The sequence below is a fragment of the Sphingobacterium deserti genome, assembly GCF_000757725.1.
Lineage (GTDB): Bacteria > Bacteroidota > Bacteroidia > Sphingobacteriales > Sphingobacteriaceae > Sphingobacterium > Sphingobacterium deserti.
Genome location: NZ_JJMU01000004.1, coordinates 1 through 57,671 on the forward strand (window position 1 = coordinate 1; position 57,671 = coordinate 57,671).

The following is a 57,671-nucleotide window of genomic DNA, read 5'->3' on the forward strand; positions in this document are numbered from 1 at the left end:
TATTTGCCTTGCCGCGGCATGCGGCGGATGGGTTTGAGCGAAGGACAATCCGTTAAAAGAATTCACCTTACAAAACCAACTGCTTATTAATAAAGATTATCGTCGATTCTATCAACGCGTCGATTTGTTCTTCTGAAATATTACCAAAGCCATGATCTCCACCATCTACCGTGATCATTTCGTTATAAATTTTACAATCGTCCAGTGATGTTTTTAACTTTTTAGATTGTTCAAGCGATACAATCTTATCCTTGGTTCCATGAATAATAAGTGTCGGAATAGCATGACTACTAACTTTATAGCGTGGAGAATAGGTCTTATTGATTTCTTTTACTTTTTCTTTATCTTCTTTGAATGAGGTACCAGTCATGGCTAGCGTAAGCTTTTCGCGGATATCATATAGCTTAGGAACAAACAACTTAAACATGGCTGTGGAAAAGCCGCCCAAATCGACCTTAAATAATTCATTGAGATCGGTAGGTCCAAAATTATCGACAATGTAATTAAGTTTGGCCGGGTAGGCCGACAACTCTTCTCTTCCATTATACTCGTCTTCAGTAGAATACGCTATTAATAGACCGATATGTGCACCTGCAGATCCGCCCCACATGCCAAAATTATCTGTATCTAAATTATAGACGGACGCATGTTTATAGAGCCATCTTACCGCATCCTTACAATCTTCCAGCGGCTGCGGAAAATGAACACTGTCAGAAAGTAAGCTGTAGCCGATGCTTGCTACGGCAAATCCGCTTCGCAACAACCCTTCTTTTAGTTTTCGCATATAATAAATGCTTTCCATTTCTTTATCGCCAAAAGCCCATCCGCCGCCGTGCACCACGATAACTAATGGAACCTTCTTTGTCTGCGCCACAGCCGGTAAAAAAAGATCTAACCGCGCAGAGTCCACACCCGACGATGGCTTATAACCCAGATCAATCAATGCGCGGTAGGCATACGCTGATGAGTCTGTTTGGGCAGAGGATTTAGAGATCAGAGTAAGGCATATCGCAAGTGCCGAAACAACCCGAATGTAAAATGGCGTAAAATGTCCGTTGAGCATTTTTATATTGTTGTATAGTGTAAATATTGATAGAGGCCAAAACCCTCCATATAGCCATTTTAATAACTTACGAAAACGGCAAAAGTTTTTGGCATTTCATTTTAACGGAGCAAGTCTGATTCACTTTCGAGAAAAATGCAAACAGCCAGTTTATAAAGCCTGTTTGCATTTTTTAATAGCATCAGGTAATACCTAAAAAACAATATAATAATGAGCTATTGATTCCAGAATGGATTTTGCACTAAATTTGGATTTTTATCGATTTCTGCTTGCGGTACAGGATACCAGTAGTTTTTAGCAGTGAAAACCCGCCTTTGATAAACCGACCGCTTAAAATATGCCAGTGGGTTGCTTTCATTATCATCTTTTTCGGTGCCCGCAAAATTCATCCCTGAAAAATCGCCGTTTAATGTGGCCTCCCCTATCTTCCAGCGTCGGATATCCCGGTACCGAATTCCTTCATTGTTAAGCTCCACTCGACGCTCCCTACGTATCGCTTCGCGCATTTCCGACTGTGATGCCGGTATAGGTAGTGCGTCTGCTCCCGATCCAAACGGCGGAACCCCCGCACGCACACGAATTTGGTTTAAGTAGTTCAAGATTTCGCCGTTTCCCGGATCAGCCTCATTAAGGGCTTCCGCGTAGTTGAGATACACCTCACCAAGCCTATATAAAATACCGGGGCGATAGGGATTTGTTCCGTTTCGCGGGTCGTGATCTGGGTGCACTTTTTTACGGATTAAATAGCCGCTCGGCGGTGCATCATGGGACGGACCGCCGTCCGGCGCACCACTATAAAACTGTGTCGTTCTACCTTGGCGCCGAAACCACGCTTCATTGTAAAGGACTGATATGTAGAAGCGGGGCTCGCGATGTGTATACATATTGTATGTTCCTGTTAGGGTGACCTTTCCGCCACCCTGGGATTCAGCCCATTTTGTGTTTCTTATCTCATCCGCTGTCGAGAATCCCTTTTCTACATAGCCCGAAAGCGGGTCATTGATAGGCCTTCCATTTTCCATGTAAAAGGCATCGACCAATGATTGTGTAACGCCGTAATTACCGATTCCAGCTGTGCCTCTTGGCTGCGCGAAGCGATCATACTCCGATGTATTACTGCTTGGCCTTGCGAATAGAATTTCATTGTTGCCATCTTGTGGCCGACGAAACATCATATTTTGGTACGAAAGAAAGGGGTCGATAGTTCCATCATCATTGTACTCGTAATAAAGACGATGGCCAGCAGCTGTGGCTGCATCAAGGAGCAGTTTTGAAGCGTCTGCAGCTTTACCCCATTTATTCGCATCATAGTTACTATTGTAGATCTCCTCACCTTTATCATTTACAAAGCTAGTGTAATCGCTATTGCCATTCACAAGGGGGCTGGCTGCGAAGAGCAAAAGCCGCGCTCTAACTGCTAGGCACATGATCGATGTGGCTCGTCCATATTTCTGAGATTCTGTATACCGGGCGGGTAACAATGCGGAAACATCCAGCAGCTCTTGATCTATCCATTGCACGACTTGGTCAAAAGGGGTTTGTCCTATCATCAGCTCCTCCTCACTGGCTTGCGGATCTGTTAGCCCAAGCTGAAACGGAATAGCGCCATAGCTTTCCAGCAAAAGCGAATAGTAATAAGCAATCATAAAGCGCGCTTCTGCTTTCATGAGCTCTACCTCACTTTCAGGCACCAATTGTGCTGGATTAGCCTTCACATTGTCTATAAAAATGTAAGCCGATCGGATTCGCCTTGGAAGTTCTACCCAATAATTAGCAGGCCAAGGTGTACTAGGATTCCAATTCCCGACTTGCTTTCCAATGACTGGCCAGTCAAATTGTTCTAAACCAGGAGAAGGCGCGGCATCATCTGATAAAGGATCATTTTCGTTATACCTTGCATAACCCCAATAAGGATCTGGAACATTGCTGTAGATACCTGCTAACCAGTCTTCCGTTCGTGTCTTATCATTAAAAACCATTTCTAGCGTCAGCTGATCATCGGGCATGCGATCTAAGTACTTGCTGCAAGAGAGCAATATCGTGAATCCGAAAACGACGGAAGTCAGCATCTTTATTTTAAGTGCGTTCATATCAAAAAACTTTACTATTTAAAATTCAGTTCTAGTCCAAGCGATACCGATTTCATTACCGGATACAGCATACCATTCGTAACCGACAACTCCGGATCCCAAAGCTTAAAGTCGGATAAGGTTAATAAATTATTTCCCCGGGCGAAGATTCGTAGGGAAGCTACCTGTACCTTATCGAGCCAGCGTGATGGAAAGTTGTACCCCAGTTCAACATTACGCAAACGCAAGAAACTCATATCCCGCAACCACCAGGTAGAAGGCGCATTATTATTTGTGCTTAGATAATCGGAAAGCCTTGGATAGAATACATCTTGTCTCGGATTATCCACCGTCCACCTATCGTCTACATTATCGAAGATATTTCCCATAGCTCCCCGGGTACTGCCGGGAATAAAGTTGTTCCCTCCAATAATGCGGGATGTTTTAGCCAGCCCCTGAAAGAAGAAACCGAAATCGACAGATTTGTATCGCGCGTTAGCTCCAAACCCATATACAATCTGTGGATCCACTGTTCCGCCAATAGCCGTTAAATCCAGTGCATCTATAGCGCCGTCATTATTCAGATCGCGGTAACGGATGTCGCCTGGCCGAACAACCCCTAGCGTGTGCCTCGGGATCCCCTCCCGCAATATTCCGTTCGCAACATCATCAAAGTCCCCTTCTGTAAACAGGCCTTCGGCGATATAGCCAAATAGCTGTCCTATAGGTTTTCCAGTAGAGGATCGCGACGTACCAATCACCGCACTAGGTTCATCCTGTTCGATAATTTTATTGGCCGCATAGGTAAATGTACCCCGGACCGACATAAAAAAGTGGTCGCTAAACGTTTTTCTTGCATCCAGCGATATGTCTACCCCTCTATTGTTGACCTGCCCAAAATTTGCCCAAGGCATTGCAGTGAAGCCGCTTGAGCCGGGAATAGATAGCCGCTGCATAAAAATATCGGTTCGCTTCTCGGAAAATAGGTCAAGCTGTAAATCTACAGCGTTCCAAAGCCCTAGCTCTAGGCCCAGATTTGTTTTGGCTACCGTTTCCCATGTTAAATTGGGATTACCCTGATCACCTTCCCAGCGACCGGACCGTGCAAAGTCATTGTCCAGCCCCCACGTGTAGCCAAGACCGTCGTTGATGGTTGTGATATAGGCAAAGCGACGACCATCCAATCTATCGTTACCAACAAGCCCATAAGAACCCCTTAGCTTAATCTTGGAAAACAGATCGCGCATGTCGGCCATAAATGGCTCTTCTGAAACGTACCAGCCTAATGCAAAAGAGGGAAAAAAACCGAATCGTCTGCCACGGGCAAAATTTTCTGACCCATTATAGCCGAAATTAAATTCAGCTATGTAGCGGTTATCATAGTTATACGAAAACCGTGACGCGATACCTTGATTACGGAATGGCAATAAATCTCCCGTATCTAAATTTCGTTGATTGTAAAGGATCATCCCCTCCACATTATGCTTACCAAATATGCGGGCGTAATTTATGGCGCCTTCTAGGTACACACTATTGCTTCCCCATTCGGAGCCTCTATTGTAACCTAGGAATTCCTGACCATAGGTATCGATCACTAGGTTTAAACGTCCATCTTCCAAGCGGCCGGTAGCAGGATTATAGTAATCAGGATCTTTGCTGCGAACGACTGAGTTACTTGAAAAACGATCAAAAGAAAACAAGCCCCGCGCTTTCAAGCCTTTGAGAAAAAAAGCTAAATCCTGTTCGACAGCAAACTGGGATTCGATTTGGCTATCGCTAAAGCGATTATAACCACGTTGTGTAGCCAGCGCCCAGGGGTTCACCCGTTGCGGTGTACGCGGAATTTCTCCGCTCGAATAAATCGTGGGATGTACAAAGGGTGGGATTGTGAAAGCTTCCTGAAACAAGTGATCAACACGTTGCGGTGCTGAAATTCGATTCTGCAAGTAACCGCCTATATTTAAGCGCAAGAGGGTTGTCGGGCTAACGTTGACATCCACGTTGGATCTTACGTTATATCGAGATAACTTGGACGAGGAATCCCAAGCCTGTGCGTTATCACGTTCGATCAATCCTGTTTCCCGATAAAGTGCTGTAACCAAAGAGTAACGTAAAACATCCGAGCCTCCATTCACGCTGACATTTGCCCGCGAGTTGGACGCTTGGTCGCGTAATATGGCGTCTAGCCAGTTGACGTCTGGATACAAATCCGGATCTACCCCGTTACGGGTATTATCGATTCGCTCTTGGCTGTACGCAGGACTTCTTCCATTTTCGCGCTGAATGCTGTTGAGCACCTCCAGGTAATCTGCTGCTCCTATAAATTTCGGCAGCTGCACCGGCGAGGTGATCCCCTGCTCAAAACGCGTGGTCACAGTCGGCTTTCCAACCTTCCCCCTTTTGGTATTAATCAGGATCACACCATTTGCACCGCGCACGCCATACACCGCACTTGCAGCGGCATCCTTTAATATCGAGAACGATTCAATTTCTTCCGGATCCATGTTATTAAGAGAGCGTTCTACACCATCTACCAAGATCAGTGGTTGTCGATTTTGTCCGAAGGTGCTCAAGCCGCGTATCCAAAAGGTAGAATTGTCAAAGCCCGGCTCACCGGTGCGCTGCACTGCGATAACGCCTGCAAGCTGGCCTGCCAAGTTATTACTTAGGGAACGGGAGGTTCCTAGCTTGAGCTGTTGCGGTGCAATCGTCGTAATAGCGCCAACTACCGAGGCACTCCGCTGTGTTCCAAATCCCACCACCACAACTTCGTCCAGCGCATTTGTGCTGTCCTTCAAAACCACGCGGTAGTTTGCGCGATCCGTCAGTACCAGGCGCTGGGGAACATACCCTAATAAGGAGACGTGTAAATCGATGTCCTGCGGCGTTACCGAGATAGAAAACCGACCTTCATTGTCACTCGAAACTTGCTTGTTACTTGCTCCGCTTACAATTGTAGCGTTAGTCAAGTGCTTACCTTGCTCATCCATAACTTCGCCATTCACAACGCGCTCTTGCTGGCTAGCCACACTAGCCGCTGCACGTCTTAAAACAAGCGTATTATCTTTTATGCTGTAGGTAACATCGGGGGGGAGTATGCTCTTTAATACCTGCGCCAATGAAGTATTTGTAAAATTACCGGACACCTTTTTGTTATCATCTAAATCTTCAGGGGAATACATAAATTTTAATCCGGTTTTTGCATTCAGATCTTTAAAAGCCTGCTTTAAGGATACATCACTAAAGCTAATTGTAACCTGTTGCTGCAAGCGATAAGCTGGCGCTGCACTAGCCTCTGCTATGGTTAAGGATAGCAAAAATTGAAGCAAAAGAACTCCCCGTGCAAGCAGCAAAGGCTTACACTTTTCAATAATTAATTTATACATTTGCGATTAATTGATTAGTCACATAATTAATTTATTTTTTGCCTTCTTAAGGCTATCGGTGAGGGATGTTACAGCATCCCTTACTATGTCTATCGCTTCGTCACATACGTCACTCCTTTCTTTTTAAAATAGCGCACTTTATTTGTCATTTCAATAATACCCAACACCTCTTCAATATGTTGGTATCGACTGACGGTGCCTGTAATAGGTAAATCCTTAGCAGATCCTATTACACGAATATCAGTATCATACCAGTCTGCCAATTCGTGCATCACGTTTTCCAATTTTTCCCCTTCAAAGGCAAATAATCCATTCCTCCAAGCTTCCAGCTTTTCTTTCTCTCTGCCATGCAAAACATAAATTTTACTTTCCCCTTCCGCTACGAAAGCCTTTTCGCCAGGCACTAATAATACTTTATTTTTACTGGCATTATGCATCAGGCGGACACTCCCTTCTTCCAGGTGAATGTTTTCTTCAGTATCTGCACTAGCATCAATTTTAAAGCGTGTCCCTAATACTTCGATGGTCTGCAGGCGAGTTTCTACAATGAATGGAATGCGTTGGCCATTTCTTAACAGCTTTTTAACGGCAAAAGAAGCAATACCTTTTGCCAGCACGCGTCTCTCATGTGCATCAACTTCGGATACATACTGCACAAGTGCCATCGGCGCAAGCTTTACGACACTTCCATCCTGCAGTACCACAGTAAAGATTTCGTTAGAGGGGTTGCTCACCGTAATGGTATCCTTCAAATCCTGCGGTTGAATATTTGTGAGGTTCAATACCGTTTCCCCTCCCGAGGTTTCCAGTGAACCACCTTTCGGCAAACTGTCTTGAATATTAAACCGATCGTTTCCGATGCGAAGTGTCGCGCCCACTATGGTTCCAGACCGTTGTTTGGGAAGAGTATCACCCCCCTTGTAACGAAGCACATAGATTGTCAGGAACGTAAATAAAAGGGCAATACACGCCGCTGCAGATATGTATAATTTGTATTTGCGTTTTGCCTTTTGCGGTTGGCGTTGGGTTTGTGAAGCTATTTCCTGTTCCATTTCGGATCCGATACGACGCAAATCTTGATCGCAAATGAGCTTCTGAGGCACGTTCTCGTAAAATTGATCAATCAAGTTTCGCTCATCCGGATTCGATTCGCGACGCAGATATCGCAAAAATACAGCTTGCAGTAGTGATCGTATTTTCTTTCTATCAAGAGACATATACGTCGATTTATAAACGGTTATTACATATATGTCGTGGAGCAGAAACAAACTCCCAAAAAAATATTTTTTTTTTAAAGATGGATGTCGAGCCTGTTCGGTTGTCGGTTTACCTAGCGGCCCAAACCTTTTTTATGCTTACACAATCAATCTTCCATGTACCCTCCCCACCCTACGATATGCTTCAAAACATCTACTGGTGTTTCTTTAAAAACATACATACCGTCGTACTGCAATAATTTTACACTGCTGCCAAAACCCATTTCAACCGCTCCCGTTCCGTCCTTTGCATAAACGACGTGGAAATCATTTTTTTCTCGAAGTTCCCTAATCTCACCGCCCTCATCCTCGATACAATCAGGAAGCCCTATTTCCGCGGCCACCTCATCGGCGGTCATGCCAAATTTCAGCGATCCAACGCCGACATAGGGCTGTATTTCGAATGGCGTATTCATTTTTCTTTCCATTGTGTGCAGTTTGTACTTTTAAAGATGATGAAAATGTGGCTTTATTACGGATAAAAAGCTCTTTTTAACATCGCTTATAAATTTGAATGTGCTAAAAAATTTCCTGATGGAATACAAACATAAAAAGCAGATACATGATTTTTCTAAGCATTTGTTTCAAAAGCATTGTTGCATTGAGGAGCTGATTTTGAACGGTCTTCGTCGATATGTTAAGCGTATGGCTTATCTGCTGCGTTGTTTTATCTTCAACAAACCTGAGGGTAAAAATTTGGCGTCTCTTCTTCGGTAGAGATGCTATCCATTTTTCCACAAGCACATTGTACTCTTGTTCAACAAGCCTACCATCGGCAGGCTCAAAATTACACAAAGTATCGAGAAAGTCCTCGACAACTTCAAACTGTTTTGGTTTTCTACGAAAATAATCAATCACTTTATATTTGACTGATTGAAAAAGGTAACTCTCCACTGCTTCGATACGCTTTAAGTTACGTTTACTCCATAAATCTACGAAAATTTCTTGAACTATTTCTTTAGCCATCATCTCATTACGTAGCCTGGAATTAGCCGCTACAAAAAGTTTTTGCCATGTTCGCTGGTATATTTCAGCAAACGCCAAGTCATCATCTTTTTGAACTAAAAAGAATAATTCTTCTAGACTATATGGTGCATACACTAGCATCTAACACGCAGCATGTTTAAAATTGATTAACACAAATATATTAAATATTTCATTTAGAAAAACTCAATCAAAAACAATCTTATTTCCCCTCACGAATAAGAAATATTTATCATCTTCTATTACGCCGCCCATTTGACAGACGGTATATATTATTTGTGCTATCGGAATTGAATGGGTTAATCGATTACTAACATAGATACTATCAAGGATTGGTCTAAGAGTTTTTAGCTGATAAAAATGCTGTTGTGTGCCTTTTCGGTATATCTCCTACCCATCGTGAGTTTTGATGAAAAATAGAATGCTCTTATTTGACTTTAAGGCCGTTTTAGTCAATTTATTTAAAATTATCAATCGGTCAACGGTTGAGTTCAGCATCTTTTATTTAATTTAGAGCTCGAAAGCAAACTTTAAAACACACGGATGAGCAGACAGCGTCTATTCTTTCTTCTTTTTTCACAAAGTATTCTTGCGCTATCCTCGACGCAAGCGCAAGGATTAAAAAACGGTTGGGTTGGACGTTACGTAAATTCCATCATCAATGATACGACGTCGGCAGAAAAGTCGACGCTTACGGTCTACCCTACATTTGCATCGGCACCTGAAACCGGTGTAGAACTGGGGGCTTCCATCTTAAAACTCTTCTATGCCAAAGGAGATACCCTCAATCGGCTAAGCGAAATGCAAGCCTTCACTTTTTTCACCTTTAAAGGACAGTATGGAGTTGTGCTGGACAACGCTATTTACGGCGACCAAGATAAGTGGTTTTTCCTGGGCGAAACTAAGATTCAAAAGTTTCCGCTATCCTATTATGGTATAGGTCCCAATACCGCGGGCGATCATCCGGCCGTGGTAGATGCTTTCCAAGTATTATTCAAGCAGCGTGTACTTCGAAAATTGAAAAAGAATTTATTTATAGGCCCGGAACTGGATTATCAACTGCTATCAGGCGTCAACTTTGAACAACCTGAAGAAGGAAGCCCCTACGAAATTCCGGTAGGTGGTGAAGGCACGCAAAATCTCGGTTTGGGTTTAGGCTTGGTGTATGACAATCGACACAATGTACTTAACGTTCGGGAAGGATTGTTCGCAGAACTTGCCTACCTTAAAACATTCTCTGGATTTATAAGCGACTATTCTTTTGGTACGGTCAACATGGAGGTACGTTCCTTTCATAAAATAGCAAAAAACAATGTTCTGGCATGGCAAGTGAAAGGCCAGTTCTTGCATGGCGACGTTCCGTTTAATCAGTTAACCATGCTTGGCGGTGATCGGCTTATGCGCGGATACTATCTAGGTCGTTATAGGGATAGAAATCTTATAGCTGCGCAAGCGGAATACCGTATGCTACCATTCAGCTTCAGTAAAAGGCTAGGTGCGTCTATATTTGCTTCGGCGGGCGCGGTATCGCCCACACTAGGCGGCTTTCAAGCGCGCAATATACGTGTGGCAGGCGGCGTGGGTCTCCGTTACCTGTTGTTCCCTAAAAAAGATATTTACATCCGTTTTGATGTAGGCTTTACACGGGAAGGTGCGAACTTCTATATTTTTAATGGTGAAGCTTTTTAATTTACGCTGTAGAAATAAATGAATGCTATCGCGATGAGGATAGACGACGACCTGGCAATCTTCATTTAATTAGGACTGTACGGGCACATCTGCAGCAACAATACGTAATATTTTACAACAGCTTCTCGAATGCCCTTCTCGCGCTACCTCGGAAATACACTTCCCCACAGTAATGATATCCTGCACGATCAAATATCTTTAGCATAGCCATATTATCAAAATTGGTATCGGCACGTACGCTGTGGATATTATTCGTGAGCGCAAATTTTTCTATCTCAGCTAGCATCACCTTTGAAAGCCCCTTCCCCAGCTGGGAAGCACTAATGGCTACTCTGTGGAAAACAACAAAATCGGCGTCGCTTAGCCATTTCCCTTCAATGTTTTCATAGGCGGGTTCATCATTAATCAATATGGACGTATACCCGACGATCTCCTCGCCATTTAGCAATACAAAGCCTTGTTCCTTCTCAATATCATGATTAACCACAGTTGGGTTAGGGTATCCGTCTTGCCATTGTGCGCTGCCGTCCGCCTTTCTTCTTTCGATGGCATTTTGCAGGATTGTCCAAATCGCTTTTGCGTCAATTGGGGTTGCTTTTCGAAATGTATATTCCATAGTATATGCCACGAATATAACAAGTTTAGACGAATAATAAATGAATAGCTAACGCACACGGCCGAACCGAATTCCACCGATAATCATCAAGGTAATGACAATCGCGGACCAGCCGGGGTAATGTATGAAGAGGTAAATGGTAAGTCTACAGCTCAATAGCAGCAGAATAAACAAGAAAGCTTTCTTTATTGAATCCATGTTGCACACGGCGATTACAGCCAGTACCGCAACGAGGCACATAAATATTATCAACATGACGCAATGTAAGTCTATTCATGTTAACTTGATATTAAGTTTTACGGTATATATATAAGCTCGCGTATCCAGGATTCTAGCGCTATCATATATGGAATATTCTCTTTTGTCTTATTTTTTACTACTTTGTATATATCTATATTATTTTTTATGCCTCGTACTGACATACAGCAAAAACACTTTTCGAACGCTGAGGCTTGGCGGGATTGGTTAGTAGAAAACCATGAGACAGAGGACGGCATATGGATGATCTGTTTCAACAAAAAATCGGGCAAGTCAGGCATTTCGTGGAGCGAAGCTGTAGACCAAGCCTTATGCTTCGGTTGGATAGATAGTATAAAACGATCTGTAGACGAGTATTCGTCCATTCAATTTTTTGGAAAGCGAAAGGCTAAAAGCACTTGGTCGAAGATTAACAAACTAAAAGTCGACCAGCTGATAGCCAACGGCTTGATGGAAGCCTCCGGCTTTCAAGCCATCGAAATAGCGAAAAGAAACGGATCGTGGACCATACTGGATGACGTTGAAGCCTTGATTATACCATCAGATCTGGATGCTACATTAATAAGATCGCCAGAAGCGTATTCCTTTTTTAATGCACTTAGCAAGTCTAGCAAAAAAGCTTTGCTGCAATGGGTCGCACTTGCCAAAAAGCCAGAAACGCGACTCCGCAGGATTGAAGAAATCGCATCAGCTGCTGCGCAAAAAACAATGCCCAACTCATTTTAGTGAGAGAACTATCGTGCAGAAAGAGCTTCGGCAATAGCGCCCACGTATCCACAAGCTGCCTTTTCGCCAATTAGCAACGACTTTTATTACAAAAAAAACCGCCCTTGTTCCATAATTAGCGCCACAAATTGCCAGATCAATACCATACCTGTATCATTGTACAATAGAAGAACCGGTCAAAACAGCTATGAGAAAATTCAGGAACGCGATATTTTATGTGGGTATAATAGGTGGCTTTTCCCTATTGATGTATTGGATCATCCTCAATGGCGTAAAATTGGAAGATGGCAAAGACATCAACATACCGCAATCTGAAAATAGTCAGTGGTCAGATTTTTTAACTGCTCTTATCCATAACATCCAACACCCCTTGGCTATTTTGCTAGCTCAAATTGTGACCATCATCCTTGTAGCACGATTATTTTCCTGGATCTGTGTAAAAATTAAACAACCTGCCGTTATCGGAGAAATGATAGCCGGTATTGTACTTGGCCCCTCCCTCATCGGCATGTATTTCCCCGAATTTTCAGCAGCACTCTTTCCTCAGGAATCCTTAGGTAACCTTCAGTTTTTGAGTCAGATCGGACTTATCCTCTTCATGTATATTGTCGGGATGGAAATTGATATGAAGATCCTGAAGCACAAAGCACATGATGCCGTTGTCATCAGCCATGCCAGTATCATTATGCCCTTTGTGATGGGTTTGGGATTAGCTTATTTTTTATACGACGAATTTGCACCTGCCAATGTACAGTTTCTTTCATTCGGTCTTTTTGCCGGTATCGCTATGAGTATCACGGCTTTCCCGGTATTGGCGCGCATCGTGCAAGAGCGCGGCATAAACAAGACCAGGCTTGGAACTATTGTAATAACTTGTGCTGCTGCTGATGACATCACCGCATGGTGTATCCTAGCAGCCGTGATCGCCATCGTCAAAGCAGGGTCGTTTGGCAGTGCCGCTTACACCATATTATTGGCCATCCTCTATGTTATCCTTATGATTCGGGTAGTGCGTCCGTTTTTACTGCGTATCGGCGAGTTGAATGGCTCGAAAGAAAGCCTAAGCAAAAGCATTGTGGCTATCTTCTTTCTCGTGCTTATCCTTTCTGCCTATGCCACGGAAGTTATCGGCATCCATGCATTGTTCGGCGCATTTATTGCAGGCGCCATTATGCCAGATAATATCAAGTTTCGAAACATATTTATTGAAAAGGTAGAAGATGTAGCGTTGGTGCTGTTGCTACCACTATTCTTTGTATTCACAGGTCTTCGCACGCAAATAGGCTTGTTAAACGAGCCTTACCTTTGGAAAATAGCGGCGCTAATTTTCGCGGTGGCTGTCGTAGGTAAATTTGTCAGCAGCGCACTGGCCGCTAAATTTGTGGGGCAAAACTGGCGAGATAGCTTAGCCATCGGTGCCTTGATGAATACCCGAGGGCTCACGGAGCTGGTGGCCTTAAACATCGGTTACGACTTGGGCGTACTTACACCAGAACTGTTTTCGATGATGGTCATTATGGCTCTAGCAACCACGTTCATGACCGGACCTACACTGGATTTTATCGACTGGCTCTTTCGAAGGAAAAAAGGGAATACCACTACACAGTCGTTATCCGAGCATTTTAAAGTCTTGATATCGTTTAGCAACCCCGAGTCTGGTCGAGCATTATTCCGATTAGCGCATAACTTCAGCAAAAAGGAATCTGAAAACACCCAGATTACGGCGATGCATATTGTAGACAGCGACAAATTACATCATTACGATACGGACCAACTCGAACGGGAAAAGTTCGAGGTATTATTTGAAGAATCGAAGGTGCTAAACAGAGAGATTACAACGATGTTTAAAACAGCTTCGGATATTGACGCAGAAATTATTGATGTCGTAAATAACGAAGAACGGTTTGATATGCTTCTCGTCGGGCTGGGACAGTCCATTTACAAAGGAACGCTGCTGGGGAATGTACTGGGTTTTACCACACGCCTCATCAACCCAGAGAAACTTATGAATACGGTAACTGGAAAAGAACAGTTATTCCAAAAGCATACTTTCGACGATGGACTCACGCAGATTGTCTCGAAGGTAAAAATTCCCGTAGCCATTTTAATTAACAGGAACTTCAAATCTGCAGGACGTATACTCATTCCTGTGTTCGGGACACAAGATCAACATTTGCTGTCCTACGCGGGGCGATTAATACGCTGCAACGACTCCGAAATTGAGTTACTGCTTATGAAACCGCAGCTCCGTCAAGGATCGCTGGGTGAAGCCATTCAAAAATTGGAGATCGACTTTCCAAATAACTTGACAACGAGCGAGCGGGCGGCGGCTAACTTTCCATTAGAAAATAAGTACGATCTTGTGCTTACCAGCACAGCAAGCTGGAAGAGCGGTTGGGAACAGGAGGAGCGACAAGAAGTTGTCAAAACGTCAATATTAATTATCACTAACCCCTTGAAAAGAGTTGGTAGTTAAGGTGAATCCCTCTTGGATAACTTTCGTCTTTCGGCTATAATAACGACGCCCCGAGCCACAACTTACTCTGCGATAAGGTCAGTTTTTGGGGCTAGACGTTGACTAAAGACGACGGCCCATAGTGAAATTTCCAAAATGGATCAGAGGATTATTGTCAGAATCATCGCAAAAATGTTCTAGGTCGTCTTCCGTGTAATCCGCCGGATCGGCACCATTCCGAATAAACTCTACTTTACGCGAGAAGTAATTCATGACATGGCAAAAGGGCCCTTTGAAACTATAGTCACTTACGTCCGAAATGTCAAAACATGGTTTTGTACTTCTGTTTTCTTCGCCGTAGATAAAAAGGTCATTTGCAAGACTAATTAAGTTTTTCAATTCCGTATGTAATGTGGGCGGATCTACAAAAACGCGTTCACCAAAGTAGCGGCTATTGATCATCTGATCAAGTTCTTCTTTGGTATTAATTCGGTAAATTAAGTTTGATAGATCTGTAGTCATTTCCATATGGATAGGATATTATTATTTACCGATAAACAATACAAAATCTATACCATCGCCATATTTAAACGCAACGAAAACATATATTTTTAGACTTTTTAAGGCCTATGTGTCAGCTTTACGATTAAAAACGTAGTAGATAGGAATCCCTACAAGAACAAGGATAAAACCCGGCCAAGTATACTCGCCCTTGTAAACGATCAGTAAACCACAAAATAGGATTCCGATAAGCAAGTAGATGACGATAGGTAGCGGATACAGAAACGTTTTATAAGGCCTCTCTATTTTCGGTGCTTTCCAGCGTTGGTAAACCACGCCGAATACAGTGATCATATAGAATATTACAATCACGAAGGAAACCATATCCAGCAAATTACCGTACTGTCCGCTTAAACACAACAACGATGCCCAGGCTCCTTGTAGCCATAAAGAGCGCGCCGGCACTTCTCTACTATTATTGGGAATAACTTGTTTTAAAAACAAGCGATCTTTAGCCATCGTTTGAAACACCCTGGCGCCTGAAAGCACCAAACCATTGACACAACCAAATGTAGATACCATGACTAATACCGCCATGGCGACTGTACCCTGTTTTCCCAACAATTTTTCAGCTGCGGCGATCGCGACACGGTCGTTACTCGCAAACGCGATTTCATCGCGCGTAAGCGTAGCTACGTATACATAATTACACAGTAAATAGAGCAACATGACCAAGGAAGTTCCAATTACCATGGCACGAACAACATTACGCTCGGGCTTCCGAACCTCAGCAGACACAAAAGTAACATTCTCCCATGCCACACTGCTAAAAATTGCACCGACCATAGCTGCTGCAATGCCGCCAAGAAGTGTCGCGCCGTCAATCGATCTCCAACCTCCGCCATCTATATTTTGAGAAGCTGCCCAACCAAAATCCATGTTTTCAGTAAACAAGCTTTTCTGCATAAGGTAGATGCCCCCAAAAACCAGTGCTACTAAAGCAATAATTTTGGCGGCCGTAAATATAGATTGCACCAATTTTCCGGAATGCAGGCCCCTTGTATTAATGTAAGTGAGAAGTAGAATCACGCCAATGGCAAGTACCTGCATCCAGGTAATCATAAAGGTGCCTTGTTGGTAAATCGGCGCCGCATCGTTCAAGGTGGGAAAGATATAACCGGCAAATTTGCCAAAAGCTACAGCCACCGCCGCAATAGTACCCGTCTGTATGACCGCAAAAAGACTCCATCCGTACAGAAATCCAGTCATGCGACCAAATATTTCTTTCAGATAAGCATACTGCCCGCCCGCCCTAGGATACATCGAGGAGAGCTCGCCATAACATATGGCTGCAGAAACTGTGGCAACAGCGGTCAATATCCAAACGGTAAACAGCCAATAGCCGGATCCCAACTGTCTCATCATGTCGGAACTCACAATAAAAATACCGCTTCCAATCATGGAACCCATCACAATCATTACTGCATCCCATAGTGTTAACTGACGCTTCATATTTTAAGGCTTATTTCGGATCAAACCTACACATATTCGATGAATTCCGAAAGCAGATCCAAAATAGCTTTGGCTATTTGGCAATTTAATCTAAAAACCGCTTATAATACCGGCATATAAATCCGGTTTTGCGAGGTAACAACAGGAAATGAATCCATTTAACAAAAGGCTTGCTTGGAAACTATTCCGGATATTTCTCGTTAAGTTAAGATAAGGAGAAATTGATATGAAAAAATTCTTACTAATTTTATTTTTAGCGGTCACGGGCTTCTCGGTAAGCTACGGCCAAGAGAATGTCAACCAATTTCGTGCGGCCTATCCAAAGGCACGAAAGGACGCAGCGCTCTGCAAAAAACAGCTCGCGATCATTGACCGCATGAAATCTCCAACGCCTTTGGAACTAGCTTATGCAGGTGCATTTTACGCTGTCTGGCCAGAGCATCTATCATCTCCTTTAAAGAAACTTAATGCATTTAAAAAAGGGAAGGATTACCTCGAACAAGCCATTAAAGCAGAGCCCGGCCAAGTGGAAATCCACTTTTTACGCTTAACAGTTCAGCATAACGCCCCCGCCATGCTGGGGTACAACGAAAATAAAGAAGAAGATCTTGGTATTGTCTTGGATAAATACGACGATATCACGTCGACAGCTCTCCGTACCAATATCAAGGAATTTCTGCTTGCGACCGATCTGCTCACGGATAGCCAGCGAAAAATATTTCAGTAGTTTCGCCCTGCATGGCGTCAAGCGACTATGGCGCCAAAAGTTTATCAGCCTGCAGTCGCCTAAATGCTACAAGAACGCCTTCTACCTGTGCCTCCTGGGCACGATAGCTGTCAAGGGTAAAATATTCTACTGCCTCGATCTCATTATTAGGACGTATATCTTTCAAATCGGGATATAGAAAGCAATCTTGTTCCATCAGTAGCTCTTGTTCTCCATAGGCATCTGCTGTGATACGACCATACGGAACCAGTTTGTCTTTGTCTAGCGTAAGCCCCAGCTCCTCCTCTATCTCTCTTACCAAGGCCTCTTTAGCCGATTCACCGGCATCTATTTTACCGCCCGGCAGATACCATGCTTGCTTATTACGGCTGTAAGCTAATAGGATCGCATTATCGCGCACTACGATTAACCCGGCCGTAAACAGTTGTTTTCTCATTCTTTTGTGCTTATCGTCACACAAATATAATAGGTTAATTTAAAATGATCGATACGGTGAGGTAGTAATACGGATATAAAGCGAGAATATACTTTTTTTGTGTAATACTTCAATCAAAACCCAAGAAATATTGTCTTTAATTAAAACACGTTAGCATGGGAGCATTAAGCGATAAAAACATCGAGCTATTGAATGATCTGATTGCGATCAATAATGATCGGATAGAAGGATATGCTAAAGCGATAGATTTAGTTGACAAAGAAAAAGATATCGATATCATATCGTTATTTGAAAAAATCGGCCAGCAATCGCAGCAATTCAAAGCGGCCTTGACACCGCTATTGGTACGCGAAGGTGAGCGGCCTACTGAAACCCATAATACCATGGGAGAACTTTATCGTATGTGGATGGATACGCGCATCGGCATTGCTGGCGACGATCGCTACAGCATCTTGGCGGCTTGCGAAAAAGCAGAGGCGGTGTTTGAAAAAATTTACGTCGATATTTGGCGGGGGGCAACGGACATGCCAGAAAAGTTGGTAGACATGATCAAGAGTCAATCGGAAGTCCAAAAAAACACACAGGCAGAAGTTGCTTCGCTTCGCGATGAACATGGTCCTGCGTAGCTAGACAATTTACATCTTTTTTACTAATTTTAGCATGAAAATGTTAGACAATGAAAAAGGGTTGGAAGTATTTTTGTTTAGGCATCGTGCTGCTATTGAATTGCGGCTACATGCATGCTGGTCGGGATCTACCTTCGTCAACAGGTAGAAGGCCATATATAAGCAACATTTCTTGGGAACAATTCCAAAGCGGCGATATCATTTTTCAAACCTCGCTATCGGGACAAAGCAAAGCCATTATGCTGGCCACGGAGTCGCCATACTCCCATTGTGGGATAATATGGCGAGAAAATAATGAACTCTATGTATGGGAAGCGGTACAATCTGTTAAGAAAACGCCGTTCAAGGAATGGATAGCTCAAGGGAAAAACAAAGCCTTTCAGGTTAAACGCTTGCGCAATGCCGACGCGCTATTGCCTCAAGCAGCATTTGCAAAATTGAACGAAGAACTAAAACAGCACGAGGGTAAGCCTTACGACACGGCGTTTGAATGGTCGGTTGAAAAAGTTTACTGTTCGGAATTAGTTTATAAGGTCTATGAGAGAGCAATCGGTCTGAAAATCGGAAAATTACAAAAAATGAAGGAGCTGAATCTGGGCAATAGCACGGTACAGAGCCAGCTGAAAAAGCGATATGGAAGCCGTATTCCTTTTGATATGCTAGTAATAACACCGGCTGCAATTTACCAAAGTGAATTGCTGATGGACATAGAGTAGCGAAAACGCCCTCTTCCATTCCGCTACTTCTCAAAGCGGTATAATTTGTACACTATCACCTATTTAAATATAAAACCATGATCGAAATTAAACAACATGACGGAAGAAAGGGAAAATTCGAAATATTTGTTGACGAAAAGCTTGCTGGCGAAATGACCTATACCTGGGCGGGCGATTCGAAATTTATCATAGACCATACGGAAGTCAATGACGGATACGATGGGCAAGGGTTAGCCAAGAAACTGGTCTTAGCAGGAATTGAATTTGCGAGAAACCAGCAAGTTAAGATTATGCCGCTCTGCCCCTATGCAAAAAGCGTGTTCGATAAAAATGCAGAATATAAAGACGTCTTGTTTTAGGCCAATACAACCTGAGGGTAGATTCCCTCAGGTTGACTATAATGACCCAATTTTCATAAGCATCGCACCAACCGCAAGGCAGCGATCGTACAATGCAAAAATACAACTTATTGATCTTAAAAAGATAATTTTTAGAAAAATTTACCTTCGATCAACGTGTGTAAACAAAGATAATAAAGAAATATAATACACAATAAAGAAACAATAACACCTTATTAACCTCAGCCAAGATCTGATTTATCACATTATGCACACGATTGCGTTGTGTTCCAAAAAGCAGTAAATCTAAAATCAAACCACTTCCACAAAAAGTTAGATGCGTCTGAACATTTGGATAAATTTCCAAGTAATTTTAACTGCTATTTTATCGCTGTCCTCTTTTTTATCCTCGTAGTGAATGATGGGCGATCTTGACAGCAATAAGATTATCCTTAACAAATTTACTGCTTATCTCCTCCCGCAATCACCGATACAATGCTATCTTCGGCTGCCCTCGACTGAAATTGCTAATGAATGGCTGATACGAGAAATTCCTCTGGCTACGGTTAGAGGCATATACTGCGCAGCACATTTTATTTTCATTATATTCGAATCATGTTAAAGAAATCATTCGATGCAATTGTTCCCGAAGGCAGCACGGTGCTTATCTTGGGATCACTACCTGGTGATCGCTCATTAGCCGAACAGCAATATTACGCGCATCCGCAGAATCGATTCTGGAAGCTTATCGCTCACTTATTTCAAGAAGAGCTACCTTTATACTATCAGCATCGTGTGGACATACTGCACAAACATAAAATTGCGCTGTGGGATGTTTGTCAAACGGCATTCCGAAAAGGGAGTATGGATCTTGACATCCTGGAAGAAGTCCCTAATCCCATACCGCAGTTGTTGCAAACGCATCCAGGTATAAAAGCAATTTTCTTTAACGGCCAAAAGGCTGAAAAACTATTTGACAAATATTTTCAACGAGTCGAGGAGCTGCACTACGAGACACTACCCAGCAGCAGCCCGGCAAATGCCAGTTTCAATCAAGATCGGCTTTTGGAGCGTTGGGCAACGATCCGCGACTTCCTTACCTAATTTCTTTTCGTTTCGGCTTTAAGAATAGCATTGTGTTTGTTACTTTTGCAAGCAAGATGTCAGACTTAAAATACAAACAACGAGGTGTATCCGCAGGAAAAGAGGATGTGCACAATGCAATCAAAAACATTGATAAGGGGCTTTTCCCAAAAGCTTTTTGCAAAATCATTCCCGATATATTGGGAAATGACGCAGCCTGGTGTAATATTATGCATGCGGATGGAGCCGGCACGAAGTCATCCTTAGCCTATGTATACTGGAAAGAAACGGGTGACATCTCCGTTTGGCGAGGCATTGCACAGGACGCAATTATTATGAACGTGGATGATCTACTTTGTGTAGGTGCTGTAGACAATATCCTGCTTTCATCGACCATAGGAAGAAACAAAAACCTGATACCCGGTGAGGTAATTGCCGAGATAATCAACGGTACAGAAGAGATCCTTCAGGAGTTGCGCGATTTAGGTTTGGGCATATACTCGACGGGCGGTGAAACCGCCGATGTGGGTGATCTTGTGCGTACTATCATTGTGGACAGCACAGTGACATGCCGCATGAAACGAGACGATGTAATTTCTAACCATAAGATCAAAGCTGGGAATGTTATTGTCGGCTTGGCATCTTATGGGCAAGCATCCTACGAAAAAGAATATAATGGTGGTATGGGCTCTAACGGCCTCACCTCAGCACGTCATGACGTCTTTCACAAATACGTGGCTGAAAAATATCCGGAAAGTTATGATCCTGCTGTACCCTATGAACTGGTCTTTGCTGGCGGATGCAAACTTACAGATGAGGTTGCCGTAGCAAATGAACAATCCGTTAGTGCCGGTAAATTAGTCCTTTCACCTACACGCACGTATGCGCCGGTTATCAAAGCGGTACTGGATAAGTATAGAGCGCAAATAGATGGCATGGTACATTGCTCTGGTGGAGCACAAACAAAAGTTCTGCATTTTGTAGACGATGTGCATATCATAAAAGATAATTTGTTCCCGATTCCTCCACTTTTCAAGCTTATTCAGGAGCAGTCTAATACGGACTGGCAAGAGATGTATAAGGTATTTAATATGGGACATCGTATGGAACTCTATCTTCCGGAGGAAATCGCAGCAGACTGTATTGCTATCTCGGAATCATTTGGTATAGCTGCTCAAATTATAGGCCGCGTGGAGGATGCACCAACTAAAAAGGTGACCATCCGTTCGCCACAAGGTGAATTTGTTTACGAATAAATAGTGATGATGGTTGTACTGAAAGAGAAACGTATCATTGGTAGTATCGAAACGGTAGATCTTCCGGAATTGGGATTGTACAACATATATGCAAAGGTTGATACGGGAGCAGAAACATCCGTATTACATTGTGAAGATTTTGAAGTATTTGAGAAGGATGGACATCGCTATATCCGCTGTTACATCGCTGGCCATCCGGAAGATGATGATGCGGAAGTTGTGCAGCTGACATTTCCTATCCATCGTGAACGCGTCGTGAAGAGCTCATTCGGACAGGCAGAAACGAGACATATTTTTTTAACGAAAATAAAACTATTTAACACCCTATTTACTATCAAACTATCGGTAAGAGACCGATCCTCCATGTCTTACCCAATGCTCCTAGGCAGAAATTTCATCAGCGGTAAATTTTTAGTTGATGTCTCTAAAAAGCATTTGACGAAAAACATGTTCTAAAACTTATAATCGATTTATCTGTTCATATCAATAAATTTTTCTCAGTGAATATAGCCGTATTATCGACGAATAGAAATCTCTATTCCACAAAGCGCTTGGTCGAGGCTGCCGAATCACGTGGACATCATTGTCAAGTCATTGACCATAGCAAATGCTATGTAGGCATACAACAAGGAAAACCCACTATCCATTATAAAGGTCAGGATCTATCTCATATTGACGCCATTATTCCGAGAATAGGGTCGTCATTGACATTCTATGGCTCGGCCATCGTCCGTCAATTCGAGGTAATGGACGTTGTCTCCGCAAATCCCAGCCAAGCAATCACGCGTTCTCGTGATAAACTGAGATGCATGCAAATTCTATCTGGTGCGGGTTTGGGGCTTCCGATAACAGGATTTGCCCGTTCGGTATCCGATGTCGATGACCTCATCAATATGGTGGGTGGCGCCCCGCTTGTTATCAAGCTATTGGAAGGTACGCAAGGTATCGGCGTTGTACTAGCCGAAACAAAAAAAGCGGCTTCTTCAGTCATAGAAGCTTTCTATGGATTGGGGAACAATATCCTTATCCAGGAATACATTAAGGAGGCGAAGGGTACAGATATACGCGCATTTGTTGTCGATGGTAAAGTGGTAGGTGCCATGAAGCGCACCGCTAAAGAAGGCGAGTTTCGTTCAAACCTGCATCGGGGTGGTACTGCCGAAATTGTAAAGCTAACCCGAGCAGAGAAGGAAACCGCCATCTCCGCAGCCAAGGCCATGGGCTTAACTGTGGCCGGTGTTGACATGCTTCCTTCAGCCCGTGGACCACTTATTTTAGAAGTAAACTCTTCGCCTGGTCTGGAAGGCATAGAAACGGCTACAGGAAAAGATATCGCGCTGGAGGTCGTCAAATATCTCGAAGGCCAGTATGCGGCAAAGCAGGCCTTAAAACCTGTTGTGCTCAAGCGAAAAATTAAAAAAGAAAGTAAGCTGTAATGCTATTTCAGGGCGCGAAGAATTAATGCTTCCGCCCTTCCCTCCTCTCCGCACTGCTTATAAAACAAAAAAGATCGTCCCGCGGCGACGCCTTATATTATTTAATTTTTCATATCTTAACTTCATGAAAAGAAATCTTTTTATCGTAGTTACATCCATATTGGCTCTGCTATCATCTTGCGCTGCTCCACGAAGTTGGTCACAAACGATGTCGTTGTGGCCTGGTGAGAGCGAAGATCAGGTATACTTAATTTATGGAGCGCCGACTCGGAGCCAAACCCTTAGCGACGGTCGTAAAGTGGCCACCTATGAGTTTAAGTGGTCTTTTGATGGCGATTTACGCTTTGGGGAAGTCACGTTCGGATTCAACCAAGGGCGCGTCACCAACGCATCGTTTAAAGGACATCAAACGGCTTTACGAGGAAATATTAAACGACCTACCGATAGGCCGGTGATTAAGTAGTTGTTTCAGTGTTGTAAACGGTTTCCCCACCACACAGCCTTTCTGCAGCATGACGCGGCAATCTGCATTTTTTAACCCAAGATTGCCGCGCCGTCGTACCTCCGGCTCGCAATGACCCCAACTCTTTAGATCTCACTACCCACTACTCATTACGCACTACCCACTACTAAAATCTCACTACCCACCACTTCAGACTAAAAAAAATGCGTCCTTGCGAGGAAGCATGACGCGGCAAGATGCATTTCTTAAACGTAAGTTTGCCGTGCCGTCGTACCTCCGGCTCGCAATGACGCCAACTTTCTAGATCTCACACCCACTACTCATTACGCACTACTCATTACGCACTACTCACTACCCACTACTAAAATCTCACTACTTATTTGTAATCCTTCCAAATTAATATTATGCTAGCATAGTATTAATTTGTATCTTTATATTTGTTAGAACCTGAAAGAATTTTATGATCGGTCAAGTTATTTTTCTGTTTTTGCTTATTGCAGCTGTTGCATTTTTCACGAGAAATGCCCGTCGTATATACCGGAATATAAAACTGGGAAAAGACGAGAAGCGCAATGACCAACCTGGCAGACGTTTAAAAACCATGCTGTTGGTCGCTTTTGGACAAAACAAAATGTTCAAAAAACCACTACCTGCTATTTTACACCTTTTTGTGTACGTCGGCTTTTGCATCATCAACATCGAAATGTTGGAGATCATTATCGACGGCCTATTCGGAAGCCACCGCATATTTTCCTTTATGGGGCCCTTCTACAGCTTTTTGATTTATGCCTTCGAGCTATTAGCCTTTGCCGTGCTGGCCAGCTGTGTCATCTTTTTAATTCGCCGGAATTTCCTGCGCATTTATCGTTTTGGTGGCCGTGAACTGACGAAGTGGCCAAGGACGGATGCTAACCTCATTCTTATCACGGAGGTCTTGCTAATGGGCGCATTTTTACTGATGAATGCTGCTGATTCTAAGTTACAGCTACTTGGACACTACCCCAGCGCAGGTGCTTTTCCCATTAGCCAGCACATCGCAACAATATTGCCGGAAAATGTGGATTGGCTTATCGGCATGGAGCGGGCTGCCTGGTGGTTTCACATCATCGGTGTATTAGCCTTCCTCAATTACCTGCCGTTGTCAAAACATTTACATATTATCTTGGCTTTTCCAAACACCTATTTCACGAAGCTTGCCCCAAAAGGAAAGTTCGAAAACATGCCTGCGGTAACGGGGGAAGTCAAAGCCATGTTAGATCCGTCGCTTCCGCCGCCTACGACGGAAGTCGGACGTTTCGGTGTCAAGGATATTCACGATCTTACCTGGAAAAATTTACTGGATGCGTACACCTGCACAGAATGCGGACGCTGTAGCGCTGCCTGTCCAGCCAACATAACAGGAAAGCTATTGTCGCCGCGGAAAATCATGATGGATACACGTGACCGTCTGGAAGAAGTGGGGCGTAATATAGATAAAAACAGCACCTTTCAGGACGATGGAAAATCACTGCTGGATGATTATATTAAGCGGGAAGAGATATGGGCATGCACCACCTGCAATGCTTGTGTAGAACAGTGTCCTGTCAATATTAATCCACTGGAGATTATCATGGGCTTGCGCCAGTATGCCATTATGGAGGAATCTCAAGCACCTGCGAGTATCAACGCGATGTTTAGCAACCTGGAAAATAACGGCGCCCCCTGGAAATATTCACCATCGGATAGGGCTAATTGGGCAAACTCTTAAAACGACAGCAAATGGAAACAACATTTCATATTCCTACAGCGGCAGAGATGCTGGCTAAAGGCGAAACGCCAGATCTTTTATTCTGGGTGGGATGCGCGGGAAGCTTCGACGAGCGTGCGCAGCGCATCACAAAAGACATCTGCAAAATATTAAATCATGTCGGCATAAAGTATGCTATTTTAGGTACGGAAGAGAGCTGTACCGGCGATCCTGCAAAGCGTGCAGGCAACGAATTTCTATTTCAGATGCAGGCCATGACCAACATACAGATATTGGAAGGTTACGCAATCAAAAAAATAGTGACCGCCTGTCCGCACTGCTTTAATACCCTCAAAAATGAATACCCGAATCTAGGTGGTAACTTTGAAGTTATTCACCATACACAGCTTATACAGTCGTTGATTGACGAAGGAAAGTTGAAGCCCGCTGATGGACATAGCTTTACAGGAAAGCGTATCACCTACCATGACCCTTGCTATCTGGGCAGGGCAAATGAGGTGTATGAAGCTCCTCGAAAAGCGTTAGAAATATTAGATGCCGATTTAGTGGAGTTGAAACGCTGTAAAAGCAATGGTCTTTGCTGTGGTGCCGGTGGAGCGCAGATGTTTAAAGAGCCAGAACCGGGAACAAAAGATGTTAACATAGAACGCATTGAGGATGTCCTCGCGTCAAAGGCCAGTATTGTTGCTGCCGCCTGTCCGTTTTGTATGACCATGCTTCGCGATGGCGTAAAAATGAAGGATAAAGAGCAAGAAATTCAAGTATTGGATATTGCCGAGATAACTGTTGCTGCTAATAAAATTTAGATGGCATTTAGAGCCTTTGCGCTATTTACAAAATACATAAAAGTAAGAAAGACCTTCCTAACGGAAAGTCTTTTTTTGTGCCCAGGAGCAGATTCGAACTGCCACGCCCATAAGGCGCCACCCCCTCAAGATGGTGCGTCTACCAATTTCGCCACCTGGGCATTGTGCTAGCAAAAGTAATGCTTTTTAGGACATTTGAAAAGGATTTAGAAGAATTTATAGCGTTATTCCGCTAAGTTCCTGTCTATCAAAGTCTGAATAATACCATCCACCAAACCGACCCGCGGTGCCACAATATTTTTCAAATGCCCCACCTTCATTATGGTCAGAAAAATCTCAGCCGCCGGGATAATGACGTCTGCACGATCCTGTTTTAAACCCAATACGTGGATCCTATCTTTTAGCGAATAAGAACTTAAGTAGAGATATATGGCTTTTAGTTTAGCGTAAGACATGGGCTTGTCCATTTTTTCATTCGCAATACGTGATAGCTTGTTAATATTGCCACCCGTACCAATGCCATAAATGTTTTTATAGATTTTCGTATGCTCACGCACCCATTTTTTCATTTCTTCCCAAGTTTCCGGGTTATCCTGATTATCAAGGATGCGTATCGTGCCGAGGTTGAACGAACGCGATGCGACAAGTTGCGCATTGGCGAACAACGAGATCTCCGTACTTCCACCACCTACGTCGATGTATAGATAGACCTTATTCTTATCCATATTCTCTTGTAGGTTGCTATTATAGATGATAGCGGCCTCTTTCGCGCCATCAATAATCTGTATATCAACGCCTATTTTGCTGCATGCTTTAACAATCTCCGAGCCATTGTCAGCATCACGCATAGCCGAAGTGGCACATGCCATGTAGTCGCTCACACGGTAAACATCCATCAGGTTTCGAAAAGCCTGCATCGTTTTCACCATGTTCTCAAATTTTGGCGCCGATATATGTTGATGAATGAAAGCGTCGTCACCTAATCGTAGGGGAACGCGTATAAGAGCTTCTTTTGTAAATTGTACTGGACTAGTTTCTTCATTAACTTCTGCGATCAATAGCCTAACTGCATTTGACCCGATATCTATAGCTCCGTATCTCACAAATAGTATATTTGGAATTAGTGTTTCACATTAAATTTTACAATAATACCAAAAGCAATATTAATATTATGTTAAGTTATGATTATATTCCCTATAAAAACAAAAAAAGGGATACAATACCTGTATCCCTTCCAATTATGTAATATTATCTTTTAGTGATGCGCATGTGCATCTTCTTTTCCTCCAGCCATCACAAACAATTCATTTACCTTCTCCACATTGGCCTCTGCAAATGAGCGAAGATCTTTGTCTGTATTACGGGTTAACCGTTGCAACTGCTCTTTGATAACTGCGGCTTCGTGCTGAACATGATGGGTATAGCCATCATCGGAATAGCCCGCACCATGATCATGACCGGCAGCGGCATGAAGATCAGTCGTAGCTGAATCTGCAACAGGGTTTTGATGAGCGGCGGAATGTACATTTTCATGTGGCGCAGCGAAAGGCTTGGCACCTTTTACTGGAAAATCCACCTGCTTCAAAATAGCCAGGCTATCTAACCCGGGAATGATCGCTCCATAAACTTCCTCTGCTTTGGCTGCGAGCTGCTTTGCCTTTGCAGAGGTAGCGGCTGTCTGCGCATACTTCGCGTAATCCGCTTCATAAACAACCTTAGCGCCTACGATCTGAAAAAACTGAAAAGCGTCTCCATCAGCTAAACTCGTATGTGTATACTTTAATTGATTTTCTTTAGCAGTCTGTGGATTACAAGAAGCTAACAAAGCGCTGGCGCATACACCGGCAACAAATAAAGTTTTAAATTTCATCTCTTTTCTTTTTATGCTACAAAAATATAAAAATAATCGGGTTTACAGCTTGAAATAACAATTTAAGCTAGATTGCGCCCGGCGTTTACCACCCCATAAATGGTGCGTGCAATCAACTTTCTGTAAATACCTTCTTTTTCTTCTGATAAGCCATTATCGCGCAACGCCCGTATGGCATAATGCTGGATGATCAGCAAAGGCAACACAATTTTTTCGCGCGCTAATATGGATGCCCGTTCTATTGGATAATGCTCCATGAGCACGGAAGAATTACTCAATTTCATGACGTAAGTTCTCGTCAGTTCATATTCCTCTTTCAGCATCGACCAAAACTCCGAAAATGTCTCATCGTATTGCATGTAAGCCGTGATGTCAAAATTAGATTTTGTCATAGACATCATACAATTATCAATGATGGTTTTAAACATACCCGAGCTTTCATATAGATTTTTAACGTAAGACCACAAGTTATTCTCATCCGCCCAGCGTAAGGCCGTTCCGACCCCATAAAAACCGGGAATATTTTGTTTAAGCTGGCTCCAAGAGGTAACAAAGCTTATGGCACGCAAATCTTCAAGACGTAGTTCTCCACCGGAGTTACGTTTTACAGGTCTACTACTAATATTTACTTCAGAAAGCTGTTTAAGCGGACTCAAAGTTTCCAAATATTTCAAAAACAGCGGATGTTTGCGGAGCGACATAAACTTCCCATGGCTCTCCTGCGCCATTTGGTCGATTACCTCCTTTTGCTTCTTCGTTAGCGTATCGCCATCCTTCTGTTGAATTTCGGAGATAATGCCTGCTTGTAATAGCAACTCCATATTATGCTGCGCAGTTTCCAACGATCCATACTGGCTACTAATCGTTTGTCCTTGGATAGTCAGTTGGATATGTTCATTGGCAATTTCTTTTCCCATAGACGCATAAAAACGCTGAGTTTTTCCACCCCCGCGAGCTGGAGGGCCGCCCCTACCATCAAAGAACACAAGATCGACATCGTATTCGCGCGCAATGGCGGTCAATTCAATCTTCGCCTTGTAAATAGACCAGTTGGCCATCAAGTAACCGCCATCTTTCGTGCTATCGGAAAATCCAAGCATGATCGTCTGTTTGTTACCGCGCTGCTTAATGTGCTGCGCGTAGCGCTCGTTATCATACAAACTGCGCATAACATCAGCTGCACGCTTCAAATCATCCACCGTTTCAAAAAGAGGGACAAAATCTATTGTCAACGCGTCTTTCTTCCATCCTGACCATAGAAACAATTGCATTAGTCCTAAGATATCAGACGATTGCTGGCAGTTGCTGATGATAAAACGTTGCGCCGCACGTTCGCTTCCACTTTGTTGGATAGCTTTCAGAAGTTCTATTACCTCCAGGGTATCAACTATTAATTTATCGGCATCCTCGTCAAAATCTAAGCTTAGCTCTGAGAAAGAGATACTTTTTTCTTTCTGTTCTTCAGAATCTACAATACGGCTTAAGTCGATTCCGGTCTCTGGATTACGCTCAACAAGGTAATTAAACGTATTCCGCAATATGCTGCTATCTTGCCGGATGTCCAAAGTTGTGAAATAACAACCAAACGTAATTACTTTTCGAATTAAATCTTCGACGAGCTCCACGAACAATCCATTATGGCGCGTGTTCAATACATCTTTCACCGCATTTAGATTTTCTAGAATAACGGAGGTTTCATCAACTGGGTTTTCTGCCGGATTGAAGCTATTATCGTAAAACAGATTTTGCAACACATCCAAATATTTCTCTACGCCACGGAAAGTGATACGGCGGCGAACAATTCTGAAATCGCGGTAGTAGCAACGAAACAAAATAGTACGTAGCATACTGGCTACTTTCTTGGTACTTTCCGCGTTCACATTTGGATTACCGTCACGGTCACCCCCCGGCCAAAAACCTAACTCGATCAATTGCTTTACATCCTCTATGGGCACTTCCAGTTCACTATCAATCTTTGACTGGATTTCGGAAGCAACTTTATAGAATACATTTTCAAGAAACCAAGCCAAACTAGCCGCTTCATCTACCGGTGTAGGCTTTTCCTTATTAATGAAAGGTGTCTTACCCAGTTGTTGCAACAGCGACTGAATGTTTGGCACATCGTTTCGCTTCAGGGCGTCTATAAGATCGGTGATGATCGCTAAAACGGGCCCCGGATAGAATTGAGTCGGATGTGCAGTCAGCACAAGGCGGATAGAGAAATCACGTAATTTTTCTACGATGTCTTTCTTTAACTCGGGGTTATCCTGCGCACGTTGAAAAAGCCCTTGAAGAATACCAGATTCATCTGTTTTACCCACGTTTTGAAACGCGGAATCTTCCACAGCATCGAAAAGAACTACTTGACGTTCAATATATTGAACGATTCGAAAAAGAAAATCTATTCGATCTTCTTCTTGTACATACTGCTCATATTGCCCAAAAAAGCTCTCTATGATATCTTCCGGTGTAAGATGCTCATCAACGCCTTTCTCGCAATGCGTTGAAAAAAATGGGAGTATTGTACCTGTATGCTTTACCCGCTGGAAGGGCAAGGTTAAAAACAAACTTTTGTATAAGTCAAAGCGTGTTAATACTTCGTTGTGAAAAACGGATTGTTTTTGACTGATTTTCATGCGTGAGATTATGGAATAACATAGGATCGACGCCAATAACGTTCGAACCGCTCTAAATTATATAATATTTAAAATAAACACAAGTTTTACTGCAAAACAATTAGCATATCAACCATATTATTGAAAATAATTCAAAAAATAGCACCTGTTCATTTTTTCCTTGAGCTAAACTATTTCCCCTATCTTCGAGCTAAGACGGGATCTAGCGAGCTGAAGCTTAAAAATGTTCCACGCGCTAAAATGCAAACGAATTTACCATGCTAAAAGCTAAATATACGATCATATCTAAATAACTAACCATTATAGGGCAAAAACTGTTTGCGTTATTTTGACATCTTTTATGCGGCGTGGCCAGCAGTGCGCGTTATTACACGATTTTGCAATTGCATATATTTTCGAATTTATCTAAGTTTGAACAACGCGTACCATTGCTCTAGTAGGCGAACATAACACGTAATTCATGGAAAGAACCAAAGAAATAAGTAATTTCTTTTATGGACAGTATTTCTCCGAGGGAGTTAAGATCACAGCTGGATGTATCGTTCCCGTCCTTGTTTCGGCATCGCTGGGTTACTTCGGTATTGGCACCTTGATTTCATTGGGGGCTCTGTTGGTTGGGTTGTCGGATACACCGGGCGCCCCCTCCCACCGACGTCTAGGCATGCTTTCGACAGCCTTGCTATGTATGTTAACATACATCATTATTATCCATGTTAACTTTTCTGTTCCACTTACCACGATCGTCGTCGCCCTACTTAGCTTTTGTTTTGCTATGCTTGCTGTCTTTAATGCGCGAGCTGCGACCGTAGGATCAATGTGTACGCTAATGATGCTATTTAATGTACACCATGAACTTGTAGATACGGAAAAGTGGATGTATCTGATCTATATAGCGGTTGGAGGCTCTTGGTACATGTTGATTAGCATGTCTTTATTGCAGATCCGCCCCTACCGCGTCGCTCAGCAAGAGCTTTCCGAATCAATTAGGCACGTGGCCGACTACATCCGATTGAAAGCAAATTTTTATGATCCCAAAATAGATGTCGATACAAACTATCTCAAACTGATCGAGAAGCAAGTAGAAGTACATAAACACCAAGAGCTGGTTCGAGACATCTTATTTCGCAGCAAACGTTCGATAAAGGATACGACAAAAATTGGTCGCTTTTTAACGCTTATATTCTCTGATATCGTGGATCTTTTCGAACAAAGCATGACCACGCAATATGATTATAACGCGATAAAGACCACATATGGTGAACATGGCGTATTGATTCCATTCAAAGATGTGCTGATCAAGCTTACGCACGAAATGGACAATATGGCGTATGCTATCAATGCGAATAGAATGCCCAAAGCTATCTACAGTTTCGAACAGGATATTGAGTATCTGCGTGAGGAAGTAGAAAAGTTGGATAAAAAGCAGATCAATACTATTCCGTTAAAAAAGATTATCATAAATATTCGGGGCATTGTTAAATACCTCGAAGACATTTACAGCTACAGTTCTTCCAAAATATCCGATATTCCACGCCAGGAAATAGACTCTGCTTCGCAATTTATCACGCGCGACCAAATCGACTGGAAGAAATTCAAGAGCAACTTAAGTTTAGAATCTTCCGTTTTCAGACATGCCCTCCGTATGTCCTTGGTGTTATCAGGAACGTATCTTACCTTAAGTCTGATAAGCTTCAATCCCAATGGAATTTATTGGACGCTATTGACCATCATGGTAATTTTGAAGCCCGGCTTTGGCCTCACGCAGGAACGCAATCTTCAACGGCTGATCGGCACTGTTGTGGGCGGTGTGATTGGTGCGACGATCGTATTCACCATCCATGACCCCGCCATACGATTTGTCTTACTTATTTTTTTCTTTTTGACAGCATACAGTCTATTCCGCATCAACTATATTATCGCTGTGATGTTTATGACACCCTACGTATTAATTATGCTGAGCTTTAACGGAATGAATACTTTCGAAATGGCTAAAGAGCGGATATTTGATACCTTTTTAGGTGGCGTCATTGCATTCCTATCAAACTATCTTATTTTTCCGAACTGGGAGAGCACGCAATTTCGGGGTAACATGCGCAGTCTGCTGTTAGCTAATTATAATTACATTGCCCAAGCTTTGCAAATTCTAGCTGGCGAAAACTTATCGCGAACGGCCTATAAGCTCGCCCGGAAAGAGGTATACATCGCTTCAGCCAATATGGGCTCTACATTTCAACGCATGCTGACGGAACCGAAATGGCGGCAGAAATACACCAAAGAGGTTAACCGATTTGTAATTTTGAACCATATCTTTTCATCTTATTCGGCAAATTTGCTAACGCAGGTTAACCAGGCGGATATATCGACATTTAATAAGGAGCAGGTTAAGCTACTTAGACGGATTTTAAGTGATCTTGAGAAAGGAATCGTACTGTTGCCCGCACCCGAGGGGCAGCAGGATGATTTTAAAAATAATGCGGAGTTTCCCAAGTTTGACGAAGGGACAGCTGATGAGGAAGAACATCGTTTAATTACAGAACAATTACAGTTCTTGAACAAAATTTCAGGAGATTTACACCGCGTAACGCAAGAGCTTATCGATCGTTCTGCAGCGATCGAGGAGAATGAAAAAATCAAGGTAATAAATGGATAACTTATTTGATGTATTGATTATCGGAGCAGGACCTATCGGTATAGCCTGTGGTATCGAAGCGCAACGAGCGGGTCGCTCACATGTAATTATTGAAAAAGGCTGCTTGGTCAATTCCATCTATAGGTACCCGACGAACATGACTTTTTTCTCGTCTTCGGAACGATTGGAAATTGGTGACACACCATTTGTCACGACTTTACCCAAACCGAAACGTGCGGAAGCGTTGGAATATTATCGACGGGTTAATGATAAATTTAAACTAAATACACGCCTTTTCGAAGAGGTTATTGCTGTAGAAAAATTGAAAGACGTTTTTCATGTGCAAACTTCTAAAGGCCATTACACCGCGAAGGCTGTGATCGTAGCGACTGGTTTTTATGACATCCCTATGCTGCTGAACATCCCCGGAGAAGAGCTGCCTAAAGTATCGCACTACTACAACGATCCGCACTATTACGCGCAGCAGCATGTGCTTGTTGTGGGCGCCAGCAATTCGTCGGTTGATGCAGCATTAGAAACGTATAGGAAGGGCGCGAAAGTTACCTTGCTGGTACGCGGCACAGCGATTAGTCAACGGGTAAAATATTGGGTGAAGCCAGACATAGAAAATCGAATTGCCTTTCAAGAAATCGATGTGTATTACGAGAGTACACTTACAGAAATTTCGGAAACAAGCGTGACCTTGCGCACACCAAAAGGCAATGTGACGCTTAAAAATGATTTCGTTCTCGCCCTGACAGGTTATCAACCGAACTTTGCGTTCCTAAAAGCTATAGGGGTTGAAATTCCAGACGAGGCGCCCATGATTCCGACACATGATCCTGAAACGATGGAAACAAATGTTCCGGGCTTATATTTGGCAGGGGTCGTTTGTGGCGGTCTGAACACACACCTTTGGTTTATTGAAAATTCTAGGGTTCATGCAGAAGTGATTATGAAACATCTTGAGACGAAAGAACGCTAGGCTTTAAACCCCGTAGAAAGATACTGATCATCTTTTTTTGCTTTGCCAGGATAAGCTCAAATTCATCTGGCGTGGGAAACAAGCAATCGTTCAAATCTTTACTTAAAATTCCCGTACGCATTCCCATTAGAGAAAATAGTAATAATTCTGCCGTTTCATCAAGGTTATCCACGACAATTTCGCCATTTTTCACACCGATAGCGAGTATGCGGCTAAACTGATCCCGCACACGGTCAAAGAAAGGCCCTAAACTTTTACCCATCTCGCTGGGATCTTGCATAAATAACGACGTGGAATATTCAAAAAGATTATAGTTTTCCCGCATCAATTCCATCCGGCTTTCGATAGCAAAAAGAATAGCCTTCTCCAAACTTGAAGCCTTCGCAACATATGCGTCGACTTTATTGATCATCTCGTTGATCACATATTCCAATACTGCAGTGTAAAGGCTATGCTTGTCTGGAAAGTAGTAATATAAAAGTGCCTTGGAGAAAGATAGATCTTTCGCAATCTCGGCCATCGTGGTCTTAGCCATACCGAAATGGGCAAAGCGCTTTTTAGCGACTTCCAAGATCTTGGCTCTTTTTATATCAACGTTTTTGGGCATAACAATTTATTCCTTTAATAATACTGTTTGTAGTATCTTTACTCCAAAATTATAAAGTTAATTCTTTTTTTGAATTTTTAAAAGAATTAGTCAGTACAAAATGGCAAACGAACTCCAACACCATATTTCATTACAAAAACTCAATACCTTCGGGATTGACGCTACGTGCAAACAATTTATAAAAATAGAACAGGAAAGTCAGCTCGAAGTTCTTTATGATCGGCAGATTTTCGCGGGGCCGTTTTTCATCCTGGGTGCCGGAAGCAACGTTCTGTTTACAAAGGATTATGATGGCACAATCATCCATATGGCTAGCAAAGGTATCAGTCATTTTATTGAAGGAAATCACATATACATCACGGCAAAAGCAGGGGAAGTATGGAATGACTTGGTTTGGTATTGTATAAACCATGGCTTTCCGGGGTTGGAAAACATGGCTTTGATTCCAGGAACAGTAGGCGCATCACCCATCCAAAACATCGGTGCCTATGGCACCGAACTTATGGACGTGTTTTATTCCTGCCAGGCATTTGACAGCTACAATGGCTCATTTACCACGTTTAATAAGCAAGATTGCAAATTTACCTACCGTGATAGCATTTTTAAAACAGAACACAAGGGACGTTTTATTATCACATCGGTAACCTATAAGCTGGGTCTGCACACAGCAATCAACACCTCCTATGGCGCCATTAATGCAGAACTCGAAGCCCGCAACATCAGCAATCCTACAATAAAAGATGTTGCACAGGCGGTATCCCACATCCGGGTAGAGAAATTGCCCGATCCTTCAACCGTAGGGAATGCCGGCAGTTTTTTCAAAAACCCGATTGTAACCCGTACATTTTTTGAACAACTTCAAAAGTCCTACCCAGCAATAGTTTCTTACCCTATCGACGAGAATAATGCAAAGGTAGCGGCGGGATGGCTAATTGAAGCTTGCGGCTGGAAGGGAAAAGTGATTGGAAATGTGGCGGTATGGAAAAACCAAGCCTTAGTGCTTACAAACCTTGGAGCTGCAACCGGTCTAGAAATATATACTATATCGTCTAAAATAATGAACGATGTCTATCAAAAATTCGGCATCAACCTAGAAAGAGAGGTAAATGTTTTATAAAAGTTTTCCACACTTGTTAACTAAATGTGTTGATAGACATAGCAAATTCCAAATATTTGATTTAGAATAACTTTACACGAAACATTTCCTCGCTCACCTTACATTACCTTAACCTATTTTTCACTTTGACTTAATCTCCCGCGATTAGTTTAGCACGCCATTTGCATAAATCTATCAAACCGTATTTCATGTGAGTGAACTACAAATCTTCAATACTCAACGTGTAGTTTCGTTGAGCGAATTAGAAAACTTTTAATCCAATCTAGTATGAACAAATTAGAATTCAACACGTTAGTTATTAAACAAGCTGATTCACTAAGGACGTATGCGAGAAATTTCACTAGAGATCAGGATGACGCGAATGATTTGGTACAAGATACATTACTTAAAGCCGTAACCTACTTTAATAATTTTAAGGAGGGAACAAACTTGAAAGGATGGCTCTATACTATTATGAAGAACACCTTTATAAACAATTACCGCAGAGTAGTAAAGACCAACTCCTTCATTACGAAAGAAGAGGAAATCACAAATGCGAATTTAGTGGTTTCTGCTACAAGCAACCGCGGGGAGAATAAGTTTGTCATGGAAGATATTAATTATGCATTATCTACACTCACAGATGACTACTACGTTCCATTTACGATGTATTTCGAAGGTTACAAATACCACGAAATTTCAGATCACCTTAGCATCCCGATAGGAACAGTAAAAACACGAATCCATGTGGCTCGTAAAGCCATGAAAAAAACGTTGCACGCTTATAAATTTGGTAACTAACAAGCTTATATCCGATACTTTAATGGAATTGCCGAAGTATACGAGATCGCAACTGGCTTTGCGAAATGGACAAGATAAGCCAGATATTTGGGTTTCTTACAATGGCTTAATTTACGAAGTGACTAACAGCCGTCTTTGGAAAAACGGAAAACACTACGAGCATTGGGCCGGGCAAGACTTAACAGATGAAATAGCCCAGGCACCACACGGCCTATGGGTATTTGAAAGGTTTCTTTTGATAGGCGAACTTATTTGAGACTAGCGACTATTCGCTAATCTCAAATTTTGCCAATGCTACAAACTGCCGAATGCGATTTTGAATATCCGCCTGCGACAAATTTTGAAGCTTTTGCGTTCCAAATTCTTCTACACAAAAGGAAGCTAATGCAGATCCATAGATGATCGCATTTTTCATGTTTGTAAAATTGACGGATTTAACTTTCGCTAAGTATCCTACAAAGCCGCCCGCGAATGCGTCCCCTGCTCCTGTTGGATCAAAAACATCGGCTAAAGGTAGCGCTGGTGCAGAGAATACTTGTCCCTCACCAAAAAGTAAAGCACCGTGTTCCCCTTTTTTGATAATTAGGTATTTAGGCCCCATTTGTAAAATGGTATCCGCGGCCTTCACTAAAGAGTACTCTCCGGATAGCTGGCGCGCCTCTGCATCGTTGATAGTCAATACATCAACTTTTTTCAGCACTTCTTTCAGGTCGTCCATAGCCACATCCATCCAAAAATTCATGGTATCCAATACCACTAACTTCGGCTTGCGCTCCAAACGACTTAATGTTTGGATTTGTACTTGTGGCGTTAAATTACCTAACAATAGATATTCGCAATCTTGATAAGAAGCGGGAATCTTTGGATCAAAGTCAGCCAAAACATTTAATTCGGTAATTAACGTGTCACGCGTATTCATATCGTTATGATACTTGCCAGACCAGAAAAATGTTTTTCCACCTTTGACAATTTCTACACCTTCCACATCAATACTATGCGATTGAATGATCTCTAGATTATCACCAAAATCCTCGCCAATAACACTAATCAATTTTACATGATCGTATAGATAAGAGGCTGCTAAACCCGCGAATGTTGCCGCCCCGCCCACTATCTTATCTGTCTTTCCAAACGGTGTTTCTAACGCGTCGAATGCAACCGTACCAACTATTACTAAACTCATTATCTTCGATTTTTTAGACAAAAAAAAACCGGCTTTCAGCCAGTAAAAATTAGTTCCCAAAGCTGGACTCGAACCAGCGCCTCTCTGATTAATGATCAGATGCTCTACCGCTTGAGCTACTGAGGAATTTAATCGTTCAAATACCCCGAACCCCTTATAAATAGCAATAGTAAAGGGCTTCAGCGACTGCCGTATTATATTTTCAGGGCAATATTAATGAATATTTTAGACTTTACAAAATTGCCCTCACTTAACATTTATTGTACGTCTACCGTTTCTTTCACATCGAACGTACATCCGCCACTGCTGGTTACCGTGGCTATTGCCGTATAGGTACCTGCTTGTGCATAGGTATGTTCTACAGTAGTTCCGGATACAGTTCGCTGTGCACCGTCTCCGAAATTCCATTTGATTGAATTGTTCAATTGCTGCTCGCCAGAATGGCCTACGGTGAAGCTAACTATCATGGCGTTCTGCGCAGATGTGGAATGCTCAATGTTTGTTAAAAATGATTCCCCTAGACAGTCTACCACACTTTCTTCGGTTTTACCATATGACAATAGCCCTAGAACGACGATTTAAAAACACTGTAAGCCGGTTGACCAACCCACGCTTTGGGTTGCTTAATGTTAAAAATATGCAAGATTGTCGAAGCCGTATTCACCGTATTATTGGGATCAGTGATCGTGTGACCGGCTTTAATTCCTGGCCCCACTATACCCCATGGCACCAGCATCTCCTCAACAGTCACTCCTCCGTGGCCGTATTCAATCCCGCCATGATCGGATAAAAACATAAAGGTAGTGCTTTTATAAAGGTCAGCCTTTTTTAGTTTCTCCAAAAAAATACCTATCTGAACGTCGGCCTCTTCGATCGACCTGATGTATTCAGGTGACATCCACTTATGCGCATGCCCGGCGTGGTCCGTATGCACCGAGTATAAAAATACAACAGACGGATTGTTCTTATTCGCAGCGATGAATTCATAAGCTTTGTCGTAATTCTCGGTGTACGCGTCATTTTTCAGATAGCTGACTTCATCAAAATATTTGCTATTATACGGGTAAATAAGGTTTAACCAATTGTAGTAAAAGGCTGTCTTTACATTCGCATCTTCGTGTTTCAAAATGGTAAATACGGATGGGTAATACCCGTCTTCATCTTTTGCTACCCCCGGAAGAATAAACTTGTTCAGAAGCCAATCATTGTTGACCACACCATGTTGCTCTGGCCCACTCCCTGTGAGGTGGCTTGTCCAATTGGGCAATGTAACAGAAGGCATCACAACTCGAGTTGATTCTGAAACGGAACCCTTGGCCAATAACGCGTCAAGATTAGGCGTTTTAGCTTGCTTAAACCCCGCTACGGACACGCCGTCTAATGCAATCATAACGACGCGCTTAGGATGTTTGGCGGATACGCTAGCGTAATGCCAAAATGCAAATAGCAGACTCAAAAATGTGATTTTAATTTTCATAATTTATGAGATTGTGTATGTTCGATAATAAATATGGGTGTTTTATACTTGTAAACAATTATACATTTTTAATTTATATATACTAAACTTTATTAGTTAATTTTTTATGAAATAAATTATTTTTTTGAAAACGGCATTTCAAGAGCGGTTTCCTATGAGGATTCGATATTTAAAAAATATCTACGTAATGCCCATGTCAGACGAACTTTGTATGGAGCAAACGGATACGGCGCTTTTCCTATACGAAGGGGATATTATGAGGTAGTAACAGGATGGTTTGGCGCGCAATTTGAACTTATCCTATTTTTAAATGTTCGTGGTTTGGCCCAGCCTTTTTGGTGAGAATTCAACCGATTGTGGTTTGATTTTTTTAGATTTGGATCTCAAATGTGTAAGTAAATATTAACATATACTTGCCCTTTACCAACGCGAATAAATGAATAGAAGAGCTCAAATACGGAGGAAAATGATATTGAAACATAAGATTGGTTATAGTTACTTGAAACCTATTTTTACGGGGATATTTTTGATTTTGTTAATGGATGGATATGCGCAGGAAGAAGAAAAGCAGCAACCTCCCGTGCGGTCGGCCGAAACACGACCAACAGTTATGGATTCTATCGAAATCGTGCGCGACTATCGTCCGATGTTGGCCGATGCTGTGAAAATCCGCAGGAGTCCGGACATGAATATAAATCGCCAAGCGCTGGAGATCGAGCTGCGACAGATCGCCGCAAGCATGTACTTCGCCAGAAACAAATTTAGAGAGCCTTTTCACAGCCCCTTGCCGCAGAGGTATCCCGACGCTTCGCGCAACAATATTGATAACAACAGGATAGGTATCTTGGCCTACCGCGCAGGCGAATATGAAAGAGCGGCTTCCATTTTAAAAAAAGTAAAACCAGCCGATGCTTTTTACCAAAGCTCCATAATTGCTTTGGGTTCTATTGCCTTTGAAACGGGTGATAAGCAAGCTGCACGAAGTGCATTTTATAAGGCCTCGATGATGGATTTTGATGAGGAATTAAAGACGGATGCCCTGTTCAACTATGCCAAAACGTTATATAGCTTGGACTCTGTCCAGGCTGCATTGAAACCGCTTGAGCAGTATCTTGCGCTACGATATCCTAAACGTGATCCTGATGCGGTCAACGCGGAAACCACCGAAACACGGATGATCGAAGTCCTATCAGGTAACAGCAATTTTCAGGCGGCAGTGTATTTGTTGGAATCATTCAAGGATAGGAGCCAGAATGCTGATGTGGTGTACCAAAAGATCACCTATTACCGCGGAATGGAGCTTTACAACGAACGGGCTTTCGAAAACAGTATATCGATGTTTATGCGGTCGGAAATGTTTCCGTTTGATAAGGAGATGTCAGCCTTGGCCACCTATTGGAAAGCCGAGGCTATGTATGAAGTGCGCAAGTACGGTGAGGCAGTAGAAAACTTCTCCAGATTTCTTCGGCTGCCCGCCGCGCGAAATACCAAAGTGTATAATTACGCGAACTATGCTTTGGCTTACGCGGCCTTTCGCATAAACAGATACAGCGTCGCGGCCGATCATTTCGAGCGATTCTTAGCAACGGAAGAAGGCACTGCTGACGATCGTGTACGCTATGACGTAATCGCTCGTTTAGGAGACTCTTACCTTTCTATGCGCAATTATGATCGTGCAAACCAATACTACGACCAGCTTATCAGCAACAAAGCACCTAATCAGGACTATGCGTTGTTTCAACACGGCATTATCCAAGGTCTGCAAGGCGATAATGAAGCGAAGCTTAACACGCTAAGATCTGTTGTGGAACAATACCCAGGCTCGAATTATGCGGACGACGTGGCGTTTGAGATCCCCTATGTTTATTTTACAAGAGGCGAATATGATGCCGCAATCGATGGGCTGCAAACCATGATCAAACAATACCCACGCAGCAGTTACGTTCCAAGGGCACTGATGACTATTGGGCTTGTCCAATATAATAAAGATGATACCGAAGCCGCCATGGCCACGTTCCAAAAAGTTGTGAAGGAATATGGAACAAGCAGTGAGGCCGCGCAAGCACTCCTGTCCATTGAGAACATCTATTTGGATCAGGGCGATGCCACGAGCTATATCCACTACGCTACCAGCAGCAATGTCACGGAACTTAGTGCCGCCGAGCAAGATAACCTAGCGTTCCAGGCAGGCCGTACCCTGTTTTCCAGAGGTAAATATGGCCCCGCTGTAGAAGCCATCAATGCGTATTTTGATAAGTTCCCGAAACCAAGGCAAGAGAAGCATGCGCGATATATCCGCGGGGTGAGTTTATACCATACAGGACATCCGGAGGAAGCGCTACACGACCTGAACATTATCCTAAATGACTGGACGAGTCCGTATACGGAAAACACGTTGCTGACCGTTGCTGCGTTATATTTGAAATTGAAGCAATATAATGAGGCGATTGTACACCTTAAAAAACTAGAGCTTAATTCCAATTATAAAGACAACTATGGCTATGCCGTAACGAATTTGATGATCTGCTATTTCGAAATCGGCGATTACGAGCAAATGAATAGGTATGCAAAATTGATCAGCAACTACGAGCGGGCATCGGACGAGGAAATTGCCACGGCACACCTGTATAAGGCTAAAGCGATGCTACAGACGGGAAACGGAGAATCTGGCTTGAAAGAACTCAATCTGGCCGCACTGAAAAGCCAAGCGGCCGTTAGTGCCGAGGCGAGATACCGTGTCGGCTTATTGCAGTATGAAAATAAGGAGTACGACAAAGCGCAAAAGTCGGCATTTGATGTAATCGAAAATATGGATTCACATGATTATTGGGTGGCTAAAAGCTTTATCTTGCTTGCAGACACCTATGCGCGCAAGGGTGATACTCTTCAGGCCAAAAGCACGCTACAAAGTGTTATTGAAAATTATGAAGAAGATGATGATATCATACCATCAGCAAAAGAGCGTTTGCGGAAATTAAAATGAGTAATGGGGATTTAAAAACCCCCATTTCACCTTCATAAAAGAAAAAAAGCCGTCCCGATGTATCGGTGCGGCTTTTTTTAAGCTCCTGAAGCTGGGCTCGAACCAGCGACCCTCTGATTAACAGTCAGATGCTCTAACCTGCTGAGCTATTCAGGAATAGCTAATTTAAAGTAAGCTGGACGCCTTTTCTAAAGTGATACAAAGATAAAACTTTGATCTGTATCTTCAAATAAAATTTAAAAAAAATGATGGTTCAACCCCTTCCACGCATCCGGCGGGTAAAGTGTATATGCCTATTAGATTTATTGCTAACGATATGCGTAGCTGAGCGAATAAAAAAATGCTGGACTAACTACCGGGTAAACAGTGAGAAAAGGTGTATGTGCGTGATCATCTCCTAAACTCCATGAGCATATAGCAAACAAATAAAGGTATCGAAAGGTGAATCGAGAATGCAGGTCGTCGATCGAGACCTGCTTACAGTTGCGTGACGCCAATATCCCGTAACATATATTTTAAGCGATGGTTACTAGTTAGCATCTTCAAAGGTTGGTTGCTTAATAGAATGAGTACGCCCGTGAAAATAAAGGTTTGTTCACCTGGATAGCCAACTGACCAAGGCTTACCCGCTGGAGTAGTATTAAGCGCGCCGCACAACACATCTGAAACCCCCGCCACCCACCATAGATCTGGGCTGCTTAAGAAAAGTATTTTTCCATTGTTATCACGAAGGTAGTTGTAAAGCGTTTTCGCGGTAAATGTATCAGCAGAAATCAGGTAAGATTTGTTACATTCCTTTATAGACTTTTCAATTTCAGCGCAAGTACGTTGGCGCTCGTCAGCGACACTGCAGAAAAGATAATTATGACGCATGAACGGAAATTTCAATTTTGACAAAATATGCGAAATCTTCCATTCCAGAGGCAGCGCTTCAAATTCCTCTCGATATTGCTTTAGTCCTATTTTTTCATTCATAAGTTTTATTCGATTGGGTTATCAAAGTCCATAAAGTAGACTTTAGAAAATCAAAACGAATATGTACACCCCGCTCTATGTAGAATACGCTGATAAATTGTTAGCATGTCTCTATCAAATATCAAAGTCGAATGGTATTCGTTCTCGAAGATAAAGAATAACTATTGCATTATTAAAAATATATGGAAATATAAAAAACTACATCCAACGCACTGTATTTTCGTGCGAAAGGTGTCTGAGCACAAGTAGCATGAAGGATATTATTGTGCCATGGCGATGTTGAACAACAAAATCTAGACAACAGCGCTGCGGCGCCAACGTATAGGAAAAGATGTTAAATTTTGTTAAGAAAGATAGACCTGCACACGGATCCCTTAAAAACTGCGTTATAGTTGTAATTCATAATTTAGGTTAATAATTGGTTAGTAGTAAAAATCCTGAAGTTCCCCGCTTCAGGATTTTTTATATGTATTAATCGCCTAACACCTGTTTTAAGTCAGCAATCAAGTCATCCACATCCTCAATACCTACAGAGATACGGAGTAGATTATCTACCACGCCTACCCTTTCTCGCGCTTCCTTCGGGATGGAGCCGTGCGTCATTGTTGCTGGATGATTAATTAGCGATTCTACACCGCCAAGGGATTCTGCTAATGTAAATACTTTAAAACGCGAAGCGATACGAAATGTCTCTTGCAGATCGGCATCGCTAAGAACTACAGAAATCATTCCTCCGAAATCGCGCATTTGTTTTTCCGCCACATCATGCCCAGGATGGTCCGTAAAGCCCGGCCAATATATTTTTTCGATCTTTGGATGAGTTTTCAAAAATTCGGCTATTCGGGCAGCGTTTTCACAATGTGCCTTCATACGCACGTGCAAGGTTTTTAATCCGCGTAGCGCTAAAAAAGCATCCTGGGGGCCTGGTGTACCTCCCACAGCGTTGTAGAAAAACCAAAGCTGTTTATAGAGTGCTTCATCATTTAACACTAACGCTCCCATAACTACATCGGAGTGACCATTTAAATATTTTGTAGCGGAATGCATAACGATATCAGCGCCAAGATCTAGCGGATTTTGTAGATAGGGCGATGCGAACGTGTTGTCCACCACATATAAAATGTCGTACTTCTTTGCAATTTTTCCTATAGCCTCTATGTCTGCTAACTTGAGCGTAGGATTTGTTGGTGTTTCTACCCAGATCAACTTCGTTTTATCGGTCACCGCGTCTTCGAGTGCTTTCAAGTCTGAGGTATCTATAAAAACGAATTTGATTCCATATTGCTCATATACCTTCGTGAAGATTCTATAGGATCCCCCATATAAATCATCACCTGTAATCACCTCGTCGCCGGGTTGTAATAAACGCAATACGGTATCTGTCGCTGCCATCCCGCTGGAAAAGGCAAGGCCAAATTTCCCATTTTCCAGCGCAGCTAGGCAATCTTCCAAAGCTTTCCTGGTCGGATTTGTTCCTCGCGAATACTCATATCCTTTATGCTCTCCAGGTGAAGATTGCCTGTAGGTAGACGTTTGGTAAATTGGCGTCATGACAGCGCCGGTGGTCGGATCTGCATGTTGTCCTGCATGTATAGCTTTTGTTGCAAATTTCATTTTGAAAGTTAAAAAGTAAAAATTAAAAAGTCAAAAATTAAAAAGTTAAAAGTCAAAATTGAAAATTGAAAAGTTAAAAGTGAAAAGTTATAATGGAGAAGTCGAAGGCAGATGTACGTTTGGAAAAGTTGGATTTGTAAGCCTTCCGCTCTTAATTTTCGATAAGCCTAAGCGTCTCCCAAATTAAAAATCCATGTATACAGCCCTCACAAAATGTGGCCAAAGAACGTTTTTTAAAGGGGGCTGATAACGCAAACGTCTTACATACGCGAGCGTTCAAGTAGGCTATATGTTTAAGTCGAGCTACGGGATAGCAAAAGGCTAGCTGTGCTATCAATTAAAAATCTAATGGAGATGGATATTTAAAAACATAGTGTAGCTCCTGGAGAATCTTATCCCCTATTACCTGTTTTTTAAATTTTTCTCGATCTTCAAAAGCAGATGGCGGCTTAAAGCCATATTTCGCTGCAGAAGCAAGCACTACTTCCCGTTTCGTTGGATGTGCGGGTGCTACAAGATTATAACAGGAAGAGGAGAGATTTTGCTCGAAGCCTAGTACAATGAGGTTTAGAACGTCATCTTGATGAATGAAGTTTGCTAGCTGCGCCCCCGTATGGCAAACCTTGTCTTGAAAGTACTTCGCAAAAATACGCTGGTCACCAAATAAACCACCCAGCCTATAAACTACAGTATTTGCTAAGGTTAACATACATTCTTCAGCAGCGTAAAGCTTGTATGCTTTGGCATCCAAGGCGCTAGATTCCGTAAAGTCGCCATCCACATCTGGGTAGACGCCGATGGAGCTTAAAAAAATTTGTTTACGGTAAGTTAGATGCTTCAATACTTCTTTCAGCGAAGCAAAACGAGCCTCCAGCAACGGCTGTTCAAGTCGTTTTACGGCGGGGATACTATTTAGGACGAAATCCACCTCGCCGGGGAAACTTGCAAGATCTACTTCACGATCAAAATCGGCCAATATAGCAGAAATACCAAGGGCTTGTAGCCGTTGGTATTTCTCTGAATCAGTTGTCGAGGCATAAACTTGATGTCCTTTTTGTAAGAGCGTTTTGGCCAATGCTTCGCCAACCCATCCGCAACCTAAAATTAAATATCTCAAAAGACCGCCCCTTCTTATTTGTTTACAATGAAAGATTTCTCCTTAGTATGCTTTTGCAAAAAGTACCTTTTGGGTGGAAGGCTTGCCGGTGAAAATACAAACGCCGGCCTCTTCTTTAGCATCTAAAGGGATACAGCGGATAGTCGCTTTGGTTTCCTCTTTAACACGCTTCTCCGTCTCTACCGTACCATCCCAATGGCACGATATAAAACCACCTTTATTCTCAATCACCTGCTTAAATTCTTCGTATGAACTTACTTCTGTAATATGCGAATCACGGTAATTCAACGCTTTTTGGTAAATATTTTCCTGGATAATGGCAAGCGTATTTTCGATAGTGACAGCCAGCCCTTCTTGCGATACCGTCTCTTTTGTTTGCGTATCACGTCTAGCTAGTTCCACGGTTCCGTTTTGCAAATCGCGACTACCTACCGCTATACGCAATGGCACGCCTTTTAATTCCCATTCTGCAAACTTAAATCCAGGCCTTTGCGTATCACGGTCATCGTATTTAAAGGATATATCCATAGCTTTTAACTCGGCAGTCAATTCATCCACAAATTGATCGAGGTTTGCTTTCTCCTCATCTGTTTTATAGATTGGGACGATCACCACTTGAATTGGGGCCAATTTCGGAGGCAATACAAGGCCTTGGTCATCCGAATGCGCCATAATAAGGGCACCCATCAAGCGTGTAGATACACCCCAAGATGTCGCCCAAACATGCTCCAGTTTACCCTCTTTCGATGTAAATTTAACATCAAATGCTTTTGCAAAATTTTGTCCCAAGAAGTGTGATGTTCCTGCTTGCAGCGCTTTTCCATCTTGCATTAGCGCTTCAATACAATACGTATCCAAAGCGCCGGCAAATCGTTCATTTTCCGTCTTGCGCCCACGAATAACGGGTACTGCCAGAATTTTTTCAGCAAATTCAGCGTAGACGTCAAGCATGCGCTCCGCCTCTTCTACAGCTTCCTCGCGGGTGGCGTGGGCAGTATGTCCTTCTTGCCACAGAAATTCTGCAGTACGCAAAAACAACCGGGTACGCATTTCCCAACGAACGACGTTCGCCCATTGGTTAACCAATATCGGTAAATCACGGTAGGATTCTACCCATCCTTTATATGTATTCCAGATAATAGTTTCCGAGGTAGGACGAACGATTAGCTCTTCCTCCAATTTCGCATCTTCATCAACGACAATATTGCCGCTCCCATCATTCTTTAATCGGTAGTGGGTTACTACCGCACACTCCGTAGCAAAACCTTCCACGTGTGCAGCTTCCTTAGAGAAAAAAGATTTAGGAATAAATAGCGGGAAATAAGCATTTGTGTGTCCGGTTTCTTTGAATCTTTTATCTAGGATGGCTTGCATGCGTTCCCATATACCATATCCATACGGCTTAATAACCATACAACCGCGTACGGCAGAGTTCTCTGCCAAATCAGCCTTAATCACTAAGTCATTATACCATTGCGAATAATCCTCACTACGGCTTGTTATTCCTTTTCCCATGTAACTATTAAATTTCTCTATAACAATTTGTGTACTTTTCCCGTTTTTAAATGTAAATGTGAAACTTTAGTGAGCACTGCAGTTTTATTTTTATTTTTGATCACGGGATTAAACCCTCTTCGGAAATACGCGTCTAAGATAGTAATAAAGACTGTATTTTACCGAAAGTTTTAATAGTAGCGGATATTATGAAAAAAAATAGATTATTAATCGGAAGTTTGGCACTAGCGTCTGTTGTTGCGCTCGGCGCGTGCTCAACGAGTAGGCAAGTTGCCTATAAAGACGATATGTATAATAATCAATCGAAAGCTCAAAGAGATTACCAGAGCCCGGATTATTATTATACAGATGGACAGCAAGTCCAGGACGAGTATGTGCAAAATGAACATTATACTGACGATTATTCCGATGAGGAATATATCGAAGGTTACGAATACGATGAGGGTTTGGAATATGCAAACCGTATAAATCGTTTCCATTACGCTGGTATGGGTATGGGTTACTATGACCCTTGGTTCGATCCTTGGTTCGGCTATCCCGGCATGGGTCTAGGCTTAGGTTTCTCCAACTGGGGTTGGGGTGGTCGCTGGTCGATGGGATTCGGCTGGGGCGGCGGCTGGGGCTGGGGCTCTCCATATTACGGTATGGGCTGGGGCTGGGGTTCACCTTGGGGCTTTGGAAATGCTTGGGGATACAACGCATGGGGCCACCCATTCTACGGATACAATAACAATTTCATCGGTGGAAACCGTTACCGGGTAAGACCAACTGGTGCTTCGGTACGCACAGCATCACGCTCGGGTTATAACTCCCGTGTGGGAACTACCTCTCGCGTTCGGAGTTCGTCTTCTGTTGTTCGAGATGGCAGTGGCAGAATTCTAACAGGACGTGCCGCTCGTGCGGTGAGTGGTACCCGCTCCGGAGACGGCACACGTGTGAGCGGTACGGCAAGAACACGTGCTAACGGAAATGTTTCACGCGGCGGAACATCGCGTTCTACCATTGGGGTATCAAATGGTAGCCGTGTAGGAACGGCACGCGCAACACGAGGCGGATCGACAGTTGGAACAGTTGGATCATCTAGATCAACATCTAGACCTACAGTTGGTACTCGGGCCGGTTCAAGCCGCGGCTCAGCAGTGGGCTCATCTAGATCAACAACGAGACCATCAGCGACAAGGAGCGGATCATCCAGAAGTTCTGGATCATATTCACCAGGATCGTCTAGGTCATCGAGAGGTTCATCATACACACCGTCACGAAGCTCCTCAGGCAGTTCTATGTCGCGAGGAACGTCTCGAAGCTCAGGCTCAATGTCTAGCGGCGGTGGCGCAAGAAGTTCGGGCGGCGGAGGTGCTAGATCTGGCGGCGGCAGAACAAGATAATAGCCTTATCAATAGCCAATATGAACATTTTATATTGGCTATTTTTCTATAACATCAACAGTAACTATGACTCTAAAAAATATACTTTTCACTTCTTTACTCGTAACAGGCTTAGGCTCCTTTGCACAAGGACAGACGGTACAAGATGCACTTAACTTTTCGCAAGAACTTAATAAAGGAACAGCCCGGTTTAAAGGGCTTGGGAATGCAAATACGGCCTTGGGAGGCGATATAAGCTCGATCACGGGCAACCCCGCTGGACTGGGCTTTTTCGGGCAATCAGACATTTCTGTAACAGCCTCCTATAATAATGCTAGAAACCAAGGCTCTTTTTTCGGAACGAATGCCACGCGTAACAAAGGCCGCTTTAACATTGATAACGCTGGCGTCGTGTTTCATTTTCCAAAGAATGAAGGCTATCAAGGCTGGCAGAATTTTAACGTAGGTTTCAATTATGAAACTACGAATAACTTCAACAACAACGTGCGGTTTGAAGGGGTAAACCCCGATAACACGATTGTAAGCGCCTACTCGGACGATATTCAAAACATCGGACTGCCCGACTTCGCGAGCGGTCTTTCCAGATTAAAGCTGATTGAACGTTTTACCGACGCTCAGGACGGATACTTCCCTATAGCCAATGAAACGGGTAATAAAGACCAGATCAGCGATGTATTGAGCAGCGGCTTTAGTTCCCGAAGTGCACTTGCCTTCGGCGGTAATTACAACAATAAATTTTACATCGGTGGTACGATTGGGTTTACCGCATTTCGTAACGAAATATCCAATCAATTCTCCGAATATGGTTGGACAAAAACAGCCGAAAATGTTCGCCCCGATAATCCAAATTCTCAATTTCTAGATCCTACCAATGAAAACTTCAGGTATCTTGATAAAAACTACGAGATGCTGGATAATCGCTATCAGGTTTCGGAGGGCTCTGGTTTTGATTTTAAAATAGGCGCCATTTATAAGCCTTCCGTAGATTGGAACATTGGTGCTACGATCACCTCCCCTACCTGGTATACGGTTGATACCTATACGGAAAACGATATTAGCGTAAATTATTTTCAAGATGAGAATGCAACGACAGCGTTTGCCTCCCCTCTTGTGCAATTCGATCCCTATGAAAATACCTATCGCCAAATAACCCCATGGAAATTTGGAGTAGGTGTCTCAAAGTTCTTTAGTCGCGGGCTCATCACTGCCGATGCAGAGTATGTGGATTATAGCACGATTAAAAGAAGAACAGTTGGCTGGCGCGATGCCGATATCGAAGCACGATGGGACGCTGACGTGAAAGATGCATACCAAAGCGTGGTTAATCTACGCCTCGGTGGTGAATTCTTATTCACCAATATCATCAGTGGTCGCGCCGGATTCAATTATTTAGGAAATCCGTATCGCGACGCTGAAAATACGCAATACAGCGGAAGCTTGGGTCTAGGTTTTAAATTGAGCAACACCCTCTATCTTGATGTAGCTGCAGTCCATTTTGTAAATGACTACAAGGTGCGACCTTACTCCATTGCAGAGGAGTTTTGGAACACAGCAAGTCCTGTGGCGGATATCAAACACCGACGTACTACAGGTGTTTTGACTTTCGGTGCGAAGTTTTAAAATGTGTTAACGAAGAGGTCTGAAAACCCAAACACTGTGCGATAGATAGCAGTGGAAAACAACAAAAAAGCAGCAATCATCAAAAACGATTTGCTGCTTTTTTGTTTATTATACATTCCTATTTCCATACATCGGCTTTAGCTATACTATAGCATCACCCAACCGACAATTATTAAGTAGTTTTCATGGCATCATTGTCGCGCTTGGAACTTAGCTTTCTAACAAACAGGTTATAGTTTTCATGCTTTTCTACGTACACCTCCTCCCCTGCGTCAATAAATCCGTCCAGCGCCACCGCATCATACCACACACCATTAATCTCTATTTTACCTGCAGGTCGTAAAACGGTACGCGCGACACCATGTTGAAGGATCAAGTTTGCTTTTTGTTGCGAAGAGGTATACCCCTGATTGGATTGCTGCTCATCTTCCAACACCAAGACGCGAAAGGCTGGCGAACGAAGAATATTACGCCCGAAGATAACCATAAGCACGACTGTCAATACCATGGCGCCAGTCACGATCAGGAACGAGTTTACCAATAGTCCAGGTTGCGTCAATTTAAAATCTAGGAAATCGTTGTCGACCATAGAGAACGCCAATCCGCAAAGCACAAATATAATCCCCAGAATGCCCGCTACGCCAAATCCTGGAATGACGAAGACTTCTAAGGCTAGGAGGACCACACCCAAAAGAAAAATAGCAATCTCCCAATTATCAGCCAAACCTTGCATGTACAGCGGGGCAAAAAAGAGTGCTCCACATACGATGGCTACAACTAACGCGAAACCAATGCCCGGCGTTTGCAATTCAAAGTAAATACCACCGATGATGCCTAGAATAAGAATGCCGCTGACCAGTGGGTTAATTAAAAAACCGATCATTTGGTCAACAATGGTCACTTTATGTTGAATCACATCAGCAGCGTTTATCTCCGCTTGTTTATACAGATCGTTTAAATTAGCGACTTCGGCTTTGACCAAACCGGCTTTGACCGCTTCGGATGCTGTCAACGTCAATAATTTACCGTCCGGCTTGAGCGCTGGAATGGACACTTCCGCATCGACAAAAGCTTCTGCAATTTTAGGATTACGCCCTTTAGCTTCCGCTGTAGCCCGCATTAGGCCACGCATATAGGATTGATACTTTTCAGGCATAATCTCCCCATTTTGGTTTACGACACTTGCCGCGCCTAAACTACCGCCTTTATGCATGTAAATATCATCCGCTGCCAAGGATATTAATGCTCCGGCGGATGCCGCATTATTATTAACAAAAACCAGTGTTTTAATATCTGCACTTAAAAGTTTAGAACGTATGGAATCCGCGAAATTTACGGCTCCTCCAAATGTATTAAGCTCGATCAAAAATGTTGAGGCACCGACAGCCTTGGCCTCCTTATAGCCTATGTCAATCGTTCGCCAAGCATTTGGACCAATTTCATCCTTGATGTCAACCTTATACACTTTCTGTGCTATTGTAGGCTGGAGAAAGGCAAAAATAGCCAGCAAAAAAGCTAACAGGGTTTTCGTAATTTTGTTCATATATTGATCTTACTAAATATCGATATTTCTGTAATGACTAAATATACAATATATAAAGCGTTTGAGAAAAAGTTTCCGTATCAGATATGGAAAATAGTGGTAGATGAAGAAAAAAAGCAAATCGCGGTCGAACTTCGAGATATGGAGACAACGCAAGGATACGTATGTGTGTTGGATTTCGATGGACAGATTTTGCTACCAAGCACAGCAATGGATGATAAGGAGTGGACGTTGGATGCTATAAAACATGAAACGCTAATCTTAAAAAAGATCGGCGACACTTTGCCGGTAAAAGAAGGCATCTGCTTGTTGGACTTGAATGGCGAAATGCGTTACTTATCCCATCAGTATATCTGGTTAGACACCTTATCTGATCATGTCAAAGTAAGGCATAGAAGTATACAAAGTAACTTTGAGGAATATATTGATATTAAAACTGGTAAACTAGCTATTGGGAAACAAGACTTCCGTGTGGGAGACGGTAGTTCGATTAAAATTCCTATTCCTTACAGCGGAAAACTGCCGGATCAACTGCAGCATATCGAGCACATTGACTACGTATGGCTAAGCCGAGCCGGCGAGAAATTGCTTTGGACCTACCATAAAAAACATGGCGATCTTTATCATTTAAACCTTTGTGTAACCGATACATCTAATCTATTTTACGAAAAGCTACTCCTGGAAGACATGCAAAAGATGATTCCCCAGCCTTATTTTCAATTAGGCAATCAAATATTCTTAATGTCATATAATAAACAGGAAATTGTTTCGTATTTAGTATAATTGCATCCGTATGATAAAAACAATAGCTTTTTCCACTTGCATAAAGTTGGGTTTTGTAGGTGTTCTATGTTCACCTTTTTTATTAACAGCCAAATCGGCTTTTCCGATATCTCGTAATATAATTAGTCTTAATGCGCCTGACTCTGTGGGTTCAGAGGTTGTGAATGGGCAGCTTGTAATCATCCACCAGGTGGAGTCCAAAGATACATACTATGCGCTGGGCCGTCGCTATGGCGCGCAAGTGAACGCCATCATGGCAGCCAACAACAAGAAATCATTGAAGCCTGGCGACACAGTAAGGGTACCGACGGGTAGAGCGGCTACACCTCAAGTTGTCCAACAGCCGCAACGCCCAGTTTCTCCTCCTCAGGTTGCTCAGCAGGAGGTACTTACAGAATATAAAGTAGGAAAGAGCGAAACCCTATTTGCTATTTCCAAACGCTTTAATACGACCGTAGCCGACATTAAAAGGATGAACAATTTATCATCGGACTCGGTAAAAGAAGGTCAGTTATTAAAAATTCCAAATTCCGATTACCAAGAACCCGAACCGGAGATCGTTATAGACCCAATAGTTGATACGCCCAGTATGGCCGAGCAGCATGCCGTTGATCTAGGGTTTGAAGCAAATCGCTACGGTATACGAGAGAAACAGGAGAAAGGTATAGGTGTGTGGATGGAGAATCTCGAAACGGATGGAAAAAGCAATTTAGCTTTGCATAAAACGGCTCCTATTGGCACGATCCTGAAAATCACTAACCCGATGACTAAAAATGTTACCTATGCAAAGGTCGTGGGAAAATTCACTGACAATTCTGATACACAGGGTGCTATTGTCATTTTGTCGAAATCCGCGGCAAGTTACATTGGTGCGTTAGACAGAAGATTTTTGATAGAAATCGCATATGGTGTACCTTTGCAATAATTTTAGATAAATAGCGCATAGATGAACAAACCTTACGTAATTGGGATAGCGGGGAGCAGCGGGTCAGGAAAGACCTTTTTTTTAAGGAGTTTTCTCAATCATTTCTTACCTGAAGATGTCACACTGATTTCTCAGGACGACTATTATATACCGGCAAATACAAAAACACAGGAAGAAAACAGGTTGTACAATTTCGACCTGCCAACTTCCATAAATAGGGAAGCATTTCACCACGATATAAAACAGCTTTTTGACGGCGAGACCGTTCATCGGGAAGAATATACCTTCAATAATCCCGAGATTAAGCCGAAAATGTTAGAAATTAAGCCTGCCCCTGTTCTTATTGTTGAGGGCTTGTTCATCTTTCACTATGAGGAAGTTAATAACTTACTCGATTTCAGAATATTTTTAGATGCTGATGAATCAGTGGCACTGGAAAGAAGATTACGGCGCGATTTAATAGAGCGCGGATATGACCACGACGATGTGATGTATAAATGGATAAACCATGTTGTGCCGTCTTATAACGCGTACCTAGCCCCTTTCAAATCAATTTGCGATTTAGTGATTATCAACAATACCGATGATCCAAAAATCATCGATGATGCTGCGTCCAAAATTTCCACGGATCTTCGCGAAAAAAAATCCGACATCACCATTATTTAAATAAAATCTAAATAGCTATATTTGCAGCGTGATGGAACTGATAACAAGCCCTTTAGGGCACGAGGAAATGGAAAATCCTTTTTTTTGTGATTCAAAAAAAGGATTTAAGTGCGATCCGGATTTGGGCTGCTGTGTATTTAAAAAGTGTTGTAAAAAATATAAGCGGGGTAAGCGCTGCAAAAAATGTCCTGATCGGTAGACCTGTTTTTCGATACTAACCGTCCGCTTACAACTTACGATTCCACATAGTTTAGATCCTTATTAAAGCTTTCCTTTAATCTGGTTAACGCAAAAATAGCAATAGCCGATAAAAGTAAAGTGACACCCATTGCTGCATAGCGTATCCCTACCTGCGGCACAAGCCAGCCGTATAATATTGTCGACGGAATTAAGGCTCCACGTACAAAGTTAGGGGCGGTTGTCGCTACCGTTGCCCGTAAATTAGTACCAAACTGCTCTGCAGCTATGGTAACGAAAGTTGCCCAATAACCAACACCTATCCCCATTAAGAAAGCTAATAACAGGAACCTTTGCTCAGTAATGCCTGAACTGGAAAGATACCACAGCGAGAAAAAAATGATTAGCAGCTGGCAAAGGAAGACAACTTTCTTCCGGGACTTTAGCCATTGTGCCAGTATGCCCGCCAATACATCCCCTAGAGAGATGCCTAAATAGGTAAACATAACACCTTTTCCCGCACTAAGCGTGGATTCTGCCGACAATGCTTTTCCTATTTCCGGAGCCTGTGTTACGAGCACGCCTACCACGAACCAAATGGGTAGACCGATACACAGACAGTAAATGTACCGAAGTAAGCGCTCTCTGCTAGCGAACAACAGTAGGATATCTCCTTTGGCAACGTCCATATTTTCCTGCTGTTTGTACACTCTTGACTCGAAAATACCCACGCGCAAGAAAAGCAGACAGATGCCCATCCCGCCCCCAACGAAATATGCCGTTCGCCAACTAAACCACTCGGAAATAAAGTAAGCCAGTATCGCACCGAGTACGCCGACGCCTGCCACGATCATCGTGCCATAACCACGTTTTCCCTTCGACATGGATTCACTTACCAGCGTGATACCCGCGCCGAGCTCGCCAGCCAAGCCTATCCCCGCAACAAACCTCACCCAGGCATACGTGGAAACATCCTGCACAAAACCATTGTAGATATTCGCTAAGGAATAAAGAAGGATAGAACCAAAGAGAACGCGCAAGCGACCGTATTTATCAGCAATGACTCCCCATATCACCCCTCCTATCAGCAAACCAGCCATCTGCATATTCAGCACAAATTCACCATCGGAGCGCATCTGATCATCCGCGATACCCAAGTCTTTAAAAGATTGCACGCGTACGATCGAAAAGATTATTAAATCATAAATGTCTACAAAATAACCCAACGAGGCCACCAATACAAGTAGCCATATTTTGCGCGGCTTATTCCTTTCTTCCATAGAATTAAATTTTGATAGAGCAATTTACGACCGATTTACATTTATTACAAGAATTAAACAGTTTGAATCGCGCGATAACGAAAGGGAGTTTTATATTTGCAGTATGCGGCTTTCCCCAAAAGTGTTGAAATGGTTACTCCGGTGCTATCCCCCCTTTTTCTTCCAACGAATTTGGGTAAAAAAGATATATCCGGATTTTCAACAGATGGATATCAAGATCAGCAAAAGCTTACTCAACCGAAATTTAAATGGCACCATTTTCGGTGGGACAATTTTCGCTTCAGTAGATCCAATTCACACACTACTATTGGATCAAATTTTTAAGCGGAAAGACATTAAAAAAACGGTAACTTGGTTAAAATCAGCGAAGATATCGTACCTCAAACCCGCTGCAAAGAATTTGATTTTTTCGGTGAAGATAGCAAAGGAAGATGTACAAAAAGCCCTTGACGAGGTGAAAACATCCGGGAAAGTCGTACGGGAATTTGAAATCTCAATATATGACCAAGCTGGCGTCTTATGCGCCACATCAATTAATGAAATATACATCCGCGATCTATCTGCAGCGCGTACAAAAAGCAGTACTATTTCCGAGCCTAAAACTTAAGGTAGGTATTATTGAAAGTTGAAACGCTATAAAAGAACATATGAAGAACGTAATTTTAAGCACTACAGTAGTGAGCCTATTGCTTACGGCTAGCTGCCAAAACATCAAAGAAGAGAAAAATGATCCAAAGGTGATCTCTCAAAAGGCTATTGAAATTCACGATGAAATCATGCCTGAAATATCAAACTTTGATAGGCAGGGGATACTTATCGATTCCTTATTAGCAGATATAAACTCCGTAAAAACAAATCACCAAGAGCTGGATACGGCCAGTACCCGTTTGGAATTGACAAAATTAAAGGACGATCTGGAATCTGCTACGGATAAAATGATGCTTTGGATGAAGGAATATAACCCCGATAGCACTGACGTTTCGTATCAACACGCTGAAGTTGAAAGTATAAGTAATCTAAAAGAAGAATTCGAAACGGTAAACAAAAGCGCCGAAAAGACATTGGCTCCGTTTAAAAAATAAGCATGATATCAAACAAAACAACATACCTTTTCTTTTTGATGCTAGCGGCACTTTTATCTGCCTGCACAGAAAAAAATAGCAAAAAGCTTCCCATCATTGGCGAACGGGAAGCCGTGGAGAAACTAGTTGATGGTAAAACGGTTGTAGACACAGTCTACCACCAAATACCAAATTTCACTTTCCTAAATCAGGATAGCACTTTGATTACGGATAAAGATTTTGAAAGCAAAGTCTACGTGGCTAATTTTTTCTTTACGCATTGTCCAAGCATTTGCCCGACTATGCAGCGAAATCTGTTAAAGGTCTACGAGAAATATAAGGGAAATGAGAAAGTAGCTTTTCTTTCACACAGCATCGATTTCAAGTACGATTCGCCCAGTGTATTAAAATCCTATGCTACCAAGCTTGGTGTCGATAACGCGCAATGGCAATTTGTAACCGGTAGCAAGAAAGACATATATGGTATTGCCGAGAAGTACCTTGTCTATACAAAAGAAGATGCTGCCGCACCGGGCGGGTACGATCATCAAGGATATTTGGTTCTTATCGACCAGCAAAAACGTATACGAGGAG

At 42.7% G+C, this 57,671-nt stretch carries 52 protein-coding genes and 3 tRNA genes (1 of these 55 running past the window's edge); 28 read left to right on the forward strand and 27 right to left on the reverse strand.

The features are described 5' to 3' along the window. Positions 1-67: 67 nt before the first annotated feature. The 6 genes from DI53_RS19490 to DI53_RS01480 form a co-directional block, all read right to left on the reverse strand. Positions 68-1,063, reverse strand: a complete 996-nt coding sequence (locus DI53_RS19490; protein WP_052071947.1) for an alpha/beta hydrolase — start codon at positions 1,061-1,063, stop codon at positions 68-70. Positions 1,064-1,278: 215 nt separating this feature from the next. Further along, complete coding sequence (locus DI53_RS01460) at positions 1,279-3,153, reverse strand: RagB/SusD family nutrient uptake outer membrane protein (RefSeq protein ID WP_037494603.1); 1,875 nt, start codon at positions 3,151-3,153, stop codon at positions 1,279-1,281. A 14-nt stretch (positions 3,154-3,167) separates the two neighbouring features. Next, entirely contained in the window at positions 3,168-6,518 is a 3,351-nt protein-coding gene (locus DI53_RS01465) for a TonB-dependent receptor (protein ID WP_081939363.1), read from the reverse strand. A gap of 89 nt (positions 6,519-6,607) precedes the next feature. After that, the gene (locus tag DI53_RS01470) at positions 6,608-7,735 is read right to left on the reverse strand and encodes a FecR family protein (protein WP_037494605.1); all 1,128 of its coding nucleotides are present in this window, start codon (positions 7,733-7,735) and stop codon (positions 6,608-6,610) included. Between the two features lie 146 nt (positions 7,736-7,881). After that, complete coding sequence (locus DI53_RS01475) at positions 7,882-8,202, reverse strand: hypothetical protein (RefSeq protein ID WP_037494607.1); 321 nt, start codon at positions 8,200-8,202, stop codon at positions 7,882-7,884. Between the two features lie 91 nt (positions 8,203-8,293). Continuing rightward, positions 8,294-8,881: an RNA polymerase sigma factor gene (locus tag DI53_RS01480; RefSeq protein ID WP_037494609.1), complete on the reverse strand. Its 588-nt coding sequence runs from the start codon at positions 8,879-8,881 to the stop codon at positions 8,294-8,296. 420 nt (positions 8,882-9,301) lie between these two features. Between DI53_RS01480 and DI53_RS01485 the strand changes: the two genes are divergently transcribed. Then, positions 9,302-10,447 (forward strand): BamA/TamA family outer membrane protein, encoded by a 1,146-nt coding sequence (locus DI53_RS01485; protein WP_037494611.1) that lies wholly within the window; start codon positions 9,302-9,304, stop codon positions 10,445-10,447. 112 nt (positions 10,448-10,559) lie between these two features. Here the strand turns inward: DI53_RS01485 and DI53_RS01490 are convergent, their stop codons facing one another. Then, positions 10,560-11,063 (reverse strand): GNAT family N-acetyltransferase, encoded by a 504-nt coding sequence (locus DI53_RS01490; RefSeq protein ID WP_037494613.1) that lies wholly within the window; start codon positions 11,061-11,063, stop codon positions 10,560-10,562. 48 nt (positions 11,064-11,111) lie between these two features. After that, entirely contained in the window at positions 11,112-11,318 is a 207-nt protein-coding gene (locus tag DI53_RS20445) for a hypothetical protein (RefSeq protein WP_131555143.1), read from the reverse strand. 150 nt (positions 11,319-11,468) lie between these two features. On the opposite strand from DI53_RS20445, the gene DI53_RS01495 reads away from it, so the two are divergent. Then, on the forward strand, positions 11,469-12,047 hold the full coding sequence (locus DI53_RS01495; protein WP_037494616.1) for a YdeI/OmpD-associated family protein: 579 nt from the start codon (positions 11,469-11,471) through the stop codon (positions 12,045-12,047). Between the two features lie 187 nt (positions 12,048-12,234). Next, entirely contained in the window at positions 12,235-14,523 is a 2,289-nt protein-coding gene (locus tag DI53_RS01500; protein WP_037494618.1) for a cation:proton antiporter, read from the forward strand. Positions 14,524-14,625: 102 nt separating this feature from the next. Here the strand turns inward: DI53_RS01500 and DI53_RS01505 are convergent, their stop codons facing one another. Next, positions 14,626-15,030, reverse strand: a complete 405-nt coding sequence (locus DI53_RS01505) for a hypothetical protein (protein ID WP_037494620.1) — start codon at positions 15,028-15,030, stop codon at positions 14,626-14,628. A 99-nt stretch (positions 15,031-15,129) separates the two neighbouring features. Then, positions 15,130-16,515: an APC family permease gene (locus tag DI53_RS01510; RefSeq protein WP_037494622.1), complete on the reverse strand. Its 1,386-nt coding sequence runs from the start codon at positions 16,513-16,515 to the stop codon at positions 15,130-15,132. Positions 16,516-16,741: 226 nt separating this feature from the next. Here DI53_RS01510 and DI53_RS01515 point away from each other — a divergent pair, with 226 nt between their 5' ends. After that, positions 16,742-17,242: a hypothetical protein gene (locus DI53_RS01515; RefSeq protein WP_052071949.1), complete on the forward strand. Its 501-nt coding sequence runs from the start codon at positions 16,742-16,744 to the stop codon at positions 17,240-17,242. Positions 17,243-17,267: 25 nt separating this feature from the next. Here the strand turns inward: DI53_RS01515 and DI53_RS01520 are convergent, their stop codons facing one another. Then, positions 17,268-17,678 carry an NUDIX hydrolase gene (locus tag DI53_RS01520; RefSeq protein WP_037494625.1) on the reverse strand — a complete coding sequence of 137 codons (411 nt, stop codon included), beginning with the start codon at positions 17,676-17,678 and terminating at the stop codon, positions 17,268-17,270. A 155-nt stretch (positions 17,679-17,833) separates the two neighbouring features. Here DI53_RS01520 and DI53_RS01525 point away from each other — a divergent pair, with 155 nt between their 5' ends. The 10 genes from DI53_RS01525 to DI53_RS01575 all read left to right on the forward strand — a co-directional run bounded on the left by DI53_RS01525 (position 17,834) and on the right by DI53_RS01575 (position 26,149). Continuing rightward, positions 17,834-18,304 carry a PA2169 family four-helix-bundle protein gene (locus tag DI53_RS01525; protein WP_052071951.1) on the forward strand — a complete coding sequence of 157 codons (471 nt, stop codon included), beginning with the start codon at positions 17,834-17,836 and terminating at the stop codon, positions 18,302-18,304. A 50-nt stretch (positions 18,305-18,354) separates the two neighbouring features. Beyond that, positions 18,355-19,020, forward strand: a complete 666-nt coding sequence (locus tag DI53_RS01530; RefSeq protein ID WP_037494627.1) for a YiiX family permuted papain-like enzyme — start codon at positions 18,355-18,357, stop codon at positions 19,018-19,020. Positions 19,021-19,097: 77 nt separating this feature from the next. Beyond that, on the forward strand, positions 19,098-19,379 hold the full coding sequence (locus DI53_RS01535) for a GNAT family N-acetyltransferase (RefSeq protein WP_241462343.1): 282 nt from the start codon (positions 19,098-19,100) through the stop codon (positions 19,377-19,379). Positions 19,380-19,973: 594 nt separating this feature from the next. After that, positions 19,974-20,462: a DNA-deoxyinosine glycosylase gene (locus DI53_RS01545; protein WP_037494631.1), complete on the forward strand. Its 489-nt coding sequence runs from the start codon at positions 19,974-19,976 to the stop codon at positions 20,460-20,462. A 56-nt stretch (positions 20,463-20,518) separates the two neighbouring features. Further along, a complete protein-coding gene (locus DI53_RS01550) occupies positions 20,519-21,697 on the forward strand; it encodes an AIR synthase related protein (protein ID WP_037494634.1) in 1,179 nt (392 codons plus the stop codon). A 6-nt stretch (positions 21,698-21,703) separates the two neighbouring features. Further along, complete coding sequence (locus DI53_RS01555; RefSeq protein WP_241462345.1) at positions 21,704-22,153, forward strand: ATP-dependent zinc protease family protein; 450 nt, start codon at positions 21,704-21,706, stop codon at positions 22,151-22,153. 44 nt (positions 22,154-22,197) lie between these two features. Further along, entirely contained in the window at positions 22,198-23,133 is a 936-nt protein-coding gene (rimK, locus tag DI53_RS01560; RefSeq protein WP_037494636.1) for a 30S ribosomal protein S6--L-glutamate ligase, read from the forward strand. A 124-nt stretch (positions 23,134-23,257) separates the two neighbouring features. After that, entirely contained in the window at positions 23,258-23,596 is a 339-nt protein-coding gene (locus tag DI53_RS01565) for a hypothetical protein (protein ID WP_037494638.1), read from the forward strand. Between the two features lie 460 nt (positions 23,597-24,056). Beyond that, positions 24,057-25,343, forward strand: coding sequence for a (Fe-S)-binding protein (locus tag DI53_RS01570; RefSeq protein WP_037494640.1), 1,287 nt, complete (start codon positions 24,057-24,059; stop codon positions 25,341-25,343). A gap of 11 nt (positions 25,344-25,354) precedes the next feature. Beyond that, complete coding sequence (locus DI53_RS01575) at positions 25,355-26,149, forward strand: (Fe-S)-binding protein (RefSeq protein ID WP_037494642.1); 795 nt, start codon at positions 25,355-25,357, stop codon at positions 26,147-26,149. Positions 26,150-26,227: 78 nt separating this feature from the next. Here the strand turns inward: DI53_RS01575 and DI53_RS01580 are convergent. From DI53_RS01580 to DI53_RS01595, 4 genes are all read right to left on the reverse strand, one after another. After that, positions 26,228-26,310, reverse strand: a tRNA-Leu gene (locus tag DI53_RS01580). Positions 26,311-26,373: 63 nt separating this feature from the next. Continuing rightward, positions 26,374-27,252 carry a Ppx/GppA phosphatase family protein gene (locus DI53_RS01585; protein WP_037494644.1) on the reverse strand — a complete coding sequence of 293 codons (879 nt, stop codon included), beginning with the start codon at positions 27,250-27,252 and terminating at the stop codon, positions 26,374-26,376. A gap of 152 nt (positions 27,253-27,404) precedes the next feature. After that, complete coding sequence (locus tag DI53_RS01590) at positions 27,405-28,019, reverse strand: hypothetical protein (RefSeq protein WP_037494646.1); 615 nt, start codon at positions 28,017-28,019, stop codon at positions 27,405-27,407. Between the two features lie 62 nt (positions 28,020-28,081). Beyond that, positions 28,082-30,655, reverse strand: a complete 2,574-nt coding sequence (locus DI53_RS01595) for a phosphoenolpyruvate carboxylase (protein ID WP_037494648.1) — start codon at positions 30,653-30,655, stop codon at positions 28,082-28,084. A 460-nt stretch (positions 30,656-31,115) separates the two neighbouring features. On the opposite strand from DI53_RS01595, the gene DI53_RS01600 reads away from it, so the two are divergent. Beyond that, positions 31,116-33,305, forward strand: a complete 2,190-nt coding sequence (locus DI53_RS01600) for an FUSC family protein (protein WP_037494650.1) — start codon at positions 31,116-31,118, stop codon at positions 33,303-33,305. After that, complete coding sequence (locus tag DI53_RS01605; protein ID WP_037494652.1) at positions 33,298-34,269, forward strand: YpdA family putative bacillithiol disulfide reductase; 972 nt, start codon at positions 33,298-33,300, stop codon at positions 34,267-34,269. Before DI53_RS01600 ends, DI53_RS01605 begins: the two co-directional genes overlap by 8 nt. On the opposite strand, the gene DI53_RS01610 is transcribed toward DI53_RS01605, so the two are convergent. Then, positions 34,238-34,876 (reverse strand): TetR/AcrR family transcriptional regulator, encoded by a 639-nt coding sequence (locus tag DI53_RS01610; protein WP_037494654.1) that lies wholly within the window; start codon positions 34,874-34,876, stop codon positions 34,238-34,240. The two genes, DI53_RS01605 and DI53_RS01610, sit on opposite strands and share 32 nt — an antisense overlap. A gap of 100 nt (positions 34,877-34,976) precedes the next feature. Between DI53_RS01610 and murB the strand changes: the two genes are divergently transcribed. The 3 genes from murB (at position 34,977) to DI53_RS01625 (ending at position 37,029) form a co-directional block, all read left to right on the forward strand. Continuing rightward, complete coding sequence (gene murB / locus DI53_RS01615; RefSeq protein WP_052071953.1) at positions 34,977-35,993, forward strand: UDP-N-acetylmuramate dehydrogenase; 1,017 nt, start codon at positions 34,977-34,979, stop codon at positions 35,991-35,993. Positions 35,994-36,260: 267 nt separating this feature from the next. Then, positions 36,261-36,773 carry an RNA polymerase sigma factor gene (locus DI53_RS01620; protein ID WP_037494658.1) on the forward strand — a complete coding sequence of 171 codons (513 nt, stop codon included), beginning with the start codon at positions 36,261-36,263 and terminating at the stop codon, positions 36,771-36,773. Positions 36,774-36,795: 22 nt separating this feature from the next. Further along, positions 36,796-37,029, forward strand: a complete 234-nt coding sequence (locus DI53_RS01625) for a cytochrome b5 domain-containing protein (protein ID WP_037494660.1) — start codon at positions 36,796-36,798, stop codon at positions 37,027-37,029. Between the two features lie 9 nt (positions 37,030-37,038). On the opposite strand, the gene DI53_RS01630 is transcribed toward DI53_RS01625, so the two are convergent. The 4 genes from DI53_RS01630 to DI53_RS01645 all read right to left on the reverse strand — a co-directional run bounded on the left by DI53_RS01630 (position 37,039) and on the right by DI53_RS01645 (position 39,433). Next, positions 37,039-37,956: a PfkB family carbohydrate kinase gene (locus DI53_RS01630; RefSeq protein WP_037494662.1), complete on the reverse strand. Its 918-nt coding sequence runs from the start codon at positions 37,954-37,956 to the stop codon at positions 37,039-37,041. 53 nt (positions 37,957-38,009) lie between these two features. Next, positions 38,010-38,082, reverse strand: a tRNA-Asn gene (locus DI53_RS01635). 131 nt (positions 38,083-38,213) lie between these two features. Continuing rightward, positions 38,214-38,489, reverse strand: a complete 276-nt coding sequence (locus DI53_RS01640; RefSeq protein WP_206537977.1) for a PKD domain-containing protein — start codon at positions 38,487-38,489, stop codon at positions 38,214-38,216. A gap of 32 nt (positions 38,490-38,521) precedes the next feature. Next, the gene (locus tag DI53_RS01645) at positions 38,522-39,433 is read right to left on the reverse strand and encodes an alkaline phosphatase family protein (protein ID WP_037494664.1); all 912 of its coding nucleotides are present in this window, start codon (positions 39,431-39,433) and stop codon (positions 38,522-38,524) included. 466 nt (positions 39,434-39,899) lie between these two features. Between DI53_RS01645 and DI53_RS01650 the strand changes: the two genes are divergently transcribed. Beyond that, the gene (locus DI53_RS01650) at positions 39,900-42,416 is read left to right on the forward strand and encodes a tetratricopeptide repeat protein (RefSeq protein WP_037494666.1); all 2,517 of its coding nucleotides are present in this window, start codon (positions 39,900-39,902) and stop codon (positions 42,414-42,416) included. A gap of 82 nt (positions 42,417-42,498) precedes the next feature. Here the strand turns inward: DI53_RS01650 and DI53_RS01655 are convergent. The 5 genes from DI53_RS01655 to proS all read right to left on the reverse strand — a co-directional run bounded on the left by DI53_RS01655 (position 42,499) and on the right by proS (position 47,637). Beyond that, positions 42,499-42,572 (reverse strand) — tRNA-Asn (locus DI53_RS01655). A 321-nt stretch (positions 42,573-42,893) separates the two neighbouring features. Next, complete coding sequence (locus DI53_RS01660) at positions 42,894-43,391, reverse strand: hypothetical protein (RefSeq protein WP_037494668.1); 498 nt, start codon at positions 43,389-43,391, stop codon at positions 42,894-42,896. Between the two features lie 471 nt (positions 43,392-43,862). Continuing rightward, the gene (locus DI53_RS01665) at positions 43,863-45,005 is read right to left on the reverse strand and encodes a cystathionine gamma-synthase (RefSeq protein ID WP_037494670.1); all 1,143 of its coding nucleotides are present in this window, start codon (positions 45,003-45,005) and stop codon (positions 43,863-43,865) included. Between the two features lie 337 nt (positions 45,006-45,342). Next, the gene (locus DI53_RS01670) at positions 45,343-46,122 is read right to left on the reverse strand and encodes an NAD-dependent epimerase/dehydratase family protein (RefSeq protein WP_037494672.1); all 780 of its coding nucleotides are present in this window, start codon (positions 46,120-46,122) and stop codon (positions 45,343-45,345) included. A gap of 42 nt (positions 46,123-46,164) precedes the next feature. Further along, complete coding sequence (proS, locus tag DI53_RS01675; protein ID WP_037494674.1) at positions 46,165-47,637, reverse strand: proline--tRNA ligase; 1,473 nt, start codon at positions 47,635-47,637, stop codon at positions 46,165-46,167. Between the two features lie 188 nt (positions 47,638-47,825). On the opposite strand from proS, the gene DI53_RS20245 reads away from it, so the two are divergent. Together DI53_RS20245 and DI53_RS01685 are read left to right on the forward strand one after the other, a co-directional pair. Then, a complete protein-coding gene (locus DI53_RS20245) occupies positions 47,826-49,022 on the forward strand; it encodes an outer membrane protein assembly factor BamD (RefSeq protein WP_037494676.1) in 1,197 nt (398 codons plus the stop codon). Between the two features lie 66 nt (positions 49,023-49,088). After that, a complete protein-coding gene (locus DI53_RS01685) occupies positions 49,089-50,642 on the forward strand; it encodes an OmpP1/FadL family transporter (RefSeq protein WP_037494678.1) in 1,554 nt (517 codons plus the stop codon). 172 nt (positions 50,643-50,814) lie between these two features. Here the strand turns inward: DI53_RS01685 and DI53_RS01690 are convergent, their stop codons facing one another. After that, the gene (locus tag DI53_RS01690; protein ID WP_037494680.1) at positions 50,815-52,185 is read right to left on the reverse strand and encodes an NfeD family protein; all 1,371 of its coding nucleotides are present in this window, start codon (positions 52,183-52,185) and stop codon (positions 50,815-50,817) included. A gap of 33 nt (positions 52,186-52,218) precedes the next feature. On the opposite strand from DI53_RS01690, the gene DI53_RS01695 reads away from it, so the two are divergent. From DI53_RS01695 to DI53_RS01705, 3 genes are read left to right on the forward strand one after another with little or no spacing between them, the layout of a single operon-like run. Further along, positions 52,219-52,968, forward strand: coding sequence for a hypothetical protein (locus DI53_RS01695; RefSeq protein ID WP_071790445.1), 750 nt, complete (start codon positions 52,219-52,221; stop codon positions 52,966-52,968). A gap of 10 nt (positions 52,969-52,978) precedes the next feature. After that, positions 52,979-53,893, forward strand: a complete 915-nt coding sequence (locus DI53_RS01700; RefSeq protein WP_052071958.1) for a DPBB and LysM peptidoglycan-binding domain-containing protein — start codon at positions 52,979-52,981, stop codon at positions 53,891-53,893. Positions 53,894-53,914: 21 nt separating this feature from the next. Continuing rightward, positions 53,915-54,559, forward strand: a complete 645-nt coding sequence (locus DI53_RS01705) for a uridine kinase family protein (protein ID WP_037494684.1) — start codon at positions 53,915-53,917, stop codon at positions 54,557-54,559. Between the two features lie 233 nt (positions 54,560-54,792). Here the strand turns inward: DI53_RS01705 and DI53_RS01710 are convergent, their stop codons facing one another. Continuing rightward, on the reverse strand, positions 54,793-56,016 hold the full coding sequence (locus tag DI53_RS01710) for an MFS transporter (protein ID WP_037494686.1): 1,224 nt from the start codon (positions 56,014-56,016) through the stop codon (positions 54,793-54,795). Between the two features lie 103 nt (positions 56,017-56,119). On the opposite strand from DI53_RS01710, the gene DI53_RS01715 reads away from it, so the two are divergent. The 3 genes in view from DI53_RS01715 to DI53_RS01725 are tightly spaced (at most 40 nt apart) and all read left to right on the forward strand, a layout consistent with a single transcriptional unit that may run on beyond the window. Further along, on the forward strand, positions 56,120-56,623 hold the full coding sequence (locus tag DI53_RS01715; RefSeq protein ID WP_052071960.1) for a YiiD C-terminal domain-containing protein: 504 nt from the start codon (positions 56,120-56,122) through the stop codon (positions 56,621-56,623). Between the two features lie 40 nt (positions 56,624-56,663). Beyond that, positions 56,664-57,098 carry a hypothetical protein gene (locus DI53_RS01720; RefSeq protein WP_052071962.1) on the forward strand — a complete coding sequence of 145 codons (435 nt, stop codon included), beginning with the start codon at positions 56,664-56,666 and terminating at the stop codon, positions 57,096-57,098. A gap of 2 nt (positions 57,099-57,100) precedes the next feature. Further along, positions 57,101-57,671, forward strand: the 5' portion of a protein-coding gene (locus DI53_RS01725) for an SCO family protein (RefSeq protein ID WP_037494688.1). The gene runs 77 nt beyond the window's last position; the window shows 571 of its 648 coding nt (coding positions 1-571); its start codon is at positions 57,101-57,103; its stop codon lies beyond the right edge, outside the window.

Coding starts and splice junctions, on each gene's coding strand:
- DI53_RS19490 (WP_052071947.1), bottom strand. CDS start 1,063: ATGCTCAACGGACATTTTACGCCATTTTACATTCGGGTTGTTTCGGCA.
- DI53_RS01460 (WP_037494603.1), bottom strand. CDS start 3,153: ATGAACGCACTTAAAATAAAGATGCTGACTTCCGTCGTTTTCGGATTC.
- DI53_RS01465 (WP_081939363.1), bottom strand. CDS start 6,518: ATGTATAAATTAATTATTGAAAAGTGTAAGCCTTTGCTGCTTGCACGG.
- DI53_RS01470 (WP_037494605.1), bottom strand. CDS start 7,735: ATGTCTCTTGATAGAAAGAAAATACGATCACTACTGCAAGCTGTATTT.
- DI53_RS01475 (WP_037494607.1), bottom strand. CDS start 8,202: ATGGAAAGAAAAATGAATACGCCATTCGAAATACAGCCCTATGTCGGC.
- DI53_RS01480 (WP_037494609.1), bottom strand. CDS start 8,881: ATGCTAGTGTATGCACCATATAGTCTAGAAGAATTATTCTTTTTAGTT.
- DI53_RS01485 (WP_037494611.1), top strand. CDS start 9,302: ATGAGCAGACAGCGTCTATTCTTTCTTCTTTTTTCACAAAGTATTCTT.
- DI53_RS01490 (WP_037494613.1), bottom strand. CDS start 11,063: ATGGAATATACATTTCGAAAAGCAACCCCAATTGACGCAAAAGCGATT.
- DI53_RS20445 (WP_131555143.1), bottom strand. CDS start 11,318: ATGTTGATAATATTTATGTGCCTCGTTGCGGTACTGGCTGTAATCGCC.
- DI53_RS01495 (WP_037494616.1), top strand. CDS start 11,469: ATGCCTCGTACTGACATACAGCAAAAACACTTTTCGAACGCTGAGGCT.
- DI53_RS01500 (WP_037494618.1), top strand. CDS start 12,235: ATGAGAAAATTCAGGAACGCGATATTTTATGTGGGTATAATAGGTGGC.
- DI53_RS01505 (WP_037494620.1), bottom strand. CDS start 15,030: ATGGAAATGACTACAGATCTATCAAACTTAATTTACCGAATTAATACC.
- DI53_RS01510 (WP_037494622.1), bottom strand. CDS start 16,515: ATGAAGCGTCAGTTAACACTATGGGATGCAGTAATGATTGTGATGGGT.
- DI53_RS01515 (WP_052071949.1), top strand. CDS start 16,742: ATGAAAAAATTCTTACTAATTTTATTTTTAGCGGTCACGGGCTTCTCG.
- DI53_RS01520 (WP_037494625.1), bottom strand. CDS start 17,678: ATGAGAAAACAACTGTTTACGGCCGGGTTAATCGTAGTGCGCGATAAT.
- DI53_RS01525 (WP_052071951.1), top strand. CDS start 17,834: ATGGGAGCATTAAGCGATAAAAACATCGAGCTATTGAATGATCTGATT.
- DI53_RS01530 (WP_037494627.1), top strand. CDS start 18,355: ATGAAAAAGGGTTGGAAGTATTTTTGTTTAGGCATCGTGCTGCTATTG.
- DI53_RS01535 (WP_241462343.1), top strand. CDS start 19,098: ATGATCGAAATTAAACAACATGACGGAAGAAAGGGAAAATTCGAAATA.
- DI53_RS01545 (WP_037494631.1), top strand. CDS start 19,974: ATGTTAAAGAAATCATTCGATGCAATTGTTCCCGAAGGCAGCACGGTG.
- DI53_RS01550 (WP_037494634.1), top strand. CDS start 20,519: ATGTCAGACTTAAAATACAAACAACGAGGTGTATCCGCAGGAAAAGAG.
- DI53_RS01555 (WP_241462345.1), top strand. CDS start 21,704: ATGATGGTTGTACTGAAAGAGAAACGTATCATTGGTAGTATCGAAACG.
- DI53_RS01565 (WP_037494638.1), top strand. CDS start 23,258: ATGAAAAGAAATCTTTTTATCGTAGTTACATCCATATTGGCTCTGCTA.
- DI53_RS01570 (WP_037494640.1), top strand. CDS start 24,057: ATGATCGGTCAAGTTATTTTTCTGTTTTTGCTTATTGCAGCTGTTGCA.
- DI53_RS01575 (WP_037494642.1), top strand. CDS start 25,355: ATGGAAACAACATTTCATATTCCTACAGCGGCAGAGATGCTGGCTAAA.
- DI53_RS01590 (WP_037494646.1), bottom strand. CDS start 28,019: ATGAAATTTAAAACTTTATTTGTTGCCGGTGTATGCGCCAGCGCTTTG.
- DI53_RS01595 (WP_037494648.1), bottom strand. CDS start 30,655: ATGAAAATCAGTCAAAAACAATCCGTTTTTCACAACGAAGTATTAACA.
- DI53_RS01600 (WP_037494650.1), top strand. CDS start 31,116: ATGGAAAGAACCAAAGAAATAAGTAATTTCTTTTATGGACAGTATTTC.
- DI53_RS01605 (WP_037494652.1), top strand. CDS start 33,298: ATGGATAACTTATTTGATGTATTGATTATCGGAGCAGGACCTATCGGT.
- DI53_RS01610 (WP_037494654.1), bottom strand. CDS start 34,876: ATGCCCAAAAACGTTGATATAAAAAGAGCCAAGATCTTGGAAGTCGCT.
- murB (WP_052071953.1), top strand. CDS start 34,977: ATGGCAAACGAACTCCAACACCATATTTCATTACAAAAACTCAATACC.
- DI53_RS01620 (WP_037494658.1), top strand. CDS start 36,261: ATGAACAAATTAGAATTCAACACGTTAGTTATTAAACAAGCTGATTCA.
- DI53_RS01625 (WP_037494660.1), top strand. CDS start 36,796: ATGGAATTGCCGAAGTATACGAGATCGCAACTGGCTTTGCGAAATGGA.
- DI53_RS01630 (WP_037494662.1), bottom strand. CDS start 37,956: ATGAGTTTAGTAATAGTTGGTACGGTTGCATTCGACGCGTTAGAAACA.
- DI53_RS01645 (WP_037494664.1), bottom strand. CDS start 39,433: ATGAAAATTAAAATCACATTTTTGAGTCTGCTATTTGCATTTTGGCAT.
- DI53_RS01650 (WP_037494666.1), top strand. CDS start 39,900: ATGATATTGAAACATAAGATTGGTTATAGTTACTTGAAACCTATTTTT.
- DI53_RS01660 (WP_037494668.1), bottom strand. CDS start 43,391: ATGAATGAAAAAATAGGACTAAAGCAATATCGAGAGGAATTTGAAGCG.
- DI53_RS01665 (WP_037494670.1), bottom strand. CDS start 45,005: ATGAAATTTGCAACAAAAGCTATACATGCAGGACAACATGCAGATCCG.
- proS (WP_037494674.1), bottom strand. CDS start 47,637: ATGGGAAAAGGAATAACAAGCCGTAGTGAGGATTATTCGCAATGGTAT.
- DI53_RS20245 (WP_037494676.1), top strand. CDS start 47,826: ATGAAAAAAAATAGATTATTAATCGGAAGTTTGGCACTAGCGTCTGTT.
- DI53_RS01685 (WP_037494678.1), top strand. CDS start 49,089: ATGACTCTAAAAAATATACTTTTCACTTCTTTACTCGTAACAGGCTTA.
- DI53_RS01690 (WP_037494680.1), bottom strand. CDS start 52,185: ATGAACAAAATTACGAAAACCCTGTTAGCTTTTTTGCTGGCTATTTTT.
- DI53_RS01695 (WP_071790445.1), top strand. CDS start 52,219: ATGACTAAATATACAATATATAAAGCGTTTGAGAAAAAGTTTCCGTAT.
- DI53_RS01700 (WP_052071958.1), top strand. CDS start 52,979: ATGATAAAAACAATAGCTTTTTCCACTTGCATAAAGTTGGGTTTTGTA.
- DI53_RS01705 (WP_037494684.1), top strand. CDS start 53,915: ATGAACAAACCTTACGTAATTGGGATAGCGGGGAGCAGCGGGTCAGGA.
- DI53_RS01710 (WP_037494686.1), bottom strand. CDS start 56,016: ATGGAAGAAAGGAATAAGCCGCGCAAAATATGGCTACTTGTATTGGTG.
- DI53_RS01715 (WP_052071960.1), top strand. CDS start 56,120: ATGCGGCTTTCCCCAAAAGTGTTGAAATGGTTACTCCGGTGCTATCCC.
- DI53_RS01720 (WP_052071962.1), top strand. CDS start 56,664: ATGAAGAACGTAATTTTAAGCACTACAGTAGTGAGCCTATTGCTTACG.